Here is a 56828-nt window from a genome sequence, read left to right as displayed (position 1 = left end):
CATGAAGCACATGGCGAAGAACACCATCTGCCTTTGGTACGATGGCGCCGCTGAGGAAGCCGCACGATTTTATGCCGAGACCTTCCCCGATTCATCGCTCGACGCGGTGCACCGGGCCCCGGGGGATTTTCCCTCGGGCAAGGAGGGGAGCGTGTTGACGGTCGAGTTCACCGTGCTGGGCGTGGCGTGCCTGGGGCTTAACGGTGGGCCTGCCTTCCAGCATAGTGAGGCGTTCTCGTTTCAGGTGGCGACCAAAGACCAGGAGGAGACGGATCGCTACTGGAACGCCATCGTCGGCAACGGCGGCGAGGAGAGCCAATGCGGCTGGTGCAAGGATAGGTGGGGCATCTCCTGGCAGATTACCCCGGTAGCGCTGACGAAGGCGTTCACCAGCCCGGACCGTGCCGCTGCCAAGCGGGCGTTCGATGCCATGATGACGATGCGGAAAATCGACATTGCCGAGATCAAGGCCGCCTTTCGCGGTTGACGCGGCTGAGATGAGGATGGGCTGACCCAAAGCCGCCGACGCTTCCCAGCGTCGGCGGCTTTTGCTTTTCTATGGTCGCAACCTCACGCCTCGATCCACACCTCATCACCCTTGAAGCTCACCTGCCAGGTGCGCAGGGTGACGCTCTCGTCCTCCAGGCACTGGCCGTCTTCCAGGCGGAAGTGCTGCTTGTAGATCGGCGAGGCGACCACCGGCTGCCCCTTGATATCGCCGACGATGCCGCGGGCGATGACGTTGGCGCCGGAGAAGGGGTCGTGGTGGTCGATGGCGTAGAGTTCCTGGGCGTGACCTGGCAGGTAGAAGAGGGCTACTTGGGCCGGGCCGTCGGGAGTTTCCACCCAGGCGGCGACGCCGGAGAAGGGCACCAGGTCGGCGCGGGTACAGAGGGTCTGCCAGGTCTGGGTCATGGTCTTGGCTGCTGCGTTGGCGATTGTCATAAGAGATTCCTAGCAATGGTGTCGGGAAATCGGCGAGCGAGATGAAGCGCTAGGCGCGCGGCGGACCGAAGGCGAGACATAACGTGGGGTTAGGCGAGCCTTCGGGGTGTCGCGCAACGGCGCGATTCGCTCGCGCAGCCATTTCCGTTACGCAGGGCGGAGCTGACCGCGCTCGGTGGTATAGATGATGTCCGGATCCGGGCGCGCATCGTTGACGAAGCTGCGGAAGCGCTTGAGCTTCTCCGGATCGCTGATGGCGTTGGCCCATTCGCACTCGTAGGTGTCGACCACGGCCTGCATCTGCCGCTCCAGCTCCTCGCCGATGCCGAGGCTGTCCTCGAGGATCACTTCCTTGAGGTAGTCCAGGCCGCCTTCCAGGTTCTCGCGCCATACCGAGGTGCGCTGCAGGCGGTCGGCGGTGCGGATGTAGAACATCAGGAAGCGGTCGATGTAACGGAACAGCTCTTCGTCGCTGAGGTCGGTGGCGAACAGCTCGGCATGGCGCGGGCGCATGCCGCCGTTACCGGAGACGTAGAGGTTCCAGCCGTTCTCGGTGGCGATCACGCCAATGTCCTTGCTCTGGGCTTCGGCGCACTCGCGGGTACAGCCGGACACCCCGAACTTGATCTTGTGCGGCGCGCGCAGGCCCTTGTAGCGGTGCTCCAGCTGGATCGCCATGCCCACGCTGTCCTGCACGCCGTAGCGGCACCAGGTGCTGCCCACGCAGGATTTCACCGTGCGCAGCGACTTGCCGTAGGCGTGGCCGGTCTCGAAGCCGGCTTCGATCAGCTCGCCCCAGATGGCCGGCAGGTCCTCCAGGCGGGCGCCGAACAGGTCGATACGCTGGCCGCCGGTCACTTTGGTGTAGAGGTTGTACTTCTGCGCCACCTGGCCCAGCACCACCAACTTGTCGGGGGTGATCTCGCCGCCCGGCACGCGAGGAACGACGGAGTAGGTGCCGTTCTTCTGCATGTTGGCCATGAAGGTGTCGTTGGTGTCCTGCAGCGGGATGTGGGCCGCATCGGTGATCGGCTCGTTGAAGCAGGAGGCGAGGATCGAGGCCACCGCCGGCTTGCAGATGTCGCAGCCGAGGCCGTGGCCGACCTTGGAGCCGTGCTTCTCCATCAGCTCGCTGAAGGTCTTGATGCCTTCCACCCGCACGATGTCGTAGAGCTCCTGGCGGGTGTAGTGGAAGTGCTCGCAGATCGACTTGTCGACCTCCACGCCGCGGCTTTCGAGTTCGTGATCCACCAGGGTCTTGAGCAGGGCGGCACAGCCGCCGCAGCCGGTGCTGGCCTTGGTGTCGCCCTTCACCGCGCCCAGATCCACGGCGCCGGCGTCGATGGTGGCGCAGACGTCACCCTTGGTGACGTTGTGGCAGGAGCAGATCATGGCGGTGTCGGGCAGGGCGTCCGGCCCCAGCGCGGGGGCGGCGTCGCTGCCGGCAGGCAGGATCAGCGAGGCCGGGTCCTCGGGCAGCTCGATGCGGTTGGCGTAGTACTGCAGCAGGGTGTCGTAGTAGCTGTTGTCGCCCACCAGCATGGCGCCGACCAGGCGCTTGCCGTCGCTGGAGACCACCAGCTTGCGGTACTGCTGCTTGAGCGGGTCGAGGAAGCGGAACTGGCGTGCGCCGGGGGTACGGTCGCCGTGGGCATCGCCGATGGAGCCCACGTCGACGCCCATCAGCTTGAGCTTGGTGCTCATGTCGGCGCCCTTGAAGGGTTCATCGCCCTCGAGCAGCGTGGCGGCGGCAGCCTTGGCCATCTGGTAGCCGGGGGCCACCAGGCCGAAGATGCTGTTGTTCCACAGTGCGACTTCGCCGACGGCGAGGATGGCCGGGTCGCTGGTCAGGCAGCTGTCATCGATCACCACGCCGCCGCGCTCGCCGATCTCCAGGCCGCAGTCGCGGGCCAGCTCGTCGCGGGGGCGAATGCCGGCGGAGAAGACGATGAGGTCGGTTTCCAGCACCTTGTCGTCCTGGAACACCATGCGGTGGCGGCTGCGTTCGCCGTCGACGATCTCCTGGGTGGCGCGGCCGGTGAGCACCTGCACGCCCAGCGACTCGATCTTCTCGCGCAGCAGTTCGCCGCCTTCGCTGTCCACCTGCATCGGCATCAGCCGCGGGGCGAACTCCACCACGGCGGTGTCGAGGTCGAGCCCGCGCAGGGCGTTGGCGGCTTCCAGGCCCAGCAGGCCGCCGCCCACCACCACGCCGGTGGCGGCGCTTTCGGCGGCCGCACGGATGGCGTCGAGATCCTCCAGGGTGCGGTAGACCAGGCAGCCTTCACGGTCGTTGCCGGGAATCGGCGGCACGAAGGGGGTGGAGCCGGTGGCCAGCACCAGGCGATCGTAGGGGTGGCGCTCCTGGTCGGTGATCACCTCGCCAGCGTCGCGGTCGATGGCGGTCACCGCCTCATGCAGACGCAGCTCGATGCCGTGCTCGGCGTAGTAGTCGGCGGTGGAGAGAGCGAGCGAGTCGGCGTCGCGGCCGCTGAAGTACTCGGAGAGGTGCACGCGGTCGTAGGCCAGGTGACGCTCCTCGCCGAACACGGTGATGGCATAGCGCTCGGTGGCGCCGCGCTCGACCAGCTGTTCGACCAGATGGTGGCCGACCATGCCGTTGCCGATGACGATCAGTTGCGGTTTGACGGGCGTGTTCATGCGGCCTCCTTCGCGGGGTGTTGCGGTGATTCGTTCGATGCGTCGTCGAGCAGGGCCTGGGCGTCGGCGGCGCCGAGCAGCAGGGCGGCGCGACAGGCGCTGAGGTCGCGCTCGGCCAGGGCCTGCTCGAAGTACCAGGGGCCGGAGGCGGTGTCGCCGTAGAGCACGGCGCCTTCCAGGCGGCCGTCGCGCAGCAGCAGGCGGCGGTAGTCGCCCTGCTGGGGATCGCGATAGCTGAGCACCTCGTGGCCGGGTTCGGGGTCGGTGGGGCCGAAGGCGTAGAGCGAAACGCCGCTGACCTTGAGCTTGGTGGCGGTGGGCTGCTCGACGTAGCCGTCCACCGTCTCGCCGGAGAGGTGGGCGGCGAGCACCTCGACCTGGCGCCAGATGGGTTCCACCAGGCCGAAGGTGTGGCCTTCGAACTCGCAGCATTCGCCCAGGGCGTGAATGGCCGGGTCGCTGGTGGTGAGCCACTGGTCGACCACGATGCCGCGGTTGACCTCGAGCCCGGCCACCCGGCCAAGCTCGGCCTGAGGCACGATGCCGATGGCCACCACCACGCAGTCGGCGGCCAGGCGGGTGCCGTCGGCCAGCAGGGCGGCGCATACCTGGCCCTCGGCGTCGGCTTCCAGGCGTTCGAGCTGGGCGTCGGTGTGAATGTCGAGCCCGCGGCCGCGCAGCTCGCTTTCCAGCAGCCGGGCGGCGGTGAGGTCGAGCTGGCGGTTCATCAGGCGGTCGTCGCGCTGCAGCAGGCTGACCTGCATGCCGCGCTTGTCCTGCCCTCGTTTACGCAAACCCTCCGCGGCTTCCAGGCCGAGCAGGCCGCCGCCGATCACCACGGCGTTGCTGCCGGTTTCGGCGGCGCGTGCCAGGGCATCGGCATCGTGCAGGTCGCGGAACACCTGCACGCCGGGCAGTTCGAGCTCCGGCACCGGCGGACGGGCCGGGGTGGAGCCGGTGGCCAGTACCAGGCGGTCGTAGTCGAGCTCGCGACCGGCATCGGTGGTCAGGCGCCGTGCGCTGCGGTCGATGGACTCCACCTGCTCGCCCAGTACCAGCTCGATGCCCTGTTCGGCGTACCACTCGGCGCAGCGCAGTGCCAGGGCATCGTGCTGCAGCTCCCCGGCCAGCAGCGGCGAAAGCAGGATGCGGTTGTAGGCTGGGGCCGTTTCGGCACCGATCACGGTGATCCTGGCGGGCCGCTCGGGCCGGGCGAGGAGCGCCTCGACCAGGCGGTGGCCGGCCATGCCGTTGCCGACGATGACCAGGTGTTCGCTGGAGGTTGCTGCAGGATGTCGCTGACGCATGGCTGACACCTCTTTCCAATGCATGGCTCACAAACGCAACGGCGCCTCGGCACTCCCTTTTCGATTGGAAGATCGAATCGGGGAGCGCAGAGACGCCGTTGTCAGTTGCGGTATCGGGCGACCCGCTTTGGCCGCCGTTTATCTAATGGTTTTCAATATTCCGGCCAGGGTATCGGCCGTTCTGAATTTGTTGCTTTATTTCAATCGCTTGATTTCCCCTTGTCAGGACCGGCATGGCGCCATTGCCTTGCCGGTCCTGCACTTCAGTGGTGCGTTGCGGCATCGAAATGCACAGGGTTGTAGCAAGTGGCCAGCAGGGCGGGGTCGAAGCGTCTTTCCTGCTTTTCCAACTGCCGCACGATGGGCTCGGCAAAGTGCAGCACGGCCTGCGGGGTGGGCCGCAGCATGCCCTTGCCGTACAGGCGTTGATGGATCGGTGCATCATCGATGTCGAGGGTGCGCAGGTGGTTCACCGAGCGATCGAGGTAGGGCGGCAGGGCCAGCCACTCCAGCGCCTGGCGGCGATTGTCCGGTGAGGCGGCCAGCCACTCGCTGGCTGCTACCAGGGCGCGTACCAGGCCCGACAGGGTGGCGGGGTATTGCTCGGCCCAGGAGCGGGTCACGCCAAGTACCTTCTCCGGATGCTCGGGCCACAGCTGGGCACCGGTGGCCACCAGGCGTCCGGCGCCGCAGTGGCGAGCCAGGGTGCCCCAGGGCTCGCCGGCGCAGAAACCGTCGATCTGGCCACTGCGCAGCGCTTCCACCATGCGCGGTGGGGGCAGCGCTACCAGTTCCACTTGCCGCTCGGGGTCGATGTCGCCGAGGGTGAGCCATTCGCGCAGCTGGTAGTGCTGGCAGGAGTAGGGGTAGACCATGGCCAGGCGAGGTCGCTTGCCTCGACCCGCCTCCCGCAGCCAGTTGCCCAGCGCCAGGGCGCTGGTGCCCGGGTCGTCGTCAAGTTTCGCGCCGCTCGCTTCGCTCAACTCCGTCGAGAGCGTCACGGTATTGCCGTTGCGCGAGAGCAGCATCGGTGCCAGCGTCTCGCAGGGGGCGCGGCCCAGCCCCAGGCTCATGGCCAGCGGCATGGGGGCGAGCATCTGGGCGCCGTCGAGCAGCCCGGCGGCGACCTTGTCGCGCACGGTGGCCCAGGCGTTCTCGCGGGATAGCGTGACGTCGAGTCCCTGGGCGGCGAAGCAGCCCCGTTCACGGGCAACGATCAGCAGCGTCGCGTCGAGCAGCGGGACGAAGCCGAGGGCGATGCGTTTCAGTTCGGGCGAGGTGGCGTGATGTTGCGGGTGGCTCATGAGCGGGATCCCCGTTTGTCGGCGGATCGCCCCTGGGGCGATGTCGGATTCAGGCGTTCGAGAATGTCGATGACGCTGTCGGCGACCTCGGCGATGCGCTGGCCGCGGTCCATGGCGAGCTTGCGCAGCATGCGGTAGGCCTGCTCCTCGTCGCAGTTCTGGTGCTTCATCAACAGCCCCTTGGCGCGCTCGATATGCTTGCGTTCGGCCAGCTGGTTGCGCGCCTTGTCCAGCTCCTGACGCATGCTGTGGAAGGCGTCGAAGCGGGCGATGGCCACCTCGACGATGGCTTTGACACGCTCGGGTACCAGACCGTCGACCACATAGGCACTGACCCCGGCCTTGAGCGCGGCCTGCAGCGTGTCGGAATCGTGCTGGTCGGCGAAAAACACCACCGGCCGCGGGTTCTCGCGATTGAGCAGCGCCATGCTCTCGAGGGTGTCGCGGTCGGGGCTCTCCATGTCGATGATCACCACGTCAGGTTGGTGGCGCTCGACCATCTGGTTGAGGCTGGCCGGGCTCGACAGGCGGCAGATGACCCGGTGCCCCTCGGTCATCAGCGCCTCCTCGACCATGGCGGCACGCACTACTTCGTCGTCGACCAGTAAAATGTTCAAGGGGGATGGCATTGCGTCGTCGCTCCACTGACTCAGGCACCTATTGCTCTTAAGCAAGAAGCATTCCAGATGCTCTTGAGCCGCGGTTCCGGTGGCCTGCATCGGGTATCTCGCATGACGGGGAACTGGGGCTATCGCTGCCGTGCTGATGTTTCGGCACCAGCCTGGTGCATGTCTGGCCGTCAGTGCGGGGTCATGGTGCGTTGCCGCATGACGAGGGCGACCTGGAGCCGCAGTGCCCGGCCGGGCAAGGCATGACATCTCCCTGAGTGGCTCGGGGAATTGCTGGCATGGCACGCTTTCTGCTTGATCCATGTCAGTGACTATCGACAGGGGCGCGCCGTCAGCGCCCCAGCGGCAACGACGCCCGCCAACCTTCCCTCAGCAAGATCCCGGGGAAGAGTTGGCGGGCGTCGTCGTTTCGAGATCGTCGTTTCAAGAGTGCTCCAGAGGAGATCGACATGCGCGAGGCCCGAACCACCTGCCCCTACTGCGGCGTCGGCTGCGGCGTGGTGGCCAGCGTCGAGAAGAGTGAGATCGTCGACGTGCAGGGCGACCCGCAGCACCCCGCCAACTTCGGTCGCCTGTGCGTGAAGGGCTCGGCCCTGCATGAGACGCTGGGTCATGGCGGCCGTCTGACCCGGCCCATCGTCGACGGTGTGGAGAGCGACTGGGACACCGCGCTGGATGCGGTGGCCAGCCGCCTGCGAGCGGTGCGCGATGCCCTCGGCCCCGAGGCACTTGCCGCCTACCTGTCCGGACAGCTGCTCACCGAGGACTATTACGTCGCCAACAAGCTGTTCAAGGGCTTTCTTGGCACGCCGCACCTGGATACCAATTCGCGCCTGTGCATGGCCTCGGCGGTGGCGGCCCACAAGCGCGCTTTCGGCGCCGACGCGGTGCCGTGCTGCTACGAGGATCTCGAAGAGGCCGAGCTGGTGGTGCTGGTGGGCTCCAACCTGGCGTGGAACCACCCGGTGCTTTATCAGCGCCTGAAGGTAGCCAAACAGCGCAATCCGCTGCTGCGGGTGGTGGTGATCGACCCCCGGGTGACCGACACCTGCGAGCTCGCCGACCTCTACTTGGGGCTCAAGCCGGGCAGCGATGCCCGCCTGTTCACCGGCCTGCTGGCGTGGATGGCCGCACGCAACAAGCTCGACCGGGTGTATCTGGAGGCGCATACCCAGGGCTTCGAGGAGGCACTGGCCGCAGCCCAGGAGCAGGATGCCGGGGTGGAGGCGATTGCCGCCGACTGCGACCTGGATGCGGAGCGCCTGGAAACCTTCTTCTACTGGTTTGCCAGCCACCTGCACGTGGTCACGCTGTTCTCCCAGGGCGTGAACCAGTCCACCAGCGGCACCGACAAGGGCAACGCCATCATCAACTGCCACCTGGCCGGCGGCAAGATCGGCCTGCCGGGGGCGGGACCGTTCTCGATCACCGGCCAGCCCAACGCCATGGGCGGGCGCGAGGTGGGCGGGCTGGCCAACCAGCTGGCCGCGCACATGGATTACGATACCCCCGGCGCGCGGGATCGGGTGACGCGCTTCTGGGCCACCGAGCGGCTGGTGCCGTGCCTGCCCGAGGGGCCGGGGCACAAGGCGGTGGCGCTGTTCGAGGCAATCGAGCGCGGCGAGGTGCAGGCGCTGTGGATCATGGCCACCAATCCGGCGGTGAGTCTGCCGCGCACCGACCGGGTGCGCGCGGCGCTGGCGAAATGCCCGCTGGTGATCGTCTCCGACTGCATGGCCAACGCCGACCTGCTGGCCTATGCCGACATCGTGCTGCCGGCCTCGAGCTGGTCGGAGAAGGACGGCACGGTGACCAACTCCGAGCGGCGTATCTCGCGCCAGCGCGGCATCCTGCCGCCACCGGGCGAGGCCCGTCACGACTGGTGGGCGCTGTGTGAGGTGGCCAAGCGGCTGGGCTTCGGCGAGGCCTTCGGTTACACCCACCCCAGCGAGATCTTCGACGAGCACGCCCGGCTTTCGGGCTTCGAGAACGGCGAGGGGCCGGATGAGTGGCGCCGGCTATTCGATATTTCCGGCCTGGCCGGGCTCGACCGCGCCGCCTACGATGCCCTCGAGCCGATCCAGTGGCCGGTCAATGCCGCTGCCCCCCGCGGCACCGCGCGGCTCTTCATCGACGGCCGTTTCGCTACCCCCGACGGGCTGGCGCGCATGGTAGCGGTGCGTTCGCGCCCGCCCGCCCAGGCGTTGGATGCAGCGCGTCCGCTGCGGCTCAATACCGGACGTGTTCGCGACCAGTGGCACACCATGACCCGTACCGCCCGCTCGCCGCGGCTGATGAACCACCGCGCCGAGCCGTTCATCGAGATCGCCCCGGAAGATGCCGCGGCGCTGGGCGTGGAGGAACAGGGCCTGGCCTGCCTGCAGGGCGCCGGCGGCCGCTATGTCGGCCGCGTGCGGGTGTCGCGCGGGCAGCGCCGCGGTGAGGTGTTCGTGCCGATGCACTGGAACGGCTACTTCAGCGGCTCGGCCTTATCCGGGGCGCTGATCGATGCTCATGTCGACCCGGTTTCCGGCCAGCCGGAATCCAAGCATGGTGCAGTGGCGCTGGATCCTCTGCCGGTGGAGTGGGAGGCCACCCTGCTGGTGGCGGACGACCTGGGCGTGGCGGAATCGCGCTGGTGCGACCGTAGCCGGTACTGGGCGCGGATTCCGCTGGGCGCCGCTCAGCGCTGGCAGCTGGCCGGCGGTGAGCCGACCAGCGCCCGAGGCGAGATGGCCCAGGGTGAGATGGAAAGCGCCTCGCCGGAGTGGCTGAGCTGGCTGGAGGCAACCCTGCCGCTGGCGCCCACTGTGTGGTGCACCGACCCGGCCACAGGGCGCCTGCGCGCCGCGGGCGTCGACGAGGCCGGGCGCCTGCGCTGGTGGTTCATGTCGGGGCCGCCCCGGGAGCTGCCCAACCTGGCCTGGCTCGACGAGCGTTTCGGCGAGGCGACCAGCGGCGAGAGCCTGGCCGCTGAGCAGCGTCGGCGGCTGCTGGCCGGCTGCGATGACGGCGCCGCCAATCAGGGGCCGGTGGTGTGCAGCTGCCATCAGGTGGGTCAACGCGCTATCCTAGGAGCCATACGCGAAGGCGACGACAGCGTCGAGGCGCTGGGCGCCCGGTTGGCCTGTGGCACCCAGTGCGGAAGCTGCATTCCCGAGCTGAAATCGCTGATCGAAGAGGAGAAGGCCCATGCGCGCGCTGAGCCAACTGAAGTCACTGCTGTCGCTTGAGGCCTGGCACAAGGTACGGCTGCCGAAGAGGCTGGGGCAGGCGGCACTGTCGCGCCTGCACGGCCTTGGTCATATCGTGCGCTCGCCGTTCGGCGGCTCGCGCAGCACGCCAGCGCCTACCGTTACCCTGGATGGCGACTGCCGTGCCGGCCGAGTCTATCTGGTGGGGGCGGGCAGCGGCGACGTCGAGCTGCTCACGCTCAAGGCCGCGCGCCTGCTGCAGCAGGCCGATGCGGTGGTCTACGACCGCCTGGTGGGCGACGACGTGCTGGCGCTGATTCCTGCCGGGCATGAGCGCTACTACGTGGGCAAGGAGCGCGGCCACCATAGCGTGCCCCAGGCCGAGATCGGCGCGCTGCTGGTGAAGCTGGCCCAGCAAGGCAAATCCGTGGTGCGTCTGAAGGGCGGTGACCCCGGCGTGTTCGGGCGCATGGGCGAGGAGCTTGCCGCCCTGGCCGAAGCCGCGGTCGAGGCCGAGATCGTGCCCGGCATCACTGCTGCCTCCGCGGCAGCGGCGGGCATGGGCATTCCGCTGACCGACCGCGCTCATGCCCAGCAGCTGCGCTTCATCACCGCGCAGCTGTGCCGCAAGGACGGCGAACCCGACTGGGCCACCCTGGCGCGCCAGGACGAGACGCTGATCTTCTACATGGGACTGACCAAGGTCGAGGCGATCTGCACCGGGCTGCGCCGCAACGGGCTGCCCGATGACTGGCCGATCATGCTGGTGGCCAACGCCAGCCTCCCCGAACAGGCCGCGCTGGTGGGCACCCTGGCCGATATGCCCGCCAAACTGGCCGCCTCGCCGCTGCCTTCGCCCTGCCTGATCGTGGTCGGCAGCGTGGTGCGGATGACAGAGGCGACCCCCGCCGAAGCAAGGGCGCTGGCAGCACCGCCGACACCTCAACGCTCGTAGCTCAAGAATATGCTGGTAGCTTCCGCAGACTAGGGAAGCGCTGCACGCCGAAGAGGACTAGGCTGACTCTTGACGCCAGTCGGGCTGGATGCCCACTCTCACGGCAAGGAGCTGCCATGCAAGATATCGAGCGGAATGAGAGTGCGCTCTCGCGTTTCACCCGCCGCACGCTGATCGTCATCGGGCTAGTCAGCCTGGTAGGGATACTGCTGTTCTTCGCCAGCCAGTTGATCGATGTATTGCTGCTGGTGTTTGCCAGCATGCTGGTCGCGGTGGCCATCGACGGTGCCGTCAGGCTATGCCAGCGCTACCTGCCGCTCAGCCGCCCTTGGGCGCTAGCGTTGTCACTGCTGCTGATCTGCCTGATCCTGGCCGGCTTGTGGATGCTGATAGGCCCACCCCTCGCCGAGCAGCTTCCGCAGCTGTTCGCCGATCTGCCCGAGGCCTTCCAGCAGTTCCTGGGCAATTTTCGCGAGCTGCCCGGGATCGAGGCGGCGCTGGGGGAGGTGGAAGAGCCGGCCCAGCTGATCGGCGCGCCGGTCATCGATTATTTCACCGACCTCTTCGCCACCACCTTTGGTGCCATCGCCAGCTTCTTTCTGATCCTGTTGATCGGCTTCTACCTGGTGCTCAGCCCGGCGAAGTACATCGCCAACATGCTGCTGCTGTGCCCGCCCGCGAAACGCGACCGGCTGGCCCAGGTGCTGTGCATGCAGGGCAGGGCGCTGCGGCTGTGGCTGCTGAGCCGGCTCGTGTCGATGATTTTCGTGGGCGTGTCGGTGGCGCTGGGGCTGGTTCTGCTGGGGGTGCCCATGGCCGGTGCCCTGGGGTTGATCGCCGGGCTTTTTACCTTCATTCCCTACCTGGGCCCGATCATCGGCGCCATTCCGACGATCCTGATCGCCTTTCTCGAATCTCCCCAGCTGGCACTGTATGCCCTGGTACTCTACCTCGTGGTCGAAACCCTGGAGTCGAACCTGGTGATGCCGCTGGCCGCCAAGGGCCTGGTGCGCCTGCCGCCTGCCTACACCGTCATCGTGCAGTTGGCCGGGGCGGCCGTCGCCGGGGTGGCCGGCGTGATTCTCTCGACGCCCCTTGCGGTGGTGGCCGTGGTGACGCTCCAGGCGCTCTACATCAATGACGTACTGGGAGACGACATCGAGGTGCTGGGAGGGCGCCAGGACTCATAGCTGGCCCTGTGTGGCCCGAGGCAATGTGTGGTCAGGGACGATACACCAGTATCGTGAAGCTGCGCCCTTCGAGTTCCTCGAAGTTCATGAGCTTGGCCAGCAGGTGCTGGTCAAGCCGCTTGCCTTCATGCAACAGCAGCATGCCGCTGGCGGAGTGAATGTCCTGGGCCAGGATCATGCCGGGTTTCACCTGCCTGGTTTCCAGCGAAACGACGGCCTTGCCACCGGTGTGCAGGTCCGGTGTTTTTTCCACACACAGTTTGACGAAGTCGTGGCACAGCTCGGGATCGTAGATGCGTCCTGCGAACTTGCGAAGCAGCGCCAATGCTTGCGGGCGTGGCACCTCGCGCGGCAGCACCATGCCACGCTGCAGCTCGATGAAGTCCACGGCCAGCCCGAGCAAGCGTGAGCCATAAGGAATGTCAGTACCCGCAAGGCGATCTGGGAATCCGTTACCGTTCCAGCGCTCACGGTGATGACGAACTAGCTTTGCCACTCGCTTCAGTGGATCCAGTGCCACCAGTTGGCTCTCGCCGCTGACCGGGTAATGCTGGTAGGCAGTCCGCTCGTGGCCCGACAATTGCTCGGACGGGGTCAAAAGCAAATGGTCGTCCCAGGTGAGCTTGCCCATGTTGTAGACCGAAGCCGCCAGCTGCAGGTCCTGCTGCAATGTCGTGTCCAGGCCGTACATCTCACCGAAGGCAGTCACCAGGGCATAGACCTGATCGTTGGTCTGCAGGTGGCGTGGCAGCCGCTGGTGGAGCAGGTGGGCAACCATGCGTGCGGCCATCACATGGAAGTGGAGCAGCTCATCGTAGGCCGTTTCCAGCATGTCAGAGGTCTGCTTCAACTCTTGTTCGCACGCCTCGATACGCTGTTCCTGCGTGGCGTTCAGCGCTTGCAGGTTCTGGTTCTGTTGCTGGAGAGAGGTCTCTCGCTGGAGCCTCTCGTGCTGGGCACCGAGCTGCTCCAGCGATTGCTGAAGCAGCTGACGCAGCCTCTCCTGGTCCCAAGGCTTGGCGAGACAGCCGTAGACATGCGTTTCGTTGATGGCGGGGAGGGCACCCTCAAGGCCTGCGGATTCATCGCAGATGAGCAGGCGCAAGCAGTCCGGCCAGCCTTCCTGGGCGCGCCTCAGCAGCTCCAGGCCATCCATGTCGGGCAGGCGCGCAGCGCATAGCAGCATGTCGACGGGTTCGCGCTGCAGCGTTGCCAGTGCGTCCTGGCCACTGTCAGCAGTGAGAATTCGACAGCCTTCCTCGTCCAGCAGGTCGGAGAGCGATGCCTGTGTTTCGGGGTCGGTGTCGGCCAGCAGCAGGGTTGCCGGCTCGGGGGCTAGCTGAGCTGGCGCCTGGTCCGGTTGCTGCTGGGCGTCATGGGTCGCCTCGCTTGCCATGCAGCTTCCTCCCTTTGCCGGTGAAGCAGTGAGCCAAGGTTGACTTATCTGACTTATCGGCAGCCTTGGAGGAAGCTTGAGGGCAGCGGCAACTCAGTTCGGCAGGTGCGCCAGTATGGTATCCACGCTGCTCTTGTCCACCACACCGCGCTCGGTGTCGACGCCGACGTAGCTCACCACGCCATCCTCGGCAATCAGTGCGAAGCGCAGGGAGCGAATACCCATGCAGGCACCGCTGGCGTCCTTCTCCATGCCCAGGGCGCGGGTCAGCTCGGCGTTGCCGTCAGCCAGCATGAGGATGTCTCCCGCATTCTGGTCCTGCTGCCAGGCGCGCATCACGAAGGCGTCGTTGACCGCCATGCAGGCCAGGGTGTCGGCCTTCTCCAGCACCTTGTCGGCCTGGGCCACGAAGCCGGGCATGTGGGTGTTAGAGCAGCCGGGAGTGAAGGCCCCCGGTACCCCGAACAGGACAACGCGCTTGCCGGCGAACAGTTCGCCGGTGGAAATGTCCTCGGAGCCGTCGGAACCGAAGGTCTTGAGGGTGACGTTGGGGATCTTGTCGCCTACAGAGATTGGCATTCGCCGCTCCTTGGATGGAATTGCAATGGGCTCGGTATCGTCAGGCAGGGCTCTGACCCGGCGGGTGGCAGAGGCTTCAACTGCCCTGGTAGGCGTCGAAGACTTCCTGCCCCGTCATGTTGTGAGTCTCGTTGGCGAAGCGATAGTACTCCGGCTTCTGGTCGATGAAGATCTGGCTATCGAAGGTCCAGGCTTCTCCGCCGTCGACCAGGCCGACCGGGATGGCATAGTGATCGCCGGTTTTCAGCCGGTAGAAGAGATGGGTGCCGCAGCGCTTGCAGAAGCCTCGTTCGGCCCAGTCCGACGAGGCAAAGACCGTGATGTTCTCTTCGCCTTCGATCTCCACGTCGTTGACCGACTCCAGCGCCAGCAGCGGCCCACCGCCCCAGGTGCGGCACATGCTGCAATGGCAGGCACCGACGTTCTGCTTGTTGACCGCCACGGCGACATTGACGGCGCCGCACAGGCAGCTGCCGCGCGCGTTCATTCCATCCATCATCTGGTTACTCCTGCTGCGTTGAGACGAAAGAAACTCTCGGTGTGAGCAGTGTAGCCATACCGGCGCCAGGACACTCGCTTTTCACGTTGGCTGCTGGGAGCCCCGATGCCGATGTGAGTCGCAAGGCAGGGAACTCTGCTACGGTGTAGCTACTTGGAAAGGATGCCGGGAGACAAGAGAGTGCAGCGACGCACGAAGCTCAAGTGGGTAGGGGTCACGGCACTTTCGATTGCGATCCTGTTCGTTATTGGCAGCGTCATACTGTCCAACCTCACCCCCAAGCCCAAGCGCCTGGTCGAGCCGGTCGTGGTCGATTACGGCCTCGACGATCCGCGCTTCGCCCGCTCGCTGGGGGGAACGCTGCCGCATCCCATCGTCGAGGGCAATCAGATCGAGCATATCGAGGGTGGCGAGGCGATCTACGCGGCCAAGCTCGAGGCCATCGAAGAGGCCGAGCACAGCATCACCTTCGAAATCTTCGAATTCTTCGGCGACACGGCGGCGGCCGCCTTTGCCGATGCCCTGGCCGAAGCGGCCCAGCGCGGCGTCAGGGTGCATGCGCTGCTCGACTACGTGGGCAGCATGCCCGCCGAAGAGGAGCATCTGGAGCGCATGGAGGAGGCCGGGGTGGAGGTGATTCGCTGGCGCGAGCCGGCCTGGTACCAGCTGCCGCGCTTCAATCACCGCACCCACCGCAAGCTGATGGTGGTCGACGGCGCGATCGGCTTCACCGGCGGTGCCAACGTGACCGACAGCTGGCTGCCGGACGACGACGAGCCGGGCTATCGCGACCATCACTTTCGCTTCACCGGCCCGGTGGTGGGCAACATGCAGGGCGCCTTCGTCGAGGTCTGGCTCGAGGCGAGCGGCGAGCTGCTGCACGGCGATGCCTACTTTCCCGAACTCGAGCCCCGGGGCGAGCTGCCGATGCAGATGGTCAGCAGCAAGCCCCGCGAAGGCATGCACCGCATTCGCATGATGTTCAAGTACGCCATTGCCGCCGCCTGGGAGCGCATCACCATCTCCTCGGCGTACTTCTATCCCGACCCCAGCTTTCTCGAGGCCTTGATCGAAGCTGCCGAGCGAGGCGTCGAGGTGCGCATCCTGGTCCCGGGCGACAGCATCGACTACGGCTTCGTTCGCCACGCCTCGGTCAACCGCTGGCGCCCCATGCTGGAAGCCGGCGTGGAAATCTACGAATACCAGCCTGCCATGTACCACGCCAAGCTCATCACCATCGACGACCGCTGGGCCAGCGTGGGTTCAACCAACATCGACAACCGTTCGTTTCGCATCAACAAGGAGGGCAACGTCAACGTCTACGACGAGGCGTTCGCCCGCTACGTGCGCGGCCTGGTCGAGGAGGATCTGGACGACGCCATTCTCTACACCGTCGAGCGCTGGGAAGAGCGGCCCTGGCACAAGCGCCTGGCCGGCTGGGTGAGCAGCATCGCCGGCGCGCACTACTGAGTATCGGAAGCGTTCGACTTCGGGGCGTGGCGTTCGGCCTGGTCGGGTGCTTCCGTGGCGAAGGCGGGAAGGTGGAAGTCCGCTGCCGCCTTGGCCTCGTCCATGCCGATGCGACCTGGCGGGACGACGCTGCCACCGGCCAGCACGTCGAGTACCGTCTTGACCCCACGGGAGAGCGACAGCAGGTGGTAGCCCCCCTCCAGCACGAATGCCAGGCGCCCCTGGCAGTGGCGGCGGGCCACCTGCTGCAGGATGCCGGTCATGGCGGCAAACCCTTCGAAGGAGACGTTCATGGCCAGGTCGAAGGGGTGCGGGTCAAACCCTGCCGAGACCAGCAGCAACTCCGGCTCGAACCAGTCGGCAGCCGGCACCAGGATGTCATTGAAGACCTTGAGGTAGGCCTGATCGCCGGCGCTGGCCGGTAGCGGCACGTTGACCGTGGTGCCTTCCCCTAGTCCGGCGCCGATCTCTTCCAGCCGCCCCGAGCCGGGATAGAAGGGCGATGCCCGGTGTATGTCGAAGAACAGCACGCCGGGGTCGGCATAGAAAATATTCTGGGTGCCGTTGCCGTGGTGGACGTCCCAATCCACGATCATGACCCGCTGGCAGCCCCACTCGGCCTGGGCGTGGGCTGCGGCCACCGCCACGTTGTTGAACAGGCAGAAACCCCGTGCCCGGGCCGGCTCGGCATGATGACCGGGGGGCCGGACCAGGGCGAAGGCGCTCTCGCTGCGGCCGCCGAGCACGGCCTCGACTGCGGCGACCGCGGTGCCGGCGGCCACTTCGGCGGCCTCGATGCTGCCGGGCGATACCGCCGTGGTGTCGACGTCGAGCCAGACATTCTGGCCGCACAGTTCGAAGATGTGGCTGAGATAGGAGCTGGTATGAACGCGTCCCAGCTGCTCCCGGGTGGCGGCCATGCCGCCCTCGAGGGAGAGGCCGGCTACCGGCTCGAGCTCCAGGAGGTGGCGAATGGCCGTCAGTCGGCCGGCATGCTCGGGATATTTCCAGGGCACGTTCAAGCTGGACAGCAGCTGTCGAACTCGGCGATCCATGCGGCCGGGCAGGAAGGAGGCTTCGCCATCCGGCTGGTGGGAGAGGACGCGCTCGTCATAAAAGGCGATGACGCTGTTGGGCTCGGCCACGTGCAGCTCCATGCGGGGCAGCTGTCGATAACCCTCTCAGCATAGCCCCTTTGCCGACGCTAGCTGGCGCAATCCGGGCTTGCTTCCTGGATCAGCGTGCGCAGCGCCGAGGCGGCGGCCGACAGCGGGTGGCGGTGGCGCATGACGATGCCCAGCGGCCTTTCCACGTCCGGTGCCGTCAACGGTCGGTACTCGATGCCTTGGGTGGATATCTGACGAAAGCTGAGCCGTGGCAGCACGCTGATGCCGAGCCCGGCGGCGACCATGCGCCCCACGGTGGCGATCTGGCTGGCATCGCAGAGGATCTCGAGCGGCTCGCCCACCTCGGCCATGATGCGGTCGATCTCCTGGCGCGAGCTGGAGAGTCGGTTGATGCCGATGAACGGATGGCCGGCCAGCTGCCGCCAGGCCACGCTCTCGTGTTCCAGCAGCGGGTGACCGTGGGGACAGACTGCCACGTAGCGATCCATCAGCACCGGCTCGAAGGCCAGCTCCTCGGTGTCGTGGGGCGCCACGGAAAGGCCCAGGTCGGCGCGCCCCTCACGCACCATCTGACTGACCTGCTCGGCCAGCACGTCGTGCAGGCTCAGGTTGATGCGCGGGTAGCGGGCGTGGAAGGCGGCAATGATGCCCGGCAGCAGGCCCGCCGCCAGGGTGGGCAGGGCGGCCACGGTGACCTTGCCGCGCTGCTTGGAGAAGCGTTCCTCGAGATCTTCGAAGGCCTCCGACCAGTCATTGAGCAGACGCACCGCCACCGGCAGGAAGGCCTCGCCCTCCGGGGTCAGGCTCAACTGGCGCGTGGTGCGCGAGAACAGCGCGCCGCCCACCGCCTCCTCCAGCTTGCGCAGGGCGATGGAGATCGCCGGCTGGGAGAGGTGAATGCGTTCGCTGGCTTCGGCCAGGCTGCTCGATTGGGCCACGGCGACGAAGGCGCGCAGCTGCTTGATGCTGGGTTTCATTTAGAAAGTAAAACACAATTTAAAAACAATTCAATATACAAAATAGTCAAGCCCTTCCAAGCTGCGCCATGAGGTACCCAATCGCGTCACGACAAAAACAAGCCCGCTAGCCGGGCCAAGGAGCCACTCATGAAGCCAACGCTGAAGACCCTGCTGGCCGCCGCTGCCAGCGCCACCTTTCTTACCACCGGCATGGCGCAAGCCAATGAGCGCCTGCTGATCGGCTCGACCTCCAGCTCGTCGAGCCACTACGGCTACTTCGTCGCCGTCAACCAGATCATCAACAGCCAGGTCGAGGGCGTGAGCGCCTCGGTGGCGGAAACCGGCGCCACCGTCGACAACCTGCGCCGCCTGAGCCGCAACCAGATCGACATGGGCCTGGTCACCACCAATACCGGCTATCACGCCTATGCCGGCCAGGAGGACTTCGACGGTCGCCCGGTCGACAGCCGACTGCTGTGGGTTTACACCGTCGCCCCGCAGAACGTGGTGATGCGCCAGGATGCCGACGTTTCCACCCTCGAGGATCTCGAAGGCGTGCGATTCAATCCGGGCATTACCGGCTCGGCCACCGAGAAGACCACCGAGGCGGTGATGCGCACCCTGGGCATCTCGCCCAACTACGTACGCGGCTCGACCACCGACATCGTCGATGCGATGAAGGATGGCCGGGTGATGGGCTCGGCCAAGTCCGGGGTCGGCAACCGCCTCGACGGTTCGAGCATGGACGTCGCCACCTTCACTCCGATCAGCGTGATCTCGCTCACCGACGAGCAGGCCGACATGCTGCGCGAGGAGATGCCCGACGTGGCCATCGTCGACGTGCCCGAGGGCGCCGGCGAGGGCATTGCGGCCTACACCACCTGGGCCTTCGGCGTCGCCGTTCATGCCCACCCCGATCTCGACGAAGAGACCGCCTACCAGATCGTCAAGGCGGTGATGGAGAATCCCGAGCCCCAGGCCAACGCCTTCTCGGCAGTGCGCGATGCCGATCTGGCGCAGATGACACTGGACGTTGGTACCGTGCCGCTGCATGCCGGGGCGGCCCGCTACTTCGAGGAGCAGGGTCTGGAGATTCCCGACGCGCTGCAGCCCGTCGAATAACGGCCAGGGGAGACGATTGCCATGCGCGAGAACCTGACCAAGCTGCTGGCCCTCTTGCTGGGTGGGCTGATCCTCTACACCTCGGCCACCGGTCCCTTCGAGAGCCTGATTCAGCGGAGCATCTTTCTTGCGCTGGTGATCCTGCTGGGGCTGACGCTCTTCCCGCTGGGCGCCGGCAAGCGCTGGCGCCCACTGGGGCTGGCCGTCGACCTGAGCCTGGCCGTAGGTGTGGTGCTGGCCTGCGGCTACGTGGCGATGAACCATGAACGCATCCTCGTCGAGCTGCCCTGGGCCTCGCCGCGTGACATGCTCTTCACCGCCTTGCTGGTGGTGGCGGTGCTGGAGCTGTCGCGGCGCGCCATCGGCGTGATCTTCCCGCTGCTGGTGCTGGCGGGGCTGGCCTACGCCTGGCTCGGCGCGGCGATTCCCGGGCCGCTGGGCCACCGCGGCTTCGATCTCTACTACATCACCGAGACGCTCTATCTCGGCGATCTCGGCGTGTGGGGCATGCTGGTGGGGGTGGCCGCCACCACCATCGCTGCCTTTGTGCTGTTTGGCTGCCTGCTGCTGCACACCGGCGGCGGCCAGACCTTCATGGACCTGGCACTACGCATCAGCGGCCGCTCGCCTGGCGGCGCGGCCAAGGTGGCCACCGTGGCCTCGGGGCTGTTCGGCATGGTCAGCGGCAGCGCGGTGGCCAACGTGGCCACCACCGGCAACTTCACCATCCCGATGATGAAGCGCCTCAGGTATCCGGCGCCCTTCGCTTCTGGCGTGGAGGCGGTGGCCTCCACCGGCGGCCAGATCGCCCCGCCGATCCTCGGCGCGGCGGCCTTCATCATGGCCGAGATCCTCGGCGAGAGTTACCTGCGCATCGCCCTGGCCGCGCTGCTGCCGGCGGCGCTGTTCTATCTCGGCGTGTTCCTGACCATTCATCTGGTGGCCAAGCGCCGCAATCTGCAGGTGGTACCCGACGACGAGCTGCCCACCTGGCCGGAGGTGCTGCGTCCGGAGCGGATCATCCCGATCCTGGCGGCGCTGGGCGGGCTCTTCTACGGCGTGTTTACCGGGCGCTCGATCCAGATGTCGGCCTTCTATGGCATCCTGATGACGATACTGACCTTCGTGCCCTTCGCCTTGCTGGCACGCACCCCGCTGAGCGAGATCGCCGGCAAGCTGCTCTCGGGGCTGATCGATGCCGGCAAGGGCATGGTGATCATCGGTGTGCTGCTGGCCGGCGCGCAGATGCTGGTGGCGATGATCGGCATGACCGGTATCGGCGTGACCCTGGCCAGTCTGATCGTCAACGTCGGTGGCCAGTCGCTGTTCCTGGTGGCCTTCATCGTCGGTGGCGTGTGCCTGATCCTGGGCATGGGCATCCCCACCACGGCGGCCTATGTGCTGGTGGCTTCGGTGCTGGCGCCGGCGCTGACCACCATCGGCGTCGAGCCGCTGATCGCCCACCTGTTCGTATTCTACTTCGCCACCCTGTCGGTGATCACGCCACCGGTGTGCGTGGCGGTGTTCGTCGCCGCGGGGATCGCCAATACCAACTGGCTGCCGGCGGCGGGTGAGGCGGTGCGCCTGGCGGCGGCGATCTACGTGATCCCCTTCCTGCTGTTGATCTATCCCGCCCTGGCCGGCTTCGGCAGCGCCTTCGACATCCTGCTGGCCAGCTCCCAGGGCGTGGTATTCGTGCTCGCCTTCGCCACGCTGATGTCGCGGGTTGCCGTCACCGGCAACCGGCTGCTCGACGTGGTGGGCCTGGCGCTGGTGGTGGGCCTGGCGCTCACTCCCGGCTGGATGACCACCGCCGGCGCCTTGCTGCTGCTGGTGGCGCTCTATGCCCGGCGGCGCCAGCGCCTGGCATCGGCTCCGCCCGCGGCGAAGACCCCGGGCGCACATGGCATGACGGCCAAGGAGACCCACTCATGACCTTTCTGTTGGGCAGCGGGGCCGGCTTCTCCGGTGACCGTACCGATGCCGCCATCCCCGTGGTGAAAGAGCTGATCCGCCGTGGCCAGCCCGCCGCGCTGATCTTCGAGACCCTGGGCGAGCGTACTCTCGCCGGCGCCCATCGCGCCTTGCGCGACGACCCCACGGCGGGCTTCGAGCCATTGCTGGAGGAGCTGCTCGACCCGGTGCTCGACGACTGCCTCAAGCACGGCATCGCCATTCTCGGCAACTTCGGTGCGGCCAACCCGGATGGGGCCTGTGGCGTGGTGGCCGAGCTGGCCGCCCGCAGCGAGCGAGGTGGAGCGAGGATCGGTCGGGTGCACGGCGACGACATCCGTGCACGGCTGGGCGAAGTCGACCTCGAGCGCTGGGAGGCGGAGAGCCGCGAGCTGCCCGGCGAGGAGGCGCTGATCTCGGCCAACGTCTATCTTGGCGCCGCACCCCTGGTCGAGGCGCTGGAGCTCGGCGCCGAGGTGGTGGTCAGCGGCCGGGTGGCCGATCCGGCGCTGTTTTTGGCGCCGCTGGTGCACCACTTCGGCTGGGCCTGGAACGACTGGGACCGCTTGGCCGCCGGCATGATGGCCGGTCATCTGGGCGAGTGCGGCGCGCAGGTCACGGGGGGTTATTTTGCCGACCCGGGCTGCAAGGAGGTGCCGGGCCTGGCCCGGGTCGGCTATCCGATCATCGAGGTGGAGGAAGACGGCAGCTTGGTGGTGACCAAGCCCGCCGGCACCGGCGGTCTGGTCACCGTGCGCACGGTCAAGGAGCAGCTGCTCTACGAGGTGCACGACCCGGCCAACTACCTGACCCCCGACGTGGTGGTGGACCTTTCCGCCGTGCAGGTGGAGCAGATCGGCCCCGACCGGGTGGCGGTGCGCGGCATTCGCGGCAAGCCGGCGCCGCAGCGGCTCAAGACCACCGTCTGCTACGAGGGCGGCTGGCAGGGCGAGGCGGAGATCTCCTACGCCGGGCCCAACGCGCTGGCCCGAGCGCAGCTGGCCGCCGAGGTACTGCGCGAGCGGCTGACCTTTCGCGCGCCGCCGGAACTGCGCTCGCGGCTGGATATCGTCGGCCATGCCAGCGTGTTTGACAGCGATGCCGGCGACCTGCAGCGCAGCGTGCCGGTAGCCGCCAGCGGCGACTATCGTCTGCGCCTGGCTGCCGAGCACGTCGAGCGGCGCTGGGTAGAGCGCGCCACCCAGGAGCTGCTGGCGCTCTACTGCGCCGGTCCGGCTGGCGGCGGCGGGGTGCGTCGTCAGTTTCAGCGCCGCGTATGTACCGCCTCCTACCTGGTGCGGCGCAGCGACGTGGAAGCCTTTGCCGCCCTGTTCGATACAACCCGGTTCGATACCACTCTTTTCGAGCCGAACACAGCCAACGAGGGGAGGGTCGCCCATGGCGCACGCTGACGTGAACCCGGCCGCGAGCCCCCGGGCGGGACATGCGGTAGCCCTGCACCGCCTGGCCCATGCCCGCGCCGGCGACAAGGGCGATCGCCTCAACCTGGCGCTGTTCGCCTATGAGCCGCACCACTACGACACCTTGGTGGAGCAGGTCACCGAGGAGCGGGTGCTGGCGCTGTTCGCCCATCGTGGTGCCAGCCGCGTGCGCCGCTACCTGATGCCGGGGCTTGCCGGTATGAACCTGGTGATCGACGACGTGCTGCAGGGCGGGGTCAACGGTGCATTGAATCTGGATGGCCACGGCAAGACGCTTTCCTTCCTGCTGCTGGGCATGGGCGTGACGCTCGCGGACGACGCCCTTTAAGGTCGGCTCAACGCGCCAACGGGCCACCCGAAGGGTGGCCCGTTGGCATGGCGGAGCTGGCTGTCACGCTCTGGCTTTCTCCTTCTCGTCTTTCTGCTTCTCGCCTTTCTCCTTCTCGCCGACGGCGCCGCGCCGCTGGGCCAGGCTCTCCACCTTGCGCTGCTTCTCGTAGAGGAAGCGCAGCACCTCCTGGCGGTAGTGGTTGTAGCGCGGGTCGTCGGCCAGGGCGATACGGTCGCGGGGCCGCGGCAGGTCGATGTCGAGAATCTCGCCGATGCGCGCCGAGGGGCCGTTGGTCAGCATCACGATACGATCCGAGAGCAGCACCGCCTCGTCGACGTCGTGGGTGATCATGATCACGGTGTTGCCCAGCTCGTCCTGGATGCGCATCACCTCCTCCTGGAGGTGGGCGCGGGTCAGGGCGTCGAGGGCGCCGAAGGGCTCGTCGAGCAGCAGCACCTTGGGCTCCATGGCCAGCGCCCGGGCGATGCCCACCCGCTGCTTCATGCCGCCGGAGATCTCCGCCGGGCGCTTGTCCAGCGCGTGCCCCATGCCCACCATCTCCAGGTTCTTGACGATCCACTCGTGGCGCTCGGCCTTGCTCTTGCCCCGTTGGGTCTTGTTCACCGCCAGGGCGACGTTCTCGTAGACGGTGAGCCAGGGCAGCAGCGAGTGGTTCTGGAACACCACGCTGCGATCGGGCCCCGGTGAGTTGACCTCCTTGCCGTCGAGGATCACCGCACCGGAAGTGGACTTGGTGAGCCCGGCGACGATGTTGAGCAGGGTCGACTTGCCGCAGCCGGAGTGCCCGATGATGGAGATGTACTCGCCGCGGTCCACGGCGAGATCGATGCCCTTGAGGACCTGACTCTCCATGCCCTTGGCATAAAAGGTCATGTCGACGTTTTCGATACTCAGATAGCGATTGCTCATGTTCTTGCTCCTCAGCCTTGGGCGGTGCCGCGGGTGACTCGGTTGCCGATGAAGGCCACCATGCGGTCGAGGATGAAGCCGACGATGCCGACGTAGACCAGTGCCAGCACGATGTCGCTGATCATCGAGGCGTTCCAGGCGTCCCAGATGAAGAAGCCGATGCCCACGCCGCCGATCAGCATCTCGGCGGCGACGATGGCCAGCCACGACAGGCCGACGCCGATGCGCAGCCCCGAGAAGATGTAGGGCGCGGCGGCGGGCAGCATGATGCGGGTGAAGTACTCCATGCCGTTGAGGCGTAGCACCCGGGCCACGTTGCGGTAGTCTTCGGGAATGTTACGAATGCCCACCGAGGTGTTGATGATGATCGGCCAGATGGCGGTGATGAAGATCACGAAGATCGCCGAGGGGGTGCTGTCCTGGAAGCCGGCCAGCGAGATCGGCAGCCAGGCCAGCGGCGGTACGGTACGCAGCACCTGGAACACCGGGTCGAGGCCGCGCATGGCCCAGGTCGACTGCCCCACCAGCACGCCAAGGGCGATGCCGGCGACCACGGCCAGGGAGTAGCCGTAGGCCACTCGCTCGAGGCTGGCCAGAATCTGCCAGGCCATGCCCACGTCGTTGCCGCCGTAGTCGTAGAACGGGTTGACGATCAGCTCCCAGGTATCGCGCAGCACTTGGGAGGGGGGCGGCAGCGCGGCGCCGGGGGAGGAGCAGAGCAGCTCCCACAGGGCGCCGAGCAGGGCGATGATCACCACTGGGGGCACGACTCGCTGCATCAGCATTTGCTGAATGGCGGCGAGGTCGGGAGCCCAGCGCAGTGTGGCCGTCTTGGCCAGGGTGTTGCTGTGTTGCACGCTACTCATGAGGATATCTCCTTCTCGTGCCAGGTCAGGCGAGGCGCTTGATCTCGAGGCTGTCGAGATAGGCCTGGGGATCTTCGGGGTCGAAGGTCTTGCCGTCGAAGAAGGTCTCCACGCCGCGGGAGGTGGAGTCGGGAATGTCGGCGGCGTCGACGCCGAGGGCGGTGGCAGCCTCGCGCCACAGGTCCTCGCGGTTGACCTGTTCGATCAGCGCCTGGCTGTCGAAGTCCTGGGGCAGATAGCCCCAGCGCTTGTTCTCGGTCAGGAACCACAGGTCGTGGCTCTTGAAGGGGTAGGAGGCCTGGTTTTTCCAGTAGCGCATCATCTGCGGATGGTCTTCGATCACGCGACCGGTGCCGTAGTCGAAGTTGCCCTGGATGCGGTCGATGAGGTCGGCGTAGGGTGCATGGATCCAGCGCCGGCGCGAGCAGATCTGGGCCATCTCATCGTGGTTGGCCGGGTCCTCGCACCACATCTGCGCCTCCATGACCGCCATCAGCAGCGCCTTGGCGGCGTTGGGGTTGGCCTCGACATAGTCGGTTCTCAAGGTGAAGGCTTTCTCGGGGTGATCGTTCCAGATCTCACCGGTGGTGTTGGCGGTGTAGCCGATGCCCTGGTTGATCAACTGCTGATTCCACGGCTCGCAGACGCAGAAGGTGTCCATGCTGCCGACGCGCATGTTGGCCACCATCTGGGCGGGGGGAATGGTAATCGTCGAGACATCGCGGTTGGGATCGATGCCGCCGGCCGCCATCCAGTAGCGAATCCACATGTCATGTGTGCCGCCGGGGAAGGTCATGGCAGCACTCGCTTCGTCGCCACCGGCGCGCTTTTCGGCGAGCGCCTGGCCGAATTCGCTTGTGTCGAGCTGCACTTCGAGATCGGCATAGTCGCGCCCGACCGAGATGCACTGGCCGTTGAGGTTGAGGCGCGCCAGGACGGTCATGGGCACCGGCCGGTTGTTGGGGGTGATGGCGCCGGCGCTCATCAGGTAGGGCATCGGCGTGAGGATGTGGGCGCCGTCGATGCCGTTGCGCTGGGAGCCCAGCACCAGGTTGTCGCGGGTGGTGCCCCAGGAGGACTGCTTGAGCACCTCCACGTCGGTCATGCCGTGGGCGGCGAAGAAGCCCTTCTCCACCGCCACGAACAGCGGAGCGGCATCGGTCAGGGCGATGAAGCCGAGCTTGGCCGAGGTGGTTTCCGGCCGTCCGCTGGCCATGGCCCAGCTCAGCGGCAGGCTGCTGAGCAGGGCGGTACCGCCCACGACGCCGGCTGTCTGCTGGAGAAAACGGCGGCGGTCGAGTGTCGGGCCGCCCTTGTTGATCTTGTTCATGGGTATGGCTCCCAATGGAAGTGTCTGGCCAAGAAGAAACGGCGCCTGCCCTGGTTCGCATGACGATGTCACGGGAACCTGGGCAGACGCCGTTGTCTGGTCCTGGTACTGCATGGAAGCGCTGAACCGTCGTTGACTCAGCGGACGGTAAGGCTTTGCAGCTTGGGTGCCATGGTGCCTGGATATTCAGTTAATTTCTTTTATGACAATGCTTTGCCTGAGGCAGGATGATGCCAGTCAATATCCTTCTTCGGCTCAGAGGCGCCGAGAAGGTGCGTTCCGGTTTTGCGATGCACCATTGCTGCCTTTGCTGCCGTCGATCCCATCCGGATTCGCGTTCAGCGCAGCTGGCTGGAGGATATCGGCCAGCCCCAGCACGGTCTGGGCGATTTCCGCCATGCCCTTGCTCTGGTCCATGGCCATCTTGCGCAGGAAGGCGTAGGCCTGCTCCTCGCTCAGCTTCTGATGTGACATGATCAGCCCCTTGGCGCGCTCGATCAGCTTGCGCTCGCGCAGGGCTCGGCGTGTGTTTTCCAGCTCGTCGCCCAGACTTTCCAGGCGGCCGGCCTGGGCACGCATCAGTTCCACCAGCGAGCGGTTGAGCGAAGAGCCCACCACCCGGGCGGTGACCTCGCCCAGTTCCTGAGTGGCGCTGCCCTCGAACAGCTCCACCAGCTGCTGGCAGACCCCCGGCGAAGCTTCGTCGAGCTGCTTGGCGAGATCGTCGTGGTCAGCCAGGCCGCGGCGTGCGTCGAGCGTCTTTTCCAGGCACAGGCTCGACAGCTCACCGATCAGGTAGGCTTCCACTTGCTGCATGGCATCGATGCGTCGGGTGGTCAGCTCGTACCAGGTTTCGCCCAGGGTGGTCGCGCCTTCCGGCAGTTCGCTGTCGCCGCAGGCCATTTCGCGCAGCTGCTGGATACCCGCCAGGGTGCGAGGCGGCATCTGCTGCTGCCACTGTTCCCGGCCCGGCTCGGTGGTGAACTCGCGGAAGATGTCGAAGCAGCGTTGCTGGGCGTCGATCAGGTGCAGCAGCAGCTGGCGGTGGACATCGTCGAACTCGCCCGAGGTGAAGCCGACGGCGCCACAGGCACGCTCCTGGCCGGCCAGCTCCTTGCCTTGCATGAGGTGAAAGATGGCCACCAGGGCGAGCGTGATCTCGGGGTCGTCGGCGGTATCGGCCACTTCGAATACGACCGAGAGCAGCGAACTGATCAGCTGGTTGTAGGACTGCGTTGCCGCATCGGGACCGGTGCCGAGTGCGGCGATGTCGCGGCGCAGCGCGTCCAGACCTTCTAGGGCGTGCCAGACGAAGGCGACCCGCTTGAGCAGTCGGGCCGTGGTGGCGGGGCGTCCTGCGGTCTCGCCCAGTGCCTCCAGGCGGCTATGCAAGGCGCGCTCGGTGGCCTTGCATTCGTTGATGCGTTCCCGGCGACGATCGGCGAAGCGCTGGCCGCCGGAGGCCAGGTAGACATTCGAGGCGCCACGCTCCTTCTGCAGGGCATGGATGAAGCGACTGACGTCGCCGACGATGTCGCAGGCGGCGGAAAGGTGCTCGAGATCGTCGATTTCGCAGCGCTTGGCTGCCAGCAGCAGTCGTTCGGCAGGGGTCATGGTTCACCTCATGCTCACACGATGACCGCCGCCACGAGGGCGGCGGCCAGGTTGGGCAAGCGTCGCGGCAGCCAGCACCGCCGCGCTTGCGGTCAGCGCAGCGACAGCGCGCCGGCGCCGGTCTCCTCGCCCACGGCCTGGCGATAGGCCTCGGCTTCCTCGGCTTCCACTTCGTCGCTGAAGCGCACCAGCAGGGCGCAGGAGGCCAGTACCAGCACGATCAGGCCGAGATAGAACAAGCCCTGCTGATAGGTGATGGCTTCGCTGCGGAAGAGGAAGGCGGCGGCCACGGCGCCCACGTTGCCACCGGCACCCACGATGCCGGCCACCGCGCCCAGGGCTTTCTTGTTGATGAACGGCACCACGCCGTAGGTGGCGCCCTCGGCCATCTGCACGAACAGGCTGAAGACCAGCATGATGCCGATGGCATACGACAGCACGTGCATCTGTGAGAAGGCCACCAAGGCGAGCCCTTCGCAGATCAGCGCAATGAACAGCCAGCGCACGCGCCCTTTCAGGCCGCCGTTCTTGGCAAACAGGTCGGAGAAGATGCCGCCCATGGTGCGGGCAAAGACGTTCATCAGGCCGAACAGGCCGGCGATCATGCCGGCAGTGGCCAGCGTCAGGTCGAAGTGGTCGAAGAAGTAGATGGCGGCGATGTTGTTGATGGTCAGCTCGACGCCGAAGCAGATGGCGTAGACCACGAACAGCGCCCACACGCGAATGTCCTTGGCCGCGGCCATGAAGCTGCTGCCGGCCCCGTTCTCGCCGGTGGCCGGGGGCAGTTCGCCGCGTTCGCGCAGCTCATCGAAGTTGCCGTTGGGGGCGTCCTGGGTGAACAGCCAGTAGCCGATACCGGTAACGAACATCACCACGCCCGGCACCACCATGGCCAGGCGCCAGCCCAGCGTCTCGCTGACGCCGAGCATCAGCAGGACCGAGAAGATCAGCGGCATGAGGATCTGGGTGGTGCCGCCGCCGAGGTTGCCCCAGCCGGCGGAGGTGGCATTGGCGGTACCCACCACGTTGGGGGCGAACATCATGGTGGTGTGGTACTGGGTGATCACGAAGGCGGCGCCGATGGCGCCGATGGCCAGGCGGGCCAGCAGGAAGGTCTCGAAGCTGTTGGCGAAACCGATGCCCATCACCGGGATCGAGCCCAGCAGCAGCAGACCGGTGTAGGTCTTGCGTGGACCGATCCTGTCGCAGAGCACGCCGATCGCCAGGCGCACGATCACGGTGATCAGCACCGAGGCGATGATGGTGTTGCCGATCTGGGTCTGGGTCAGGTTCAGGTCTTCACGCACCACCGCCATCAGCGGCGCGATGCCGAACCAGCCGAAGAAGCAGATGTGAAAAGCGAACCAGGAGAAGTGGAAGGCACGCATCTGCGGCGTGCTCAGGCTCAAGAGGCGAATGCGATTCGCCTTGTTGAGAATTTCCATGGGCTGTGACCTCGTACGGATTGTCGATACAAGCGTTCGCCCTTCTCCGTTGAAGGTCTGGTTTGACGCACTCGTGCTTCGGCGGGAAGCCTGGTCTACGCCAACCTGGCAATTTGGTGAATATCAAGCAAATGGTTTGCCACATTCGCTGCTTGTTATTGAAAAACATTTGGTTGTGTTCGGGGTGGGGCTCTAGGGGATCGTTCTTCACTAGCGAAGGTGCGGCCAGAATGGTGCAACGCCGAACGAGAATGCCCCCTGGGAGTGCCGCAGGGGGGAGGGCCGGGAGTGCGAGAGGAACAGGTTCAGTTCGAGGCGAGCTGCCTATCGGTGCGATGGCAGTTGAGGAAGGCGGAGGTTTCGAGCCAGTCCGGGTCGGGGAAATAAGCGAACAGGTAATGATCTTCCTTGATACTGTCGATCAAGGGGTAGGTCACCTCGCGGCTTACGGCGGGGCAGCCTTGGCTGCGTCCCAGGCGGCCGGTCTGGCGAATGAAATCCTCGCTGACATAGTCGGCACCATGGATGACGATGGCTCGCTGGTAGGCCAGGTCGTTGACACCCGTTTCCAGTCCTTCCAGGCGCAGCGAGTAACCGTTGCGCCCGTAGTAGCTGTTCATGGTGCGGAACAGGCCGAGGCTAGACTGGTGGCTTCCCTGCACGTTGGAGAAGGTTTCGGCCATGGCATCGCCCGTGCCTTGGCCATGGGACACCAACTCCTCGAACATCAGGCGTTCTTCGGCCAGGTCGAAGACCCACAGGCGGGGCTCGGTGGAAGGCAGGGAGAAATCGATGACGGCCAATCGTTCGGCATCGGGCTCGGCGCAGGCCAGGGCGTTGGCGGCGAGCTGGAGCACATGCGGGTCGGCGTCGGGGGCCAGGTGGCTCAGCGTCTGGCCCAGCGGCGGTGAGAGGGAAAGCCCGGTTTGGGCCAGGAATTCTCCGGCCTGTGCCGTGGGCAGGGTAGCCAGCAGTGAGGCGGCCAGGGTCGCGAGTGGGAATCTCATGGAAGGTAGAAAACGCATCAGGCGTGCCTATGAGGTAAACACCGCATGCGGCAGGCGCCGCTCGCGGAGGATGATCGAGAACAGGGTGAACGGCCTAGGCTGACATGCAGCCGTGGCCAGCCTCTATTATGAGGAGGGAGGCAAGGAAGGCCATACCAGCCAGTCAACGGATTAGGAGTCGATGATGCAGTGTATTGCGAGGATGGCAGCTCTGCTGCTGATGCTTGGCTTGGTCTCATTGGCCTGGGCTGAACAGGAGTCGCCAGTAGAGACAGACGAAGCGACAGGCGTTACGGCCGAACTGGCTCGTTTGGTTGGCTCCGAGGAGCAGCGAATCCAGGCGTTCTATGCGCTGCGAGACTTTCGCCCCGCATGGCAGGATGTCGACGCCGTGGCTGCCCTTACCTCGGCGCTACATACCCTGGAAAGCGATGGCCTCCGGCCTGCCGACTACCGCCCGGACGAGCTGAGAGCTCGACATCGAGCCGTCAATGAGCAGCAAGGGAGTCCCGCCGAGCAAGCGCAGTATGATCTGTTCGCGACACGCATGCTGCTAACTGCGATGGCGCACCTGCAGCGCGGCAAGGTGGATCCCAAGTCGCTCGATACCGGATGGGAAGTGCCGGTGGCCGACCCCGACTTTTCCCTTGCTGCGGTGTCTTCTGCCGTGGACCGACAACGGTTCGAAACGCTCTTCAGCGAGGTGCGGCCTGATTTCGTGCCCTATGAGCGGCTGCGCTCGGGGCTGGCGCGCTACCGCAATATCGAGCGACTCGGTGGCTGGCCGCGCCTGCCGGAGCGTGAGCGTTCGCTGCGCCTGGGTGACGTCAGCGATGATGTCGTGCTTTTGCGAGAGCGCCTGGCCGTGATAGGTGAGCTTGAGGTGATGGCGGCAGACACCGATGCTTTCCCCGGTGTCGAACTGGAGGCACCCGATCCGCGGCGCTTCGATTCCAGACTCGAGGCGGCGGTGAAGCGCTTCCAGCGTCGACACCTGCTGGAGCCGGATGGGATCGTCGGACGTCAGACCCGGGCGGCGCTCAATGTCCCGGTAGAGCGTCGCATCGACCAGATTCGCCTCAACATGGAGCGAGCCCGCTGGCTGCTGCATGGCTTACCGGATGCGTTCGTGCTGGTCGACATTGCCGGCTATCGCCTCAGCTACTTTCGGCCCGACGGCGAGGTGTGGCGCTCCCGCGTCGTGGTGGGCTTGCCCTATCGACGGACACCTTCGCTGCGCTCGGAGATCACCCATATGACGGTCAACCCGACCTGGACGATTCCGCCGACGATCCGGCGCAACGATGTGCTGCCGCAGATCCGTCGCGACCTCGGGTACCTGGAGCGGGAGAACATCAGCGTACTCAGCCCCTCGGGCGTGCGGCTCGATCCGCGTGAGATAGACTGGTCCAATCCCGGTAACGTGGTCTTGCGCCAAGGGGCGGGGCCGCAGAATGCGCTGGGGCGGCTGGCGATCCGCTTTCCCAACGATCACCTGGTGTATCTCCACGACACTCCGGCGCAAGGGCTCTTTGCGCGGGAACAGCGGGCATTCAGCTCTGGCTGCATCCGTGTCGAGAACATCCGCGAACTGGCCCAGCTGCTGTTCGACGATACCAACAGTGGCCATGACATCGAGGCACGCATCGCCAGCGGCAGGACTCAAGAGGTGTCGCTGGCCCGGCGCATGCCGGTGGTCATTCACTACTGGACGGTGAACCCCGGCGAGGATGGCGAGCTCTCGTTCCGCCCCGACATCTACGAGCGTGACGACGAGCTGCTGCGTGCCTTGGACCGCCCGCTGGCCCTGTGAGCTAGCGGGCGTGCCCTGTGATCCAGCGGGAGTGAATAATGCCCCGGCCACGTCCTGTGGCCGGGGCATGGCTAAGCCAGGCGTGCCCCGCAGCGGGGACAGACCTCGCGGTGGCTTTCGCTGGCAGCGGAGGTAGCGCCGGAAGTCGCTGCGGCTTCACTCTTGGCGGCGGCGATACGCTCCGGGTGGAGCGGTACCAGCTTGCCGCGCTCCCAGCGCAGGCCGATGTCCTTGAGCATGCGGGGGTCGCAGTCACGCAGCGAAGCATCGCGGCGGCGGTTGGCATAGTGGGCGCCCACGGCGCGCAGCAGACGACGGGTAGTGCGAAGCAGTGCCATGATCTCGGTCTCCTTGGGTGGAGGCCGGGAACTTGTGCGCGGTAGACGGGAAGAGTGCTATCCAGGCTTGGCCGCGACAAGTGCCGCGGCCAGCGTCCTTCAGGTGTCGTCGTGTCGACAATCGGCCCACGGCAGCAGCAAACGGGTACGCATCGCGTTATGGAATACGCGATGTTGCCAATTTGCCTTGTTGCCTGCGGATAGCCGGTACATGAGGAACGCTTCTCGATGGTTGATGCGTGATGGAATGTGCCGCATCGACGAATGCGACCCTTTTCTTATAGACAATTGCTCAACAAGCGTCAACGAATGGTATGGAAAGCAGGCTAGCGATAGCCCTCGGCTTGTAGCCGAAACAGCCTGGCATAGCGGCCGTTTTGCGCCATCAGGCTGGCGTGATCGCCGCGCTCGATGACTTCACCGCCATCGATAACCAGAATCTGATCGGCGGCACGCACGGTGGAGAAGCGGTGCGAGATGAGGATGGTCATCTTGTCGCGGCGGTGTTCACGGAAGTCGGCATAGACTGCGGCTTCGGCCGCGGCGTCCATGGCCGCGGTGGGCTCGTCGAGCACCAGGATGTCGGCGCTCTCGCGCATGTAGGCCCGGGCCAGGGCGATCTTCTGCCACTGGCCTCCGGAGAGCTCCTGGCCCCCCTTGAACCAGCGGCCGAGCTGGGTGTGATAGCCGCCGGGCATGTTGCGGATGAACTCGTCGGCCAGGCTGCGCTCGGCGGCCTCCTGCCAGCGCGCCTCGTCGGCGAAGGCCGCGACGTCGCCAGCACCGAGGTTTTCGCCCACCTTGAGCTGATAGCGCACGAAGTCCTGGAAGATCACGCCGATGCGCCGGCGCAGGGTGGCCACGTCCCACTCGCGCAGGTCGCTGCCGTCGAGCAGGATGCGTCCGCTGCTGGGTTCGTATAGGCGAGTCAGCAACTTGATCAGGGTGGTCTTGCCCGAACCGTTGGCCCCCACCAGCGCCAGGCTCTGCCCGGGAGCCACATGCAGCGAGATATCGCGCAGTGCAGGCGCTTCGGCACCGGGGTAGGTGAAGCCGACTTCCTCGAAGCGAATACCGTCGCCCGGCCGTGCGCCTTGGGTGAGACTGCCGGCCTCCGGGATCACCGGCTGCTCCAGATACTCGTAGAGATTCGACAGGTAGAGGTTGTCCTCGTACATGCCGCTGATCGAGGTGAGGCTGGCCGACAGCGCCGCCTGGCCCTGTTTGAACACCATCAGGTACATGGTCATCTCGCCCAGGGTCAGTGCGCCCGAGATCGTTTCCACCACCACCCAGGCGTAGGCGCCATAGAATGCCAACGTGCCCAGCAGCCCGAGCAGGAATCCCCAGGTCTCGCGGCGAATCGTCAGGCGGCGGTCCTCGCCGTAGAGCGTCTCGAAGATTCTGCGGTAGCGCTCGAGCAGCAGCGGCTCCAGCCCGAACAGCTTGACCTCCTTGATGCTGTCCTCGCGGGCCAGCACGGTTTCGAGGTACATCTGCATGCGGGTTTGAGGTGAGCGCCAGCGGAACAGCCGGAAAGCATCGCCGGAGAACTTCGCCTCGGAGACGAAGACCGGCAGGGCGCCGATCACCAGAATCAGGATGGCCCAGGGTGAGAATTGCACCAGCAGCACGCCGAAGCTGACCAGCGAGATGGCGTTCTGCAGCAGCGAGAAGGTCTTGTTGACCAGCCCCAGCGGACGAATCGAGGCTTCGCGTCGTGCCCGGGTGAGCTTGTCGTAGAATTCGGAGTCCTCGAACTGGGCCAGCGAGAGAGTGCCGGCCTTTTCCAGGATCATCACATTGACCTTCTGGCCGAGCAGGGCCCGCAGCAGCGACTGCTGGGCAGCAAGGCCGCGCTGGGCCAGGGCGATGGCGGCGATCACCCCGGCCTCCGCCAGTACGTATTGCAGTACCGGCCAGGCGCTGTCGAAGGTCAGGGGGGCGCCGGTCTCGCGGTGATAGGCCATGGCCTCGACCACGGCATCGACGATCAGTTGCCCGATCCAGGCCGCCACTGCCGGCAGCACGCCGGCGACCAGGGTGCACACCGCCAGCCCCAGGGTGAGGGTGCGGGAAGTCTGCCACACCAGGGACAGGGCGCGGCGGCTGTAGCGGAATACGCCGAAGAAAGCGGCCAGGCGATTGCCGCTAGGAGGCGCTGAATCGGGAGGGCTACGGCGCATGGTCGGGTGAGGCAGGGCTCCGTTGAAGTGACGACGCCCTGCTCAAGAGCAGGGCGTCGCGTCTCGTGCTATCGATCGGCCAGTGCCTGGTCAGTCGTCGTCACTTTCGGCGTCGGACGAGGCCTGGGCCACCACCGGGCCGGTTTCGCCAGAGCGCAGCACGGCCAGCAAAGGCTCCGCTTCACGCTGGAAGGCCATCAGCCGTTCGCCTTCCAGGCTCTTGCTCTCGGGCAGGTCCACCTTCATGGCATCGACAGCCGTGTTGTTGACATGCACCTCATAATGCAGGTGCGGGCCAGTGCTGCGGCCGGTATTCCCCGACAGTGCGATGCGCTCTCCCATGGTGACGCGGTCGCCGCGGTTGACCACCGCACGAGAGAGGTGCAGGTAGCGCGTGCGGTAACCATTGTCGTGACGAATCACCAGGTAGCGACCCGCCACGGGATGGTTGCCCACCTTCTCGACGCGGCCATCCGCCGGTGCGATGATCGGCGTGCCGATGGGCATGGCCCAGTCGGTGCCGCGGTGCGGGCTGACCCGCCCGGTGACCGGATGAGTACGGCGCGGATTGAACCCCGAGCTCATGCGGTAGCTGCCCTCGAAGGGGTAGCGGGCGAAGGCGGGGTCGAGACTCTGGCCGTCGGGCGTGTAGAAGTTGTTGTCGTCGCTGTTGCGCACCACGGTGAGGTCCATGCGCGAGCCCTGGTACTGGACCGCCAGTACGCGGGAGTCGAAGCTGCTGCCATCGATGATGTCCGACTCGACCAGCACCTGGAACTCGTCACCACGACGGGTATCGCGGCGGAAGTCGAGCTTTTTCTCCAGCAGCCGGGTGACCTGTGCCACTTCGGTGCTCGAGAGGCCGGTGGCCTGGGCAGAGCGCGCAAAGCTGCCGCTCACGGTGCCGGCGAAGAGCCGCTGGGTGGCTTCGCCGGCACGCTCGATGGTGGCCACGTCGAAGCCGTCGTCATCGCGCTCCAGCAGGAAGCCAGTGCGAGCATTGCGCATCACGCGCATGGCTTGCAGTCGGTCCTGCTCATCGAGCTTGTACTCGAAGGTATTGCCGACTCTCCAGTGGGTCAGCAGGCGCTTGTCGGGCAAGCTGTCCAGCAGGCGCATGGCCTCGCTGTAGCCCAGGCCGAGTTCGTTCTGGGCCAGGACGGCAAAGGTGTCACCGCGCTGGACGGTATAGGTGCGCCACTCGGGGACGAAGGGCTCGGTGGCGGCGATTTCATGATCGAAGAGGATCGGCCCATCGTCGAACAGCGCCAGCTCTTCGTCAGGATAGTCTTCGTAGGAGGTGGCATCGGCAGCCAGGGCTTCGTCGTCGGTATGGATCTGATCGAGCATGCCGCTGGCCAGAGTGCCGATCACCGTGGCCATGTGCAGGGCGCCAGCATCCAGCTCCGTTGTCAGTCCGATATCGCTGTCATCATGCAGGGCAGCGACATTGAACTCGTCAGCGTGGGATGCCGGGGCGGGGGGCGCCGCTCGCTCCGCGTGAGCCAGTGAAACGCCGGAAAGGTCGATGATTTCGGTCGGCTTGAGCTGGGAGAGCGGAATGTAGTCACGGGTGGCGTCGATGGCCTGGGTGGCGATCTCGATGGCATCGGCGACGGAGTAGCGCTCGCTGTTGAGAGCGGGGAGGCCGGGCTGGGTCTCGGGTGACAAGGGAAAGAGGACGGTGTCGGGCGTCTGGCCCTGACGCTGGGAATTCTCTACGACGGTGACGATCTTTTGTGCGCCTAGCACGGTCACCATGGTGGCGACGGGTAGCAGCAGCAACTTATGCGTGCGAGGCAGCGAATGAAGGATCCGCAACATGTGTATAGGCCATAAAAAAAGATGACAAGAATATAAAAAGGCATGGGAACCTTAACCCATGATATATGGCCTGCCTAGACTGTATGTGCATACAGCAGCGTGCGTCCCGGCGCTCTCTTGTAGGGCTCCGGGTCGTCACGGCTGTTGTCGAACAGTGTTCAACAATTGATATTCAACGTGAAGAAAAGCAACAAGACAACCCCCTCCGCGGAAAAAGAAGGGGGTCAACCAGACTCACTCGGTGAAGTTGCCGCTGCGATAGTCCTGTAGCGCCTGGTCGATCTCGTGCATGTGATTCATGACAAAGGGACCGTAGTGGGCGATCGGCTCACGGTGAGGTGTACCCGAGAGCAACAGGCACTGGGCGCCGCCGCGGCTGGAGAGCTCCAGCGTATCGCCCGCACCCAGTCTGGCCAGTTGGCCGGCCGCGACGTTCTCTCCGGCAATTTGCAGTTCGCCTTCGAATACGTGAACGGCCAACATTTCGCTTTGCACCGACAGCGTGAGTTCGCCGCCGGCCTCGAGGCGGACATGGCTTACTGCCCCGTCGCCGGCAAGCGCATCCAGTGGGCCGGAGACGCTGTCGCCATCCAGCGTGGACCAGCGCCCGCCAAGCGCGACCAGCTCCGCTTGCGTTCCCGGCAGGCGCGGCATTTCGCCGCTGGGTACGTCTCGATATCGCGGTTCGCTCATCTTTTCGCTGGCCGGCAGATTGAGCCATAGCTGGAAGCCGTGCAGGCCCTGGCTGTCGGTCAGCGGCATTTCGGAATGCACGATGCCGCGCCCGGTGTGCATCCACTGGGCGCCGCCGGCCTGGATCGTGCTGCTGTGGCCCAGGTGGTCCTCATGCGTGATACCGCCATGGACGATGTAGGTGAGGGTCTGGATGCCCCGGTGCGGGTGAGGCGGGAAGCCGCCGATATAGTCGTCCGGGCGGTCGGAGCCGAGCTCGTCGAGCATCAGGAAAGGGTCCAGTTCGCCATCGAAGCGGTGGATGCGCTTGATATTGACACCAGCGCCATCCTGGCTGGGGTGGCTATGGATCAGGCGTTCGATGTGGCGAGTGCGAGTGACCATGGTATACGGCCTCCGAGTGAATATTACTGGCATTCTAGGCCGGTTTTTTCGAAAATTAAGCGCAATGTTTCGCACTTTTCATTCGAGGAAGTCGAATATGTCTCGCGTTACCCTGGCCCAGTGGCAGATGTTGGCCGCTGTCGTCGATCACGGCGGCTTCGCCCGTGCCGCCGAAGCGGTCCACAAGAGCCCCTCCACCCTCAATCATGCGGTGCACAAGCTCGAGCAGCAGCTCGGCGTCAAGGTGCTGGAGCCGGTGGGACGTCAGGTGCGCCTGACCGATGCGGGAGAGATGCTGCTGCGCCGGGCTCGTCAACTGATCGAGAGCGCCGAGGCGCTGGAGGATGTCGCCGGGCGGCTGTCCGAAGGGCTCGAGGCCGAAGTGGTGCTGTCGGTCGATCAGATATTTCCGGCTGATGCCCTGGCGGTGGCGCTGAGTCGCTTTTCCACCCAGTACCCCTACGTTCGGGTGCAGCTCCACGAGACGGTGCTCAACGGCGGTATCGAGATGCTCCACGATGGCCGAGCCGACATCGCCATCTCGGGCTTGGCCGCCCAGGGCTTTCTCGGCGAGCCGCTGGTCACCATCCATTTCATCGCCGTGGCGCATCGCGACCACGAACTGCATCGCCTGGAGCGCACCCTCGACTTGCGCGACCTGCAGCGTCATCGCCAACTCGTGGTGCGCGACTCGGCGCTGCGCCAGTCGATGGATGCCGGCTGGCTCAAGGCGGAGCAGCGCTGGACGGTAAGCCACCTCGAGACCTCCATCGACATGGTCAAGCGCGGCCTGGGCTTTGCCTGGCTGCCCGAGACGCGCATCCAGGATGAGCTGGAGAGCGGCCAGCTGCGCCCGTTGCCGCTGGCGGCTGGCGGTATCCGCAAGGTGCCCATGCAGATGATCTTCCGTGACCGTGACCGGGCCGGCCCTGCGACCCACGCCATGGCGAGTGCGTTGCAAGGGGGAGTGGCCATGACCTGTACGGGGCAGGAGTGATCGTTCAGTTATTTCGAAGCAAAGGGCGCAAAAACTGCGCTTGAGCCTAGGGCAGGTCGGTTTACTCTGGCTGGCAACATGATGAGATCCCGGAGGATGAGATGGGCCTGTTGATCGAAGGAAAGTGGCACGACCAGTGGTACGACACCAGCAAGCATGGCGGCGAGTTCGTGCGTGAATCCGCCAAGCTGCGCGACTGGGTCACGGCGGACGGTTCGGCCGGCCCCGCAGGGCAGCGCGCGGTGCCGGCCGAGGCGGGGCGCTTTCATCTGTATGTCTCGCTGGCCTGTCCCTGGGCCCATCGCACCCTGATCATGCGCAAGCTCAAGGGACTCGAGGATCTCATCGGTGTCTCCTGGGTCAGCCCGCTGATGCTCGATCAGGGCTGGACCTATCATGAGAGTGAAGGGGCCAGCGGCGATCCGGTCAACGGCGTCGAATATCACCGCGAACTCTATACCTTGACCGATCCGCACTACACGGGGCGGGTCACGGTGCCGGTGCTGTGGGACAGGCAGGCAGGGCGTATCGTCAACAACGAGTCCGCCGAGCTGGTGCGTATCCTCAACGCGGCCTTCGACGATCTCGCCGGCAATCGGCTCGACTTCTATCCCGAGGATCTGCGCGAGACCATCGATGCGGTCAACGAGGATGTCTACGAACACATCAACAACGGTGTCTACAAGTCGGGCTTTGCCACCGAGCAGCAGGTCTACGAGAAGCACGTCAGCGCGCTGTTCGAGGCCCTCGATCGCATCGAGGCGCGCCTGGATGCCAACCGTTACCTGGCGGGTGAGTGGCTCACCGAGGCCGACGTGCGGCTGTTTACCACCCTGGTGCGCTTCGACGCCGTCTACCACGGGCACTTCAAGTGCAATTTCCGCCGTATCGAGGACTATCCCAATCTCTCGAACTACCTGCGCGAACTCTACCAGTGGCCGGGGGTAGCTGAGACGGTCAGCATCGACCATATCAAGCGCCACTACTATTACAGCCACGATACCATCAACCCGACCCGCATCGTGCCCAAGGGGCCGCTGCTCGACTTCGAGCGGCCGCACGACCGGGAGCGCTTGGCGGGGCAGGGCATTCGCGAGAAGGGTTAACGGTTCTTGGCCAGCCAGCGGTCCAGGGCATTGGCGAACTCGCGTCGGTCGGTGTCCGAATAGCCTTTCGGTCCGCCGGTGTGTTCGCCGCTGGAGCGCATCGTCTCCATGAAATCGCGCAGCTGTACCTTGGCGCGAATGTTGTTCCTGTCGAGCATCTCGCCGCGGGTGGTCATCACCGCGGCGCCCTTGTCGATGGCCTCCATGGCCAGCGGCAGGTCGGAGCTGATCAGCAGGTCTCCCGGCGCCAGGCGCGCGACGATCTCGTTATCGGCGGCGTCGAAACCATGGCTTACCGACAGCGACTTGACCCACTTCGAGGGCGGCAGCGGGATCGAATGGTTGGCCACGAACCAGGTGGGCGTGGTGGTGCGCTCGGCGGCGCGAACGATGATCTCGCGGGCGACCTTGGGGCAGGCATCGGCATCGACCCAGAGCGTGGGCATTCGGCAGGGCTCCTCGTGAAGACGAGGGCAAGATAATAGCATGCCCCCGTCTCCTGCCGATCAGTCGATCAGACCGTGTTCGTCATAGAAAGGGAAGGGCCCGGGATAATCGCCAATGACGGCTTGGTGAGTCACCAAGCCGTGGGTAAGGCTCCATTGATGCAACAAATAGCCCGGTGGCTCGAGGTGGAAGCCCGAGGGGCCGTGCGGATCGAGATCCAGGCTGACCTGATGCGATACACCGGGACAGCTCATTGCCAGGGTGCCGGCGAAGCGTGTCTGGACCGCGCGATGCAGGTGGCCGCAGAGTACCCGCTCCACCTGAGGGTGAGACGCAATGATCTCGGCCAGAGCCGCCGGCTCGCGCAGGGGCTGACGGTCCATATGGGCGATACCGCTGGCAAAAGGGTGGTGATGCAGCATCACGAGGGTGGGGCGGTCGGGCCGCTGCTTCAAGGTCTCGTCGAGCCAGCGTAGGCGTTCGGCGCAGAGTTCGCCATGGGACTGCCCGGGTACGCTGGAGTCCAGACCGATCAGCCGCACCGGGTGATCCTCCACGACCCATTGCAGGAAACGAGGGTGCTGAAAAAGGTATGCGTGCCCGGCGAAGGCGTCGCGCATGGCGGTGCGATCGTCGTGGTTACCGGGCACCAGGTAGTAGGGCAAGCGAAGCTTCTCCAGTAATGCCTTGCAGGTGGCGTACTCCTCGGGGCGGCCGAAGTCGGTCAGGTCGCCGCTGATCAGTACTAGCTTCGGTGCGGGAGTCAGTGAGTTGAGGGCCTCGATGGCCCGATGCAATGCCCCAGCCGTATCCACCTGGCGGTAAGAGAGGCGCCCATCGGTCTTGATGTGTGGGTCGCTGATCTGGGCAATCAGAAAAGGTTCGCTTGAGCTTGGGTCATGCATGGTTTGTCTCCAGGTCCTTGGCTGGATACGCATGACACTCTGGGTGAAACAGAGCTTCTGGCGGTAGCCGGAGACCGATGGGTTCTTCCGCACGCCACTGGCGGCGCGAAGCGGTCTCGACCTGTAGGCATGTGCTGTCGCCAAGGTCTATCAACAGACGCTGGCTCTGACCAAGAAAGATGCTCTGACGCACTTTTCCGCGTAAGTCTGCGCTGTCAGCCGTCACTATCTGAACGTCTTCCGGCCGGCAATAGACCGCTGCAACTCCGGCGAGGTGCGGTGCGTGCAGTTCGCCACCACTCACGCGCAAGCGGCGGTCAGCCAATGTGGCGTGAACCTCAAGGCGGTTGACGGCGCCGATAAAGTCGGCCACGAAGGTGCTGGTAGGGCGGTGATAGATTTCCCTCGGTGTTGCGAGTTGGGCGATGCGCCCCGCCTGCATCACGGCGATACGGTCGCCTAGCGCCATGGCCTCGGCCTGATCGTGGGTAACGTAAACGGCCGTGATATCAAGCTCGCGTAGCAGTTGGCCGATTTCCAGGCGCAACCGGTCGCGTAGCTTCGCGTCCAGTGCTGACAACGGTTCGTCGAACAGCAAGACCTTTGGCCGCACGGCGATGGCTCGGGCCAGCGCCACACGCTGCTTCTGGCCGCCGGAGAGTTCGTGAATGCGCCGTGTGTCGAAGCCCTGGAGATCGACCATGGCCATCACTTCTTCCAGTCGCCGGCGGATCGCTTCTCGAGGCAAGCCTTTGATCCGCAGGCCGTAGGCAATGTTGTCGGCAACGCTCATGTTGGGAAAGAGCGCATAATTTTGAAACACCATTCCCACGTCACGCTGCTCGATGGGCAGAGCAGTGACATCACGCTCGCCGAAGCGAACACGACCGCCGGCGTCCGGACTCTCCAGGCCGCTGATGATGCGCAGGGTGGTGGTCTTGCCACAGCCGGATGGGCCGAGCAGGACCAGGGTTTCTCCGGCGGCAACGGTGAGATCCAGCGGGTGCAGCGCAACCTGGCCGCCGGGAAAGGTGCGTCCGCACCCTTCAAGAGTAATGGAGGTGGAAGTCATGGCGTTCTCGAACGATTGGCGAAACGCCCTGCCCATTGGATCACGACGAGTAGAGGCAGGGTCATGGCGAGAAAGATCAGCGTGTAGGCAGAGCCGATTTCCAGCCGCATCGAGGCGTAGCTGTCGGCCAGGCCTACCGGCAGGGTCTTGTTGAGCGGAGTGTGCAGCATCCAGGTGATGTTGAATTCGCCGATGGAGAGAGTTACCACCATCAGCGCGCCGGCGAGTATGCCACCTACGCAGTTAGGTACCACTACGCCAAGGAAGCGCTGCCTGAAGCCGGCACCGAGACTGGCGGCGGCCTCCTCCAGCTCGGCCAGCCGCGCGCCACGCATTACCGCCAGTACTGGGCGGATCATGAATGGCAGGGTGAAGAGAACATGGCCAATGAGGATGAACAGCCAGCTCTCCCGGAACCCGCGCATGTGGCCGTAGGCCAGCAGCAGGGCCAGCGCTGTAGCCAGTCCGGGTATTGCCACTGGCAGTAGTAGTGCCTCTTCGATGGCGTTTGCCCAGCGGCGCTTGCTGCGCAGCAGGCCGTAGGCGGCAGGCACGCCGAGCAGCACGGTAAGGAACAGGCAGGTCAGGGCGAGCCGAATGGAGAGCCATATGGTATCTGCGTAAAGTGCCCACACCTCTTTTACCCAGCGTAGCGTCAGGCCGCTCTCCAGGCCGACGAAGTAATTGGTGGTGAGACCGGCCATGACTGACATGATGACCGGTACGATCATGAACAGGCACACCACCAGGGTGAAGCTCAACTGCAAGTAGAAACGCATGCGCTTCATGCCGGTGCTCCCAGGCTGGCGCCGGCCAGCTTGCGGGCAAGGCTCAGTGCCAGCCAGGTGATCACGCCGAGCACCACCGCGAGTGCCGCGGCCATGGCGAAGTTGGCGTAGTTGGTAAACTCGCCGTAGATGGTCAGCGGCATGATGCTCATGCGTGTGCCCAGGGTGAAAGCAGTGCCAAAGGCCCCCATGCTGGTGGCGAAGCAGATCGCCGCAGTGGAGAGCAGGGCCGGAGCGATGCCGGGCACTATCACGTCGCGCGTGACCCGCCAAGGGCTGGCGCCCAGTGAGCGTGCGGCCTCCTCCAAGCTACGGTCCAGAGTTTCACAGGCGGCTATGACGGTCGTGATGACGCGAGGGATGGAGAAGTAGAGATAGCCGACGAATAACCCTGTGAGGGAGTAGGCGAACATCCATCGCTCGTCGAACAGCCACATGCTGAATTGCGCCAAGGCGCCCTGACGACCACCCAGCATGATGACGAGAAAGCCCACCACCACACCGGGAAAGGCCAACGGGAAGGTGAGAATAGCGACTAATACCGCCTTGCCGGGAAAGTGGTGGCGGGCAAGGAAGAAACCCGCCACACCCGCAATCAGTACTGCCAGGGCCGAAACGGTCAGCGAGATGCCTAGAGTGGTACCTAGGCTGATGAGGTACTGGCGCTGGGTGAGGATGGCGAAGTAAGCGCTCATGCCGCTGGCCCGGTCAAGTTCCGTGCCCATTGCCACCAAGCGAGTGAAGGGCAATAGCCAGAAGGCGCCGAACACTGCCATTGCCGGGGCCAGGGTGAGAAGCGCCAGCTTTCGCTGGCGCCGGTTTACCTGCTGGAGCATCAGCGCACCTCGGCCTGATAACGCTCGGAGAAGCTTCGCTGCGCCGCGGCCATTGCATCGTAATCCACGGTCTTGGCGCGGGCATAGTCGCTGTCGGGAAGGAAGACTTCGCGAGCCTCTTCGGAGATGGCGCTTTCGCGCACCGGGCGTAGATAGGCATTCGCCCATACTGCCTGCCCCTGATCGGACAGCACGAAGTCCAGCACCGCACGGCCGTTGTCGGGGTTGGGGCCGTTCTTCACCAGGCTCATCACGTAGGGCACTACCACGCTGCCTTCCTCGGGAATCACGAACTCCACGTTCGCGCCGTCGCTGTGGCGTGCTCGGTAGGCGTTGAAATCGTAGTCGAGCAGAATGGGAATCTCACCGGAAAGCACTCGTGCGTAACTGGTCTGCTGCGGCACGATGGGCTGGTTGGCAGCGAGTTCGTTGAAATAGTCGATGGCCGGAGAGAAGTCATCCATGTCGCCGCCCAAGGCCAGGTTGATTGCCACTGCGCCGACATAGCCAACGAAGGCACTGGCAGGATCGAGGTAGCCGACCATGCCGCGATACTCTGGCTTGAGCAGGTCGGACCAGGAGGTAGGAACTGGTGCGCCATCCAGGGCGTCGACGTTGACCATCAGCCCCATGGTGCCGGAGTGGATGGTGAACCAATGGCCTTCGGGATCCTTCAGCCCATCGGGGATCTCGTCCCAGTGCGCAGGTTGGTAGGGCTCGATGACGTTCTCATACGCAGCCTGGATGCCAAAGCTGACACCGTAGTAAACGACATCCGCCACGGGATTGCTGCGCTCGGCGACGAGTTGAGCCAGTGACTGGCCGGAGTTCTTGTTGTCCTGCGGCACGTTGATGCCGGTTTCCTGTTGGATCAGGCGCAGTTGGGAACCCCAGTCGGCCCACTCCGGGGGACAGTTGTAGCAGATCGCATTGCCGCTGGCCTGTGCGGCGGATGCAACCCCGCTGATACCTAGCAAGGCGGCAGCCAGCAGAGTCTGACGAAGACGCGGGAAGGGCATGGTGTGTTCCTCTATGAGACGGATGGTTCTGGGGCTTGGTAGGGTGCCGGTGGTGATCCGGCGCTTTCGCCCTCACGCAAGACGTGGGGCAGGGGGCGAGGCTGTGGATCCTCTCCCCGTATCAGGGCCAGCAAGGTTTCTACCGCCACGCGACCGAACTCGGCGCGGGGCTGTACTACCGTGGAAAGCGAGGGGTAGAGATGACGACCAAGCTCGATACCGTCGAAGCCCATCACCGACAGGTCTCCCGGCACTGAGCGTCCGCTGCGTCGTAACTCGCCGATTAAACTGATGGCCAGCAGGTCGTTGGTGCAGAGAACGGCCGTCAGCCCGTCTGCCCCACCCAAGACGGGTTCCAGTTGTGAGAGGGCGACCTGGGTGTGGCGGGGCATCTCGATGAGCGGAAGAGAAGTGAGGCCGGCTGCCACCATTGCCTCGCGGTAACCCTCATGGCGCAGCCGGGCACGGTCCGATTGCAGTAACGGGCCACCGATCATGCCGATGCGCCGATGGCCCAGGGCAATGAGGTGGCGGGTCGCATCGGCCATGGCGGTGTGATTGTCCACTCCAACCGAAGAAAAATAAGAGGTCGCGGGTGGGTTATGCACCAGAAGGCATGGGGTGTTCTCTCGGCGTAGCTTGGCGAGCACCGCGCTGTGGTCTGCATCGGCCACGGTGAGGGCCAAACCATCAACCCGTTGACGCAGCATCTCCTCGACGATGGCTTCCTCGCGGCTAGGCTCGTAGCTGCTCGTGGTGACGATCAATGAATAACCAGCGGCCCGGGCCGCCTCCTCCATGGCCTGCAATTGCTCGGCGAACACTGGGTTATCGAGACTGGGGACCATCACACCGAGCATCAGAGTGGCTTGGGCACGCAACTGTTGCGCCACCTTATTGGGGCGAAACCCCAGGGCGCGGGCGGCTTCCACCACCCGTCGGTGGGTTTCGGGGCGTAGGCTTTCCGGTGAGGAAAAGGCTCGGGCCGCAGTGGCCCTTGAGACGCCCGCTAGTTTTGCCACGTTGATAAGGTTTGCCATTCACCACCTCGACCTATTCGGAAGCGCAATGAGATCGATCTCATTGCGCCAATGTAGGGGCGTCTAGTGACGAAACGATGATGTTCGGGTGGCAGTTCGGTGGCAGTGGCGGGACGGCGATAACGCTGGCAAGGAGGCATCCAGCGTGTTAGCATGCGCGCTCCTCGCATGTGTTGACCCCGCCATCATGACGATTCGCTCCGAACGCCACGCGTTCGAGAGGCAATCACCGAGACTGACAGCAAACGCTGCAACGTCCGAGATGTGAAGATGGAGCGCTACAGGATGCCGCCAATCGGGCGACATCGGCGCAAAAAGGTCGCCACAGAGGTTCCCGCCGATGGCGCGAACCGGATGCCAGGTGCGACCGGCGTCCCACGATAACGTGATCCGCCCTGTCCAGGCCCTTTCGGCCAGTGAAGACAGAGCCACCGACCTGCCAAGAGCGGCGTCGGGGATGCCTCAATGTGATTTGCCGGCGAGTGCCGGCCTACCAAGGTGTGATTGATGACCTCGACTTCTGTCGCCTCGCCGAGCTTCGGCGATCTTGCTCTGCTGCCTGCCGTTCTCGCCGCTGTCGAAACACTGGGTTACGAAACTCCTTCACCGATTCAAACACAGACCATTCCGGCGCTGCTGGAAGGTCGTGACATGCTGGGCCAGGCCCAGACCGGCACCGGCAAGACCGCTGCCTTCGCGCTGCCTCTGCTGTCGCGGCTCGAGCTGACTCGCCGCGAGCCCCAGGTACTGGTGCTGGCGCCGACCCGTGAGCTGGCCCAGCAGGTGGCCGTCTCCTTTACCAAGTACGGCCAGAACCTGCAGGGTCTGGAAGTGGCCACCCTGTGCGGCGGTCAGGAATATCGTGAACAGCTGGGTGCGCTGAAGCGTGGCGCCCAGATCGTGGTGGGTACCCCGGGCCGGGTGATCGATCACCTCGACCGCGGCAGCCTCAAGCTCGACGGCCTCTCTGCCCTGGTGCTGGACGAAGCCGACGAGATGCTGCGCATGGGCTTCATCGACGACGTCAAGCGCGTGGTTGCCGATACGCCCAAGGAAGCCCAGCGGGTGTTCTTCTCCGCCACCCTGCCGGCCGAGATCGAGCGCATCGTCAATCGTTACCTGGTCGATCCGGTCAAGGTCGCCATCGAGTCGCGCACCACCACCGGTGAGAACATCGAGCAGCGCCTGGTGCGTGTCGACGGCGGCGCCAAGCTGGAGGCGCTGGCGCGTATTCTCGAGGTCGAGCCGGTGGATGCCGCCATCGTCTTCGTGCGTACTCGTGCCGCCTGCACCACCTTGATGGAGCAGCTCTCCGCCCGCGGCGTGAACGTGGCCAGCCTTTCCGGCGACCTCGACCAGAGCCTGCGCGAGCGCACCATTCAGCGCCTCAAGCGTGGCAAGGTCGACGTGCTGATCGCTACCGACGTGGCCGCCCGCGGCCTCGACGTGCCGCGCATCACTCACGTCTTCAACTACGACTTGCCCCAGGACAGCGAGGCCTACACCCACCGTATCGGGCGTACCGGCCGGGCCGGACGCACCGGCATCTCGATCACCTTCGTCGGCTTCCGTGAAGGGCGCAAGGTGGGCTGGATCGAGCAGGCCACCGGCCAGCGCATGACCGAGATGGCGGTTCCCGACGAGGCGGCGATTCGCGCCCATCGTGATGAAGTGTTCCACCAGCGCATCATCGGCACCCTGACCGCCGGTGCCGACGAGCAGCGTGCCCTGGTCGAGCGTCTGGTGGGCGAGGGCTACGATCCGGTCGAGCTGGCCTGTACCTTTGCTGCCCTGGCACGTGCCGACGAGGCGCCCATCGGCCGCCTGCAGCCGCCGCGCAAGGAGCGCAGCGACCGCAGTCCGCGCGACGGCAAGCCGCCGCGTCGCGACCGTGGTCCGAGCGAGGGCATGACCCGCTACCGCGTGGCCGTCGGCCACAAGGACGGCGTCAAGCCGGGTCAGCTGGTTGGCGCATTGGCCAATGAGGGTGGCATCGAAGGTTCGCGTATCGGCCGTATCGACATCCGCAACGCCTTCTCGGTGGTCGAGCTGCCCAGCTCGCTGCCGCCCAGCATCCTGGCCAAGATGGCTCGTGCCCGGGTTGCCGGTCGTGCGCTTGAGATCAGCGAGGACGGCGGCGCCCCCGAGCGCGCTCCGCGTCGTCGCCGTGAAGATGGCGATGCACCGGTGCGGCGTCGTACCAGTGCATGAATGAATGCCGGGCTCAACGCCCGGCATGAGTCGAAGGCCCCGACACCCTCAAAGGTGTCGGGGCTTTTCGTTTCCCCCTTGGCCGCTGTGCATGTCCCTGCCAGATATTCGCCGGCCCGGGCTGCTCACTTGGCATCAGTGCCACCGGCGTAGCCGGTCAGCGCCAGGTATTCACGACTGAGGTCGGAATCCGACCCGCCGTCGGCCTTGAAGAAGGTCTTCTCCAGCAGCGCCTCGCGCGCCTCCATCAATGTCTGTGCCGCCTGCATATGGTCGCTGACGATGCGGCGGGCCTCCGTGTTGTCGCGTCGGCGCAGGGCGTCGATCAACTGACGCTGGTAGTGGTAGCCGCGCTGGCGCAGCTCCGGGTAGGGCTGGTCGTAGATTCGCTGGCAGACGGTCATGCTCATCAGCAGGCGAATGGGGAAGCGGCACATCAGGGCGAGCAGCGGGTTGGGGCAGTAGTCCACCAGTACGAGGTGGAACTCCAGCTCCTTGATGCGCTGGGTGCGCTCCTCCTCGAGTGAAGCCGGGGGGTGGTCGTAATAGCTCGTTACCGCCTCGAGGCGTGTGAAGGCCTCGTCATCCAGTACGCCGTCCAGACTGGTAACCAGCGCCGGCCATAGTGCCTTGCGCACTTCGTAGATGTCATGAATGGTCGGCGGCTTGAAGAAGAAGTAGTTGCCGAGCATCTCCATGGCCCGGTCATCGCTCACCTCGCTGATGAAGGCGCCGCCACCTGGGCCCGTGCGGGTCTGGATCAGACCCTGAGCCTCCAGCCCCCGCAGCGCCTCGCGGATGGTGCCCTTGGAGGCGCCCAGCGCTTCGATCAGTTCCGACTCCTGAGGCAGGCGGTCACCGGGGCTCAGCCCATGGCGGGCGATGTACTCCTTGACGGCGTCACCGATGACCTCGGTACGCTTGCGTCGACCTGCTTGGCGTGCTCGCTTCATGAGGCTCTCTATCGATTGCAAAATACCTGCCGGCCTCGCTTGCCCGGGCCGGGATGGCACGATGATCCACGGCTCCGATTGGGCTGTCCACCCTGCGATTTCCGATCGCCGACGCTGCGGCTGCCTTGGCGTCCTTCGGGGTGCCAGGCTAGTCGCTGGTAATTTATAATGATAAACATGGGTCCACCCTAGCCAAGTCAACGCGAGATCCTCCATGACCTACAGCCTGATTGCCCTGGATGCCGACTCACAGACCCTTGGCGTGGCCTGCGCTACCGGCGGTCCCGCGCTTGGCGGCTTCGTGCCGCATCTGCTGCCCGGTGTGGGTGCGGCGATCACCCAAGGCTACAGCACCAGCCTGATGGCAGCCGAGCAGGGGCTGGCGTGGTTGGCCAATGACAGGGATGTCGACTCGATCGTCAGCGACCTTCGCCGACAGGATCACGGCGAGGCCTGGCGCCAGGTCGCTTTCATGGATGGGCTGGGGCAGGCTGCCGGCTGGACGGGGGAGCAGAACGTGGCAATCGCAGACATGCACCTCGAGTCGGGGCTGGTGGTGGCAGGCAATATGCTGGCCAGTGACGAGGTGATCCCCGCGATGGTGGCCGCCTACCGCCATGCCTGTGACGAGAAGGGGCTGGCGGAGGCACTGATTGCTGCCCTGCAGGCTGCCCAGCGCCATGGGGGCGACCGTCGGGGGACTCGCTCGGCAGCGCTCAAGGTGCGAGCGCCCGGCGGTCTGCCCGTGGATCTGCGTATCGACCTCGCGCAGGACGCCATCGTCGAACTGCATGCGCTTTACCAGCATATCCAGGGTGATGCTGACTTCCAGGCGTTCCTGACGCGCCTGCCTACGGCGAGTGACCCCCACCGCCACTGAAGACGGGCCTGCTTCCATCCCACGGGATTAGACAAAGGTCTAGCTCGTCAGTGCCTTTTGATGGGCCAACTGCCTACCGCTCCTGATTATTTCCCTTGGCTGACTCCTTTCACGCGGCTGCCGTCTGCTGCCGCTGAGTTGACATGTGCAGAAAGCGTCATCTAGCCTAATTTATCATGATAAATAGACGGGGCGTTCCAAAGACGCTCGACTGCCAGTGAGGTGAGCATGACGTTATCCCTGGACCAGGCCGGCCGGCAGGCTTGGCAGTGGCTGGAAGCCGCCTCGGCTTTCAGCGAGACCCGAGACAGCGTGCGCGAGGGGGTGACTCGGCAGTGCGCCACCGACGAGCACAAGGCCCTGCTTGCTGCCTTGACCGAGTGGATGGAGGCGCTGGGCATGACGGTGAGGATGGATAATGCCGCCAACCTGATCGGTCGCCATGCCAGTGCCGAGCCCGGTGCCAGGACGCTGTTGATCGGCTCCCATCAGGACACCGTGCCTAACGGCGGCAAGTATGACGGCATGCTGGGCGTGATCCTGCCGCTGGCACTGGTCCTGTATCTGCGGGAAAACGATATCGGGCTCCCGTTCCACATCGATGTGGTGGCGTTCAGCGACGAGGAGGGCACCCGCTTCAGCTCGACGTTGCTGGGCTCCAAGGTGTTGGCGGGGACCTTCGAGCCCGAGATGCTCGAGGCTGCCGACGATAACGGCGTTACGCTTCAGGCGGCACTGGAAGCCTTTGGCTGCGATCCGGCACGCATTCCCCAGGACCGCTATCGCCCAGAGGAGGTCGTTGCCTTCCTCGAGGCGCACATCGAGCAGGGACCGCAGCTGGAACATGCTTCGCTGCCGGTCGGGGTGGTCGACGCCATTACCGGCATCGAGCGGCACCAACTGACCATCCACGGCATGGCCGGCCACGCCGGCACCGTCCCGATGGCGCTGCGCCGTGATGCCCTGGTCGGGGCCGCCGAGGTCATCCGCCTTGTCGATGCCTTGTGCAAGGAGACCGACGACCTGGTCGGGGTGGTGGGCAAGATCGAGAACGCACCCAACGGCGTCAATGTCATCCCGCAGACCACAACCCTCAGCATCGAGTTGCGCTCACCCCGGGACGAGGTTCGCCGCCGGGCAAGGCAGCGCTTGCTCGAGCAGGCCGATGCTGCGCTCAAGTCGCTCGGCCTGGCCTTCGACCACAGCCAGACCTACGAGCAGGCTGCCGTGCAGTGCTCGGCCTGGCTGACCGCCACCCTGGAAGAAGCGGTACGGGATAGCGGAGTCGAGCCGCAAGTGATGTTCAGCGGTGCTGGCCATGACGGCCTTGCCATGGTCGACCTGTGCGATATCGGCATGCTCTTCGTGCGCTGCCGTGAGGGGGTCAGCCATCACCCCAGTGAAGCCATCGAACCCGAGGACCTGACGGCAGCCGTCGAGGTGCTCGTCCATGCATGCCGGCGGCTGGCCTCGGGCCGGCCGCCGGCATGACGTCTTACTCCTGCCATTCCAACAAGACCTGACGAAGACTCAAGGGTTTATCATGAGCCAACAACAGCAACAGACCAGCAAGGCGGCCGCCCCGGTGGACCGCAAGTGGTACAAGCAGGTACCGGATCCCATGGTCCTGATCTTTCTGATCCTGGTGGCCGCGTACCTGATGACCTTCATCGTGCCCGCCGGCGAGTTCGAGCGAGAAACGGTCGACGGCCGCACCACTGTCATTCCGGGCTCCTTCGAGTACCTGGCAGACGTAGCAAACCTGCATTTCTTCAGGATATTCGTTGCCATCCCCGAGGGGCTGATCAGCGCCTCCCAGTTCCTGTTCATCGTGTTCATTGCCGGCGGGCTGTTCCATATCCTGCAGCGCACCGGCGCCCTGGAGAACGCGATCGGGGTGGCCGTCTACAAGGCCGGCGCCGAGAACAGCGTGAAGAGCCGCAACCTGATCATTGCGGCCGGCACTTTCATCTACGGCTTCTTCGGCGTGGCCGTGGGTTTCGAGAACAATATCGCCCTGGTACCGATCGGGGTGCTGATCGCCACGGCCATAGGCTGCTCCCGTCTCGTGGGCGTGGTGATGGCCGTGGGCGGTATCGGTATCGGTTTTGCGCTCTCGCCGATCAATCCCTATACCGTGGGGGTCGCGCAGGGCATCGGCGAGCTGCCGACCTTCTCCGGCTGGTGGTTGCGCACGCTGATGGTACTGGCCTGCCTGGCAACGCTGAGCATATTCATCTGCCGTTACGTGGTGCATGTGGACTACCGGGATGACCAGCCCGCTGAGCTGACCAAGCAGCTCAAGGACTACACCCTGACTCGCAGCAACCTCATTACCCTCGGCATCTTCCTGACCGGCCTGGCAATCATGCTGGTAGGCGTCTTCACTCGCGGCTGGTACATCAACGAAATTGCCGCCATGTTCCTGCTCATGGCGATCGTGATCGGCTTTGCCAATGGCCTCGGTGCCAACGAACTGGTGAAGCAGATGATGGAGGGCGCCGCCTCCGTCACGGCCGGTGCGCTGGTGATCGGTGTTGCCGCGTCAATCCAGGTGATCCTGGAGGATGCCCAGATCATCGATACCATCGTCAACTCGCTGAGCACCCTGGTGGGCGATATGCCGATCGCTCTGGCGGCCGTGGCCTCCAGTCTCATCCAGGGGGTGATCAACCTGTTCGTACCGAGCGGTTCGGGGCAGGCGCTGGTGACCATGCCGATCCTGATTCCTCTGGCGGACCTCATCGGCATGAGCCGACAGCTCATGATCACCGCGTTTCAGGTAGGCGATGGCCTGACCAACCTCATCGTTCCGACCTCGGGGGGCACCCTGGCCATGCTGGCCCTGGGCAAGGTCTCCTATGCCCAGTGGCTGCGCGTGATCATGCCCCTGATGGTGCTTATCTATGCGATGTGCTGGCTTGCCCTTGTTGCCGGGCACTATCTAGGTTACTAAACTCGGTCGGCTACTCGACGCGAGCTCAGCGTTCGAGACAGGCACCGACAACCGAAATTGGCCAGCAGGGCCGAAGCCAGGGGCGGGTTCCCAACCGGGACTCGCCCCTGTCTTGCTCGCCCTGGTAACCCCAGCAAAGGAGAGATCCCCCCGATGAGCGTGCTCCCAGACGGTGAGGCGTGTCGCGAGCAGACCCTTGGCGAGATCCACGCAGCCGCCCTGGGGCAGCCCTGTGACGGCCAGGTCGCTGACTATATTCCTGCACTGGCCAGCGTGGATGCCAGCCGTTGCGGTATTGCCTTCGCTACCCTGGAGGGCGAGGTGCATGTCGCGGGCGATGCCGACATGCCTTTCTCGATTCAGAGCATCTCCAAGGTGTTTGGCCTTGTTCTGGCGATGCAGCGCATGGGCGATGATCTCTGGCAGCGGGTGGGAATGGAGCCCTCCGGCCAGCCATTCAACTCCATCGTTCAACTGGAGTGGGAGCACGGTATCCCACGCAATCCATTCATCAATGCCGGCGCCATCCTGGTGGCCGATACCCTGGTGTCGCACTTCTCTTCCAGCCGTCAGGCTTTCCTCAGCTTCGTGCGACGCCTGGCCGGCTGCGAGCGCTGCGATATCAACGAAGAGGTGCTGGCTTCGGAGACCCGCCACGGCAGTCGCAACGCGGCACTGGCCTATCTGATGAAGAGCTTCGGAAACATCGAGGCGGAAGTGGAAGACGTGCTGGCACACTACTTCTTCCAGTGCTCGCTGGAAATGAGCTGCCGAGAGCTGGCCACGAGCCTGCTGTTTCTGGCCAACCGCGGGGTGCACCCGCTAAGCGCTGAGCGGGTCACCACGCCTCGGGATGCCCACCGCATCAACGCCATCCTCTCGACCAGCGGCATGTACGACCAGTCCGGCCAGTTCGCCTTCTCCGTTGGCCTGCCGGCAAAGAGCGGCGTCGGTGGAGGCATCGTGGCCATCGTGCCGGGGCAGGGCATCATCAGCGCCTGGAGCCCGGCGCTCAACCAGCATGGCAATTCGACCCGGGCACTGAAGATGATCACTGAGCTGGCGGGTCGGTTGGGTCTGTCGATCTATTAGGCTTTCAGCCATCTGTCAGGCGCTTGTGAGCAGGGGCGTCAGCGCCGATGGGCTGCCCATTGGCGTATCCCGAAGGTCCAGGGAGGGAGCGTGTCGCTGTGCTCGACGCGGTTGACCAGCGCGCCAAGGCTGGGGGTCGCGATGGTCACGCTGTCGCCGAGGTGGTGGGTAAAGCCCTGACCCTCGCTGTCGCGGTCCTGGATCGGCGAGAACATGGTGCCGAGAAACAGCATGAAGCCGTCCGGGTACTGGTGATGGTCCCCGACGGTCTGGCGTACCAGGTCCAGGGGATCACGGCTGATCTCGCGCATGTCGCTCTCGCCCTGCAGCAGGAAACCGTCGTCCGTGCCTTCGATGCGCAGCGAGACGCGGGCCTGGCGCACGCTGTCGAGGGTAAAGTGCGCATCGAACAGACGGATGAACGGGCCGATGGCGCAGGAGGCATTGTTGTCCTTGGCTTTGCCCAGCAGCAGGGCACTGCGCCCTTCGATGTCGCGCAGATTGACGTCGTTGCCGAGGGTGGCGCCCTTCGGGCTGCCGAAGGCGTCCACGGCCAGCACGATCTCCGGCTCGGGATTGTTCCACTTCGAGGCCGGGTGCAGGCCCACGTGAGCGCCGAAGCCGACCGAGGAGAGCGGCTGGGCCTTGGTGAAGACCTCGGCGTCGGCGCCAAGGCCCACCTCCATGTACTGCGACCAGGCGCCGCGGGCCTGGAGGGCTGCCTTGAGCGCCATGGCCTCGTCGTAGCCCGGGACGATGCGCGACAGATCCTGGCCGATGACCTCGTTGAGTTCGGCGCGCAGCTGGCTGGCCCTGGCGGGGTCGCCGCCGGCCTGTTCCTCGATCACCCGCTCCAGCAGGCTGACAGCGAAGGTGACGCCGCAGGCCTTGATGGCCTGGACGTCGCAGGGCGCGAGCAGGTAGGGGGTCTGCTGCGGTTCGGCCAGGGAGTTGGTCAGCAGCTCATCCACGCGGCCCAGGGATTCGCCCTCGAGGCGGCGCACGAAGTCGACGGCATCGTGGCGGTCGAGCAGGTCCGCCATGCAGTCGCAGTGGGGGGAGATATCCACCACCTCGCCCTGGCGTATCACTACCAGGGCAGGCCCCGTGTCGCGCCAGACGCGGCCCACCAGCAGGGCCTGGTCGAGATCGTGGGGAAGATAATCGGTCGTCATGGTGTCGTCCTCAGGGTTCATGCCTCGCGTTTGCCATCGATCAGGCGCGATACCGCCCAGGGGTTGCCGTCGCGCAGTGCCTCGGGCAGCAGCTCCTGCGGCAGTGCCTGGTAGCACACAGGACGCAGGAAGCGCTGGATGGCGGCGCTGCCCACCGAGGTGGTGCGGGAGTCGGAGGTCGCCGGGAAGGGCCCGCCGTGGACCATGGCGTGGCACACCTCGACGCCGGTCGGCCAGCCGTTGGCCAGTATCCGCCCGGCCTTGCGCTCCAGCGTCGGCAGCAGGCCCTTGGCGGCTTCCAGATCGCCATCATCGAGCTGCAAGGTGGCAGTGAGCTGGCCTTCCAGGCCCGCGGCGACGCGCTGCATCTCGGCCAGATCGGCACACTCGATCACCAGCGAGGTGGCGCCGAACACCTCCTCCTGCAGCTCGGGGTCGGCCAGGAAGTCTTCCGCCGAGGTGACGAACAGCCCGGCCTGGCAGGGATGAGCCGACTCGCCCAGCGGGCCGCGGGCCACCTCCTTGACCCAGGGGTTGGCGGCGAGTCGTTCAACGCCCTGCTGGTAGGCGCGGTGGATTCCCGGGGTGAGCATGGTCTGGGCGGCGCTCTGCCTCACCGCTGCGCCCGCGGCTTCGATGAAGGCATCGAGTTCGGCGCCGGCGACGGCGATCACCAAGCCGGGATTGGTACAGAACTGGCCGGCGCCCATGTTGAGCGAGGCGACGAAGCCCTCGGCGAGCTGCGGCCCTCGGCTGCGCAACGCTTCGGGTAGCAGGAATACCGGGTTGATCGAACTCATTTCGGCATACACCGGAATCGGCTGCGGCCTGGCCTGCGCGGTCGCCATCAGCGCAGTGCCGCCGCGGCGGGAGCCAGTAAAGCCCACCGCCTGGATGCGTGGATCGGCCACCAGGGCCTGACCGATCTCGCTGCCCGAGCCGAACAGCAGCGAAAACACGCCCTCGGGCAGGCCACACTTGGCCACCGCACGCTGGATGGCGCGGCCGACCAGCTCCGAGGTGCCGGGGTGAGCGGAGTGGCCCTTGACCACTACCGGGCAGCCGGCTGCGAGAGCCGATGCGGTGTCACCGCCGGCCACGCTGAAGGCCAGCGGGAAATTGCTGGCGCCGAACACGGCGACCGGGCCGAGCGGAATGTGCCGCTGCCGCAGGTCGGCGCGAGGCATCGGCTCGCGCTCGGGCAGGGCCGGGTCGATGCGCACGTCGAGCCACTCGCCGGCGCGCACCACCGAGGCAAATAGGCGCAGCTGGCCGCAGGTGCGGCCGCGCTCGCCCTCGAGACGTGCCTGGGGCAGGCCGGTCTCGGCCATGGCGCGTTCGATCAACGCGTCGCCTATCGCCTCGATCTCGCTGGCAATCGTCTCCAGAAACGCTGCACGCTCATCCAGCGCTGTGTCTCGGAAGTGGTCGAACGCCTCGTCGGCCAGCACGCAGGCGCGCTCTACCTCGGCCTGGGTGCCCCCCAGGTAGGCGGGCTCCAGGCGTTCGCCGGTAGCGGGATTGACGGCGCTGATGGGCTGGGAGCTGCCGCTAGTGGCTTCACGTCCGATCAGCATCTTGCCTTCCAGGGTCATGATGAGCTCCATTTTTCAGTCAGGTTTCGGTTGGCACGAGGTCAGTTGCCGCGTACGGCGGTCAGGTCTGGCAGCCAGGTGACCAGGCCGGGGAACGCAATGAGGATGGCCAGCACCACCAGCAGGGCCGCGTAGTAGGGCAGCATCGCCTTGACCAGCGCCTCCATCGATACCTTGCCCACGCCACAGCCCACGTAGAGGCAGGTTCCCACCGGCGGGGTGAGCAGGCCGATGCCGAGCACGAAGGCCATCAGCACGCCGAA

The 56828-nt window shown here is 65.4% G+C and carries 48 protein-coding genes; 17 read left to right on the top strand and 31 right to left on the bottom strand.

Annotated elements, in window-relative coordinates; translation table 11 throughout:
• Position 1: 1 nt before the first annotated feature.
• Positions 2–487 (top strand): VOC family protein, encoded by a 486-nt coding sequence (locus H1D44_RS16495; protein ID WP_181516008.1) that lies wholly within the window; start codon positions 2–4, stop codon positions 485–487.
• 83 nt (positions 488–570) lie between these two features.
• Here H1D44_RS16495 and nirD read toward each other — a convergent pair whose 3' ends face one another.
• The 5 genes from nirD to H1D44_RS16470 all read right to left on the bottom strand — a co-directional run bounded on the left by nirD (position 571) and on the right by H1D44_RS16470 (position 6846).
• Positions 571–945: a nitrite reductase small subunit NirD gene (gene nirD, locus H1D44_RS16490; RefSeq protein ID WP_181516006.1), complete on the bottom strand. Its 375-nt coding sequence runs from the start codon at positions 943–945 to the stop codon at positions 571–573.
• Positions 946–1092: 147 nt separating this feature from the next.
• Positions 1093–3606, bottom strand: coding sequence for a nitrite reductase large subunit NirB (gene nirB, locus H1D44_RS16485; RefSeq protein ID WP_181516004.1), 2514 nt, complete (start codon positions 3604–3606; stop codon positions 1093–1095).
• On the bottom strand, positions 3603–4913 hold the full coding sequence (locus tag H1D44_RS16480; RefSeq protein ID WP_181515995.1) for an NAD(P)/FAD-dependent oxidoreductase: 1311 nt from the start codon (positions 4911–4913) through the stop codon (positions 3603–3605). Before H1D44_RS16480 ends, nirB begins: the two co-directional genes overlap by 4 nt.
• 263 nt (positions 4914–5176) lie before the next feature.
• Entirely contained in the window at positions 5177–6217 is a 1041-nt protein-coding gene (locus tag H1D44_RS16475; RefSeq protein ID WP_181515993.1) for a CmpA/NrtA family ABC transporter substrate-binding protein, read from the bottom strand.
• Positions 6214–6846: an ANTAR domain-containing response regulator gene (locus H1D44_RS16470; RefSeq protein WP_181515991.1), complete on the bottom strand. Its 633-nt coding sequence runs from the start codon at positions 6844–6846 to the stop codon at positions 6214–6216. Before H1D44_RS16470 ends, H1D44_RS16475 begins: the two co-directional genes overlap by 4 nt.
• A 449-nt stretch (positions 6847–7295) precedes the next feature.
• On the opposite strand from H1D44_RS16470, the gene H1D44_RS16465 reads away from it, so the two are divergent.
• The 3 genes from H1D44_RS16465 to H1D44_RS16455 all read left to right on the top strand — a co-directional run bounded on the left by H1D44_RS16465 (position 7296) and on the right by H1D44_RS16455 (position 12185).
• A complete protein-coding gene (locus H1D44_RS16465) occupies positions 7296–10079 on the top strand; it encodes a nitrate reductase (RefSeq protein ID WP_181515990.1) in 2784 nt (927 codons plus the stop codon).
• Positions 10039–10995 (top strand): uroporphyrinogen-III C-methyltransferase, encoded by a 957-nt coding sequence (gene cobA / locus H1D44_RS16460; RefSeq protein ID WP_181515989.1) that lies wholly within the window; start codon positions 10039–10041, stop codon positions 10993–10995. The genes H1D44_RS16465 and cobA overlap by 41 nt, the downstream gene beginning before the upstream one ends.
• 116 nt (positions 10996–11111) lie before the next feature.
• Positions 11112–12185, top strand: coding sequence for an AI-2E family transporter (locus H1D44_RS16455; RefSeq protein ID WP_181515987.1), 1074 nt, complete (start codon positions 11112–11114; stop codon positions 12183–12185).
• A gap of 31 nt (positions 12186–12216) precedes the next feature.
• Here H1D44_RS16455 and nosR read toward each other — a convergent pair whose 3' ends face one another.
• From nosR to H1D44_RS16440, 3 genes are all read right to left on the bottom strand, one after another.
• A complete protein-coding gene (nosR, locus tag H1D44_RS16450; protein ID WP_181515985.1) occupies positions 12217–13581 on the bottom strand; it encodes a response regulator c-di-GMP phosphodiesterase, NosR family in 1365 nt (454 codons plus the stop codon).
• A gap of 93 nt (positions 13582–13674) precedes the next feature.
• Entirely contained in the window at positions 13675–14160 is a 486-nt protein-coding gene (locus H1D44_RS16445) for a peroxiredoxin (RefSeq protein WP_181515983.1), read from the bottom strand.
• Between the two features lie 76 nt (positions 14161–14236).
• Positions 14237–14659: a GFA family protein gene (locus tag H1D44_RS16440; protein ID WP_181515981.1), complete on the bottom strand. Its 423-nt coding sequence runs from the start codon at positions 14657–14659 to the stop codon at positions 14237–14239.
• 180 nt (positions 14660–14839) lie between these two features.
• On the opposite strand from H1D44_RS16440, the gene H1D44_RS16435 reads away from it, so the two are divergent.
• On the top strand, positions 14840–16129 hold the full coding sequence (locus H1D44_RS16435; protein WP_238984483.1) for a phospholipase D-like domain-containing protein: 1290 nt from the start codon (positions 14840–14842) through the stop codon (positions 16127–16129).
• Here H1D44_RS16435 and H1D44_RS16430 read toward each other — a convergent pair.
• Positions 16123–17274, bottom strand: coding sequence for a histone deacetylase family protein (locus H1D44_RS16430; RefSeq protein ID WP_238984482.1), 1152 nt, complete (start codon positions 17272–17274; stop codon positions 16123–16125). The two genes, H1D44_RS16435 and H1D44_RS16430, sit on opposite strands and share 7 nt — an antisense overlap.
• Positions 17275–17333: 59 nt before the next feature.
• Complete coding sequence (locus H1D44_RS16425; protein ID WP_181515975.1) at positions 17334–18233, bottom strand: LysR family transcriptional regulator; 900 nt, start codon at positions 18231–18233, stop codon at positions 17334–17336.
• 129 nt (positions 18234–18362) lie between these two features.
• On the opposite strand from H1D44_RS16425, the gene H1D44_RS16420 reads away from it, so the two are divergent.
• The 4 genes from H1D44_RS16420 to H1D44_RS16405 are packed head-to-tail and all read left to right on the top strand — an operon-like array spanning position 18363 to position 23060.
• Complete coding sequence (locus tag H1D44_RS16420; protein WP_238984481.1) at positions 18363–19337, top strand: TAXI family TRAP transporter solute-binding subunit; 975 nt, start codon at positions 18363–18365, stop codon at positions 19335–19337.
• A 21-nt stretch (positions 19338–19358) separates the two neighbouring features.
• Entirely contained in the window at positions 19359–21272 is a 1914-nt protein-coding gene (locus H1D44_RS16415) for a TRAP transporter permease (protein ID WP_181515973.1), read from the top strand.
• Entirely contained in the window at positions 21269–22702 is a 1434-nt protein-coding gene (locus tag H1D44_RS16410; RefSeq protein WP_181515971.1) for an acyclic terpene utilization AtuA family protein, read from the top strand. Before H1D44_RS16415 ends, H1D44_RS16410 begins: the two co-directional genes overlap by 4 nt.
• On the top strand, positions 22689–23060 hold the full coding sequence (locus H1D44_RS16405) for an AtuA-related protein (RefSeq protein ID WP_181515969.1): 372 nt from the start codon (positions 22689–22691) through the stop codon (positions 23058–23060). The genes H1D44_RS16410 and H1D44_RS16405 overlap by 14 nt, the downstream gene beginning before the upstream one ends.
• A gap of 63 nt (positions 23061–23123) precedes the next feature.
• Here the strand turns inward: H1D44_RS16405 and H1D44_RS16400 are convergent, their stop codons facing one another.
• The 6 genes from H1D44_RS16400 to H1D44_RS16380 all read right to left on the bottom strand — a co-directional run bounded on the left by H1D44_RS16400 (position 23124) and on the right by H1D44_RS16380 (position 30255).
• Positions 23124–23993, bottom strand: a complete 870-nt coding sequence (locus H1D44_RS16400) for an ABC transporter ATP-binding protein (protein ID WP_181515967.1) — start codon at positions 23991–23993, stop codon at positions 23124–23126.
• A gap of 11 nt (positions 23994–24004) precedes the next feature.
• Complete coding sequence (ntrB, locus tag H1D44_RS16395) at positions 24005–24859, bottom strand: nitrate ABC transporter permease (protein ID WP_220128146.1); 855 nt, start codon at positions 24857–24859, stop codon at positions 24005–24007.
• A gap of 25 nt (positions 24860–24884) precedes the next feature.
• Positions 24885–26189, bottom strand: a complete 1305-nt coding sequence (locus tag H1D44_RS20860) for a CmpA/NrtA family ABC transporter substrate-binding protein (protein WP_220128145.1) — start codon at positions 26187–26189, stop codon at positions 24885–24887.
• Positions 26190–26444: 255 nt separating this feature from the next.
• Positions 26445–27803: a nitrate regulatory protein gene (locus H1D44_RS16390; RefSeq protein ID WP_181515965.1), complete on the bottom strand. Its 1359-nt coding sequence runs from the start codon at positions 27801–27803 to the stop codon at positions 26445–26447.
• A 92-nt stretch (positions 27804–27895) separates the two neighbouring features.
• Complete coding sequence (locus H1D44_RS16385) at positions 27896–29248, bottom strand: MFS transporter (protein WP_181515963.1); 1353 nt, start codon at positions 29246–29248, stop codon at positions 27896–27898.
• A 305-nt stretch (positions 29249–29553) separates the two neighbouring features.
• Positions 29554–30255, bottom strand: a complete 702-nt coding sequence (locus tag H1D44_RS16380) for a murein L,D-transpeptidase catalytic domain family protein (RefSeq protein ID WP_238984480.1) — start codon at positions 30253–30255, stop codon at positions 29554–29556.
• A 181-nt stretch (positions 30256–30436) separates the two neighbouring features.
• On the opposite strand from H1D44_RS16380, the gene H1D44_RS16375 reads away from it, so the two are divergent.
• Positions 30437–32068: a L,D-transpeptidase family protein gene (locus H1D44_RS16375; RefSeq protein ID WP_238984479.1), complete on the top strand. Its 1632-nt coding sequence runs from the start codon at positions 30437–30439 to the stop codon at positions 32066–32068.
• A 71-nt stretch (positions 32069–32139) separates the two neighbouring features.
• Here the strand turns inward: H1D44_RS16375 and H1D44_RS16370 are convergent, their stop codons facing one another.
• The 4 genes from H1D44_RS16370 to H1D44_RS16355 all read right to left on the bottom strand — a co-directional run bounded on the left by H1D44_RS16370 (position 32140) and on the right by H1D44_RS16355 (position 37493).
• Positions 32140–32406 carry a YjiS-like domain-containing protein gene (locus H1D44_RS16370; RefSeq protein ID WP_181515959.1) on the bottom strand — a complete coding sequence of 89 codons (267 nt, stop codon included), beginning with the start codon at positions 32404–32406 and terminating at the stop codon, positions 32140–32142.
• Between the two features lie 326 nt (positions 32407–32732).
• On the bottom strand, positions 32733–34592 hold the full coding sequence (locus tag H1D44_RS16365) for an ABC transporter ATP-binding protein (protein ID WP_181515957.1): 1860 nt from the start codon (positions 34590–34592) through the stop codon (positions 32733–32735).
• 90 nt (positions 34593–34682) lie between these two features.
• A complete protein-coding gene (locus H1D44_RS16360) occupies positions 34683–36416 on the bottom strand; it encodes a peptidoglycan DD-metalloendopeptidase family protein (RefSeq protein ID WP_181515955.1) in 1734 nt (577 codons plus the stop codon).
• 234 nt (positions 36417–36650) lie between these two features.
• Entirely contained in the window at positions 36651–37493 is an 843-nt protein-coding gene (locus H1D44_RS16355) for a pirin family protein (protein ID WP_181515954.1), read from the bottom strand.
• Between the two features lie 97 nt (positions 37494–37590).
• Here H1D44_RS16355 and H1D44_RS16350 point away from each other — a divergent pair, with 97 nt between their 5' ends.
• Positions 37591–38490, top strand: a complete 900-nt coding sequence (locus H1D44_RS16350) for a LysR family transcriptional regulator (RefSeq protein ID WP_181515951.1) — start codon at positions 37591–37593, stop codon at positions 38488–38490.
• A 101-nt stretch (positions 38491–38591) separates the two neighbouring features.
• The gene (locus H1D44_RS16345) at positions 38592–39596 is read left to right on the top strand and encodes a glutathione S-transferase family protein (RefSeq protein ID WP_181515949.1); all 1005 of its coding nucleotides are present in this window, start codon (positions 38592–38594) and stop codon (positions 39594–39596) included.
• Here the strand turns inward: H1D44_RS16345 and H1D44_RS16340 are convergent.
• Genes H1D44_RS16340 through H1D44_RS16310 form a run of 7 tightly spaced genes read right to left on the bottom strand, consistent with a single transcriptional unit; the run spans position 39593 to position 45703 of the window.
• Entirely contained in the window at positions 39593–40042 is a 450-nt protein-coding gene (locus tag H1D44_RS16340; protein WP_181515947.1) for a YaiI/YqxD family protein, read from the bottom strand. The genes H1D44_RS16345 and H1D44_RS16340 overlap by 4 nt on opposite strands.
• Positions 40043–40102: 60 nt before the next feature.
• Entirely contained in the window at positions 40103–40948 is an 846-nt protein-coding gene (locus H1D44_RS16335; RefSeq protein ID WP_181515945.1) for a phosphodiesterase, read from the bottom strand.
• On the bottom strand, positions 40941–42020 hold the full coding sequence (locus H1D44_RS16330) for an ABC transporter ATP-binding protein (protein WP_181515943.1): 1080 nt from the start codon (positions 42018–42020) through the stop codon (positions 40941–40943). The genes H1D44_RS16335 and H1D44_RS16330 overlap by 8 nt, the downstream gene beginning before the upstream one ends.
• Entirely contained in the window at positions 42017–42808 is a 792-nt protein-coding gene (locus H1D44_RS16325; protein ID WP_181515942.1) for an ABC transporter permease, read from the bottom strand. Before H1D44_RS16325 ends, H1D44_RS16330 begins: the two co-directional genes overlap by 4 nt.
• Positions 42805–43644: an ABC transporter permease gene (locus tag H1D44_RS16320; protein ID WP_181515940.1), complete on the bottom strand. Its 840-nt coding sequence runs from the start codon at positions 43642–43644 to the stop codon at positions 42805–42807. Before H1D44_RS16320 ends, H1D44_RS16325 begins: the two co-directional genes overlap by 4 nt.
• Complete coding sequence (locus tag H1D44_RS16315; RefSeq protein WP_181515938.1) at positions 43644–44663, bottom strand: ABC transporter substrate-binding protein; 1020 nt, start codon at positions 44661–44663, stop codon at positions 43644–43646. The genes H1D44_RS16320 and H1D44_RS16315 overlap by 1 nt, the downstream gene beginning before the upstream one ends.
• Before the next feature lie 11 nt (positions 44664–44674).
• The gene (locus tag H1D44_RS16310) at positions 44675–45703 is read right to left on the bottom strand and encodes a substrate-binding domain-containing protein (protein WP_181515936.1); all 1029 of its coding nucleotides are present in this window, start codon (positions 45701–45703) and stop codon (positions 44675–44677) included.
• Positions 45704–46210: 507 nt separating this feature from the next.
• Between H1D44_RS16310 and H1D44_RS16305 the strand changes: the two genes are divergently transcribed.
• Complete coding sequence (locus tag H1D44_RS16305; RefSeq protein ID WP_181515934.1) at positions 46211–47914, top strand: DEAD/DEAH box helicase; 1704 nt, start codon at positions 46211–46213, stop codon at positions 47912–47914.
• A 125-nt stretch (positions 47915–48039) separates the two neighbouring features.
• On the opposite strand, the gene H1D44_RS16300 is transcribed toward H1D44_RS16305, so the two are convergent.
• The gene (locus H1D44_RS16300; protein WP_181515932.1) at positions 48040–48867 is read right to left on the bottom strand and encodes a FadR/GntR family transcriptional regulator; all 828 of its coding nucleotides are present in this window, start codon (positions 48865–48867) and stop codon (positions 48040–48042) included.
• Positions 48868–49081: 214 nt separating this feature from the next.
• On the opposite strand from H1D44_RS16300, the gene H1D44_RS16295 reads away from it, so the two are divergent.
• The 4 genes from H1D44_RS16295 to H1D44_RS16280 all read left to right on the top strand — a co-directional run bounded on the left by H1D44_RS16295 (position 49082) and on the right by H1D44_RS16280 (position 53795).
• Complete coding sequence (locus tag H1D44_RS16295; protein WP_181515930.1) at positions 49082–49747, top strand: DUF1028 domain-containing protein; 666 nt, start codon at positions 49082–49084, stop codon at positions 49745–49747.
• A 228-nt stretch (positions 49748–49975) separates the two neighbouring features.
• Complete coding sequence (locus H1D44_RS16290; protein WP_181515928.1) at positions 49976–51238, top strand: allantoate amidohydrolase; 1263 nt, start codon at positions 49976–49978, stop codon at positions 51236–51238.
• Between the two features lie 52 nt (positions 51239–51290).
• Positions 51291–52703: a YfcC family protein gene (locus tag H1D44_RS16285; RefSeq protein WP_238984478.1), complete on the top strand. Its 1413-nt coding sequence runs from the start codon at positions 51291–51293 to the stop codon at positions 52701–52703.
• Between the two features lie 153 nt (positions 52704–52856).
• Complete coding sequence (locus tag H1D44_RS16280) at positions 52857–53795, top strand: glutaminase (protein WP_181515926.1); 939 nt, start codon at positions 52857–52859, stop codon at positions 53793–53795.
• A gap of 38 nt (positions 53796–53833) precedes the next feature.
• Here H1D44_RS16280 and H1D44_RS16275 read toward each other — a convergent pair whose 3' ends face one another.
• The 3 genes from H1D44_RS16275 to H1D44_RS16265 all read right to left on the bottom strand — a co-directional run.
• On the bottom strand, positions 53834–54970 hold the full coding sequence (locus tag H1D44_RS16275; RefSeq protein WP_181515924.1) for a fumarylacetoacetate hydrolase family protein: 1137 nt from the start codon (positions 54968–54970) through the stop codon (positions 53834–53836).
• 17 nt (positions 54971–54987) lie between these two features.
• Positions 54988–56565, bottom strand: coding sequence for an aldehyde dehydrogenase (NADP(+)) (locus H1D44_RS16270; protein WP_181515922.1), 1578 nt, complete (start codon positions 56563–56565; stop codon positions 54988–54990).
• 41 nt (positions 56566–56606) lie between these two features.
• Positions 56607–56828: TRAP transporter large permease subunit (locus H1D44_RS16265; protein WP_181515919.1), on the bottom strand; the 222-nt coding region annotated here is incomplete at its 5' end.

It is taken from the genome of Billgrantia kenyensis (assembly GCF_013697085.1).
Classification (GTDB): Bacteria; Pseudomonadota; Gammaproteobacteria; order Pseudomonadales; family Halomonadaceae; genus Halomonas; species Halomonas kenyensis.
Note: the sequence above shows the minus strand (reverse complement) of the source record. Positions and strands in the feature narration are given on the sequence as shown.

Coding starts and splice junctions, on each gene's coding strand:
- H1D44_RS16285 (WP_238984478.1), top strand. CDS start 51,291: ATGAGCCAACAACAGCAACAGACCAGCAAGGCGGCCGCCCCGGTGGAC.
- H1D44_RS16330 (WP_181515943.1), bottom strand. CDS start 42,020: ATGACTTCCACCTCCATTACTCTTGAAGGGTGCGGACGCACCTTTCCC.
- H1D44_RS16475 (WP_181515993.1), bottom strand. CDS start 6,217: ATGAGCCACCCGCAACATCACGCCACCTCGCCCGAACTGAAACGCATC.
- H1D44_RS16280 (WP_181515926.1), top strand. CDS start 52,857: ATGAGCGTGCTCCCAGACGGTGAGGCGTGTCGCGAGCAGACCCTTGGC.
- H1D44_RS16420 (WP_238984481.1), top strand. CDS start 18,363: ATGAAGCCAACGCTGAAGACCCTGCTGGCCGCCGCTGCCAGCGCCACC.
- H1D44_RS16375 (WP_238984479.1), top strand. CDS start 30,437: ATGATGCAGTGTATTGCGAGGATGGCAGCTCTGCTGCTGATGCTTGGC.
- H1D44_RS16270 (WP_181515922.1), bottom strand. CDS start 56,565: ATGACCCTGGAAGGCAAGATGCTGATCGGACGTGAAGCCACTAGCGGC.
- H1D44_RS16350 (WP_181515951.1), top strand. CDS start 37,591: ATGTCTCGCGTTACCCTGGCCCAGTGGCAGATGTTGGCCGCTGTCGTC.
- H1D44_RS16340 (WP_181515947.1), bottom strand. CDS start 40,042: ATGCCCACGCTCTGGGTCGATGCCGATGCCTGCCCCAAGGTCGCCCGC.
- nirD (WP_181516006.1), bottom strand. CDS start 945: ATGACAATCGCCAACGCAGCAGCCAAGACCATGACCCAGACCTGGCAG.
- H1D44_RS16310 (WP_181515936.1), bottom strand. CDS start 45,703: ATGGCAAACCTTATCAACGTGGCAAAACTAGCGGGCGTCTCAAGGGCC.
- H1D44_RS16380 (WP_238984480.1), bottom strand. CDS start 30,255: ATGAGATTCCCACTCGCGACCCTGGCCGCCTCACTGCTGGCTACCCTG.
- H1D44_RS16440 (WP_181515981.1), bottom strand. CDS start 14,659: ATGATGGATGGAATGAACGCGCGCGGCAGCTGCCTGTGCGGCGCCGTC.
- H1D44_RS16455 (WP_181515987.1), top strand. CDS start 11,112: ATGCAAGATATCGAGCGGAATGAGAGTGCGCTCTCGCGTTTCACCCGC.
- H1D44_RS16495 (WP_181516008.1), top strand. CDS start 2: ATGAAGCACATGGCGAAGAACACCATCTGCCTTTGGTACGATGGCGCC.
- H1D44_RS16365 (WP_181515957.1), bottom strand. CDS start 34,592: ATGCGCCGTAGCCCTCCCGATTCAGCGCCTCCTAGCGGCAATCGCCTG.
- H1D44_RS16300 (WP_181515932.1), bottom strand. CDS start 48,867: ATGAAGCGAGCACGCCAAGCAGGTCGACGCAAGCGTACCGAGGTCATC.
- nosR (WP_181515985.1), bottom strand. CDS start 13,581: ATGGCAAGCGAGGCGACCCATGACGCCCAGCAGCAACCGGACCAGGCG.
- H1D44_RS16360 (WP_181515955.1), bottom strand. CDS start 36,416: ATGTTGCGGATCCTTCATTCGCTGCCTCGCACGCATAAGTTGCTGCTG.
- H1D44_RS16390 (WP_181515965.1), bottom strand. CDS start 27,803: ATGACCCCTGCCGAACGACTGCTGCTGGCAGCCAAGCGCTGCGAAATC.
- H1D44_RS20860 (WP_220128145.1), bottom strand. CDS start 26,189: ATGAACAAGATCAACAAGGGCGGCCCGACACTCGACCGCCGCCGTTTT.
- H1D44_RS16290 (WP_181515928.1), top strand. CDS start 49,976: ATGACGTTATCCCTGGACCAGGCCGGCCGGCAGGCTTGGCAGTGGCTG.
- H1D44_RS16465 (WP_181515990.1), top strand. CDS start 7,296: ATGCGCGAGGCCCGAACCACCTGCCCCTACTGCGGCGTCGGCTGCGGC.
- H1D44_RS16315 (WP_181515938.1), bottom strand. CDS start 44,663: ATGCCCTTCCCGCGTCTTCGTCAGACTCTGCTGGCTGCCGCCTTGCTA.
- H1D44_RS16325 (WP_181515942.1), bottom strand. CDS start 42,808: ATGAAGCGCATGCGTTTCTACTTGCAGTTGAGCTTCACCCTGGTGGTG.
- H1D44_RS16385 (WP_181515963.1), bottom strand. CDS start 29,248: ATGGAAATTCTCAACAAGGCGAATCGCATTCGCCTCTTGAGCCTGAGC.
- H1D44_RS16370 (WP_181515959.1), bottom strand. CDS start 32,406: ATGGCACTGCTTCGCACTACCCGTCGTCTGCTGCGCGCCGTGGGCGCC.
- H1D44_RS16445 (WP_181515983.1), bottom strand. CDS start 14,160: ATGCCAATCTCTGTAGGCGACAAGATCCCCAACGTCACCCTCAAGACC.
- H1D44_RS16335 (WP_181515945.1), bottom strand. CDS start 40,948: ATGCATGACCCAAGCTCAAGCGAACCTTTTCTGATTGCCCAGATCAGC.
- ntrB (WP_220128146.1), bottom strand. CDS start 24,859: ATGAGTAGCGTGCAACACAGCAACACCCTGGCCAAGACGGCCACACTG.
- H1D44_RS16320 (WP_181515940.1), bottom strand. CDS start 43,644: ATGCTCCAGCAGGTAAACCGGCGCCAGCGAAAGCTGGCGCTTCTCACC.
- H1D44_RS16400 (WP_181515967.1), bottom strand. CDS start 23,993: ATGAGCAATCGCTATCTGAGTATCGAAAACGTCGACATGACCTTTTAT.
- nirB (WP_181516004.1), bottom strand. CDS start 3,606: ATGAACACGCCCGTCAAACCGCAACTGATCGTCATCGGCAACGGCATG.
- H1D44_RS16480 (WP_181515995.1), bottom strand. CDS start 4,913: ATGCGTCAGCGACATCCTGCAGCAACCTCCAGCGAACACCTGGTCATC.
- H1D44_RS16345 (WP_181515949.1), top strand. CDS start 38,592: ATGGGCCTGTTGATCGAAGGAAAGTGGCACGACCAGTGGTACGACACC.
- H1D44_RS16295 (WP_181515930.1), top strand. CDS start 49,082: ATGACCTACAGCCTGATTGCCCTGGATGCCGACTCACAGACCCTTGGC.
- H1D44_RS16425 (WP_181515975.1), bottom strand. CDS start 18,233: ATGAAACCCAGCATCAAGCAGCTGCGCGCCTTCGTCGCCGTGGCCCAA.
- H1D44_RS16470 (WP_181515991.1), bottom strand. CDS start 6,846: ATGCCATCCCCCTTGAACATTTTACTGGTCGACGACGAAGTAGTGCGT.
- H1D44_RS16355 (WP_181515954.1), bottom strand. CDS start 37,493: ATGGTCACTCGCACTCGCCACATCGAACGCCTGATCCATAGCCACCCC.
- H1D44_RS16410 (WP_181515971.1), top strand. CDS start 21,269: ATGACCTTTCTGTTGGGCAGCGGGGCCGGCTTCTCCGGTGACCGTACC.
- H1D44_RS16415 (WP_181515973.1), top strand. CDS start 19,359: ATGCGCGAGAACCTGACCAAGCTGCTGGCCCTCTTGCTGGGTGGGCTG.
- H1D44_RS16405 (WP_181515969.1), top strand. CDS start 22,689: ATGGCGCACGCTGACGTGAACCCGGCCGCGAGCCCCCGGGCGGGACAT.
- H1D44_RS16275 (WP_181515924.1), bottom strand. CDS start 54,970: ATGACGACCGATTATCTTCCCCACGATCTCGACCAGGCCCTGCTGGTG.
- cobA (WP_181515989.1), top strand. CDS start 10,039: ATGCGCGCGCTGAGCCAACTGAAGTCACTGCTGTCGCTTGAGGCCTGG.
- H1D44_RS16305 (WP_181515934.1), top strand. CDS start 46,211: ATGACCTCGACTTCTGTCGCCTCGCCGAGCTTCGGCGATCTTGCTCTG.